This window comes from Prescottella subtropica (assembly GCF_005434945.1).
GTDB lineage: Bacteria > Actinomycetota > Actinomycetes > Mycobacteriales > Mycobacteriaceae > Prescottella > Prescottella subtropica.
The window spans coordinates 1-56,517 of the sequence record NZ_SKCH01000021.1 but is presented as its reverse complement, the minus strand read 5'-3'; the positions used below and the strand labels follow the sequence as shown (position 1 = coordinate 56,517).

58 protein-coding genes are annotated in these 56,517 nt (G+C 67.8%); 30 read left to right on the top strand and 28 right to left on the bottom strand.

Annotated elements, in window-relative coordinates; all coding sequences use genetic code 11:
* Nucleotides 1-749 precede the first annotated feature (749 nt).
* The 6 genes from E0497_RS16325 to E0497_RS16300 all read left to right on the top strand — a co-directional run bounded on the left by E0497_RS16325 (nucleotide 750) and on the right by E0497_RS16300 (nucleotide 6,716).
* A complete protein-coding gene (locus tag E0497_RS16325; RefSeq protein ID WP_137725851.1) occupies nucleotides 750-2,471 on the top strand; it encodes a DEAD/DEAH box helicase in 1,722 nt (573 codons plus the stop codon).
* A 288-nt stretch (nucleotides 2,472-2,759) separates the two neighbouring features.
* A complete protein-coding gene (locus E0497_RS16320; RefSeq protein WP_161987435.1) occupies nucleotides 2,760-3,845 on the top strand; it encodes a hypothetical protein in 1,086 nt (361 codons plus the stop codon).
* Nucleotides 3,846-3,860: 15 nt separating this feature from the next.
* Nucleotides 3,861-4,766 (top strand): hypothetical protein, encoded by a 906-nt coding sequence (locus E0497_RS16315; protein WP_137725849.1) that lies wholly within the window; start codon nucleotides 3,861-3,863, stop codon nucleotides 4,764-4,766.
* A 27-nt stretch (nucleotides 4,767-4,793) separates the two neighbouring features.
* Nucleotides 4,794-5,114, top strand: coding sequence for a hypothetical protein (locus E0497_RS16310; RefSeq protein ID WP_137725848.1), 321 nt, complete (start codon nucleotides 4,794-4,796; stop codon nucleotides 5,112-5,114).
* Between the two features lie 130 nt (nucleotides 5,115-5,244).
* Nucleotides 5,245-5,598 (top strand): hypothetical protein, encoded by a 354-nt coding sequence (locus E0497_RS16305; protein WP_137725847.1) that lies wholly within the window; start codon nucleotides 5,245-5,247, stop codon nucleotides 5,596-5,598.
* 35 nt (nucleotides 5,599-5,633) lie between these two features.
* Nucleotides 5,634-6,716 (top strand): hypothetical protein, encoded by a 1,083-nt coding sequence (locus tag E0497_RS16300; RefSeq protein WP_137725846.1) that lies wholly within the window; start codon nucleotides 5,634-5,636, stop codon nucleotides 6,714-6,716.
* A 282-nt stretch (nucleotides 6,717-6,998) separates the two neighbouring features.
* Here the strand turns inward: E0497_RS16300 and E0497_RS16295 are convergent, their stop codons facing one another.
* From E0497_RS16295 to E0497_RS16230, 14 genes are all read right to left on the bottom strand, one after another.
* Nucleotides 6,999-8,270: a nuclease-related domain-containing protein gene (locus E0497_RS16295; RefSeq protein WP_161987434.1), complete on the bottom strand. Its 1,272-nt coding sequence runs from the start codon at nucleotides 8,268-8,270 to the stop codon at nucleotides 6,999-7,001.
* Nucleotides 8,271-8,275: 5 nt separating this feature from the next.
* Entirely contained in the window at nucleotides 8,276-8,647 is a 372-nt protein-coding gene (locus E0497_RS16290) for a hypothetical protein (protein WP_137725844.1), read from the bottom strand.
* 98 nt (nucleotides 8,648-8,745) lie between these two features.
* Nucleotides 8,746-9,324 carry a hypothetical protein gene (locus tag E0497_RS16285; protein ID WP_137725843.1) on the bottom strand — a complete coding sequence of 193 codons (579 nt, stop codon included), beginning with the start codon at nucleotides 9,322-9,324 and terminating at the stop codon, nucleotides 8,746-8,748.
* The gene (locus E0497_RS16280; RefSeq protein WP_137725842.1) at nucleotides 9,324-11,621 is read right to left on the bottom strand and encodes a peptidoglycan DD-metalloendopeptidase family protein; all 2,298 of its coding nucleotides are present in this window, start codon (nucleotides 11,619-11,621) and stop codon (nucleotides 9,324-9,326) included. Before E0497_RS16280 ends, E0497_RS16285 begins: the two co-directional genes overlap by 1 nt.
* A gap of 374 nt (nucleotides 11,622-11,995) precedes the next feature.
* Nucleotides 11,996-12,622 (bottom strand): hypothetical protein, encoded by a 627-nt coding sequence (locus E0497_RS16275; RefSeq protein ID WP_137725841.1) that lies wholly within the window; start codon nucleotides 12,620-12,622, stop codon nucleotides 11,996-11,998.
* Nucleotides 12,619-12,945, bottom strand: a complete 327-nt coding sequence (locus E0497_RS16270) for a hypothetical protein (RefSeq protein WP_137725840.1) — start codon at nucleotides 12,943-12,945, stop codon at nucleotides 12,619-12,621. The genes E0497_RS16275 and E0497_RS16270 overlap by 4 nt, the downstream gene beginning before the upstream one ends.
* Nucleotides 12,946-13,042: 97 nt before the next feature.
* Entirely contained in the window at nucleotides 13,043-13,624 is a 582-nt protein-coding gene (locus tag E0497_RS16265; protein ID WP_137725839.1) for a hypothetical protein, read from the bottom strand.
* A 12-nt stretch (nucleotides 13,625-13,636) separates the two neighbouring features.
* Nucleotides 13,637-16,618: a hypothetical protein gene (locus tag E0497_RS16260; RefSeq protein ID WP_137725838.1), complete on the bottom strand. Its 2,982-nt coding sequence runs from the start codon at nucleotides 16,616-16,618 to the stop codon at nucleotides 13,637-13,639.
* A gap of 30 nt (nucleotides 16,619-16,648) precedes the next feature.
* Nucleotides 16,649-19,675 (bottom strand): ATP-binding protein, encoded by a 3,027-nt coding sequence (locus E0497_RS16255; RefSeq protein ID WP_137725837.1) that lies wholly within the window; start codon nucleotides 19,673-19,675, stop codon nucleotides 16,649-16,651.
* 8 nt (nucleotides 19,676-19,683) lie between these two features.
* The gene (locus tag E0497_RS16250; protein ID WP_137725836.1) at nucleotides 19,684-20,244 is read right to left on the bottom strand and encodes a hypothetical protein; all 561 of its coding nucleotides are present in this window, start codon (nucleotides 20,242-20,244) and stop codon (nucleotides 19,684-19,686) included.
* A gap of 35 nt (nucleotides 20,245-20,279) precedes the next feature.
* Entirely contained in the window at nucleotides 20,280-20,600 is a 321-nt protein-coding gene (locus E0497_RS16245; protein WP_137725835.1) for a hypothetical protein, read from the bottom strand.
* 54 nt (nucleotides 20,601-20,654) lie between these two features.
* Entirely contained in the window at nucleotides 20,655-22,046 is a 1,392-nt protein-coding gene (locus E0497_RS16240) for a conjugal transfer protein (protein ID WP_137725834.1), read from the bottom strand.
* Between the two features lie 481 nt (nucleotides 22,047-22,527).
* Entirely contained in the window at nucleotides 22,528-24,420 is a 1,893-nt protein-coding gene (locus E0497_RS16235) for a type IV secretory system conjugative DNA transfer family protein (protein WP_137725833.1), read from the bottom strand.
* A 1-nt stretch (nucleotide 24,421) separates the two neighbouring features.
* Nucleotides 24,422-25,000, bottom strand: coding sequence for a hypothetical protein (locus tag E0497_RS16230; protein ID WP_137725832.1), 579 nt, complete (start codon nucleotides 24,998-25,000; stop codon nucleotides 24,422-24,424).
* Nucleotides 25,001-25,249: 249 nt separating this feature from the next.
* Here E0497_RS16230 and E0497_RS16225 point away from each other — a divergent pair, with 249 nt between their 5' ends.
* The 3 genes from E0497_RS16225 (at nucleotide 25,250) to E0497_RS16215 (ending at nucleotide 28,345) form a co-directional block, all read left to right on the top strand.
* A complete protein-coding gene (locus tag E0497_RS16225) occupies nucleotides 25,250-25,807 on the top strand; it encodes a hypothetical protein (RefSeq protein WP_137725831.1) in 558 nt (185 codons plus the stop codon).
* Nucleotides 25,808-26,115: 308 nt separating this feature from the next.
* The gene (locus tag E0497_RS16220) at nucleotides 26,116-27,978 is read left to right on the top strand and encodes a hypothetical protein (protein WP_137725830.1); all 1,863 of its coding nucleotides are present in this window, start codon (nucleotides 26,116-26,118) and stop codon (nucleotides 27,976-27,978) included.
* A 70-nt stretch (nucleotides 27,979-28,048) separates the two neighbouring features.
* Nucleotides 28,049-28,345 (top strand): hypothetical protein, encoded by a 297-nt coding sequence (locus tag E0497_RS16215; protein WP_137725829.1) that lies wholly within the window; start codon nucleotides 28,049-28,051, stop codon nucleotides 28,343-28,345.
* A 71-nt stretch (nucleotides 28,346-28,416) separates the two neighbouring features.
* Here E0497_RS16215 and E0497_RS20690 read toward each other — a convergent pair whose 3' ends face one another.
* Nucleotides 28,417-28,845 carry an SHOCT domain-containing protein gene (locus E0497_RS20690; RefSeq protein ID WP_241665932.1) on the bottom strand — a complete coding sequence of 143 codons (429 nt, stop codon included), beginning with the start codon at nucleotides 28,843-28,845 and terminating at the stop codon, nucleotides 28,417-28,419.
* A 643-nt stretch (nucleotides 28,846-29,488) separates the two neighbouring features.
* Here E0497_RS20690 and E0497_RS16205 point away from each other — a divergent pair.
* On the top strand, nucleotides 29,489-29,668 hold the full coding sequence (locus tag E0497_RS16205) for a hypothetical protein (RefSeq protein WP_137725828.1): 180 nt from the start codon (nucleotides 29,489-29,491) through the stop codon (nucleotides 29,666-29,668).
* On the opposite strand, the gene E0497_RS16200 is transcribed toward E0497_RS16205, so the two are convergent.
* Together E0497_RS16200 and E0497_RS16195 are read right to left on the bottom strand one after the other, a co-directional pair.
* Nucleotides 29,665-30,441, bottom strand: coding sequence for a hypothetical protein (locus E0497_RS16200; RefSeq protein WP_137725827.1), 777 nt, complete (start codon nucleotides 30,439-30,441; stop codon nucleotides 29,665-29,667). The genes E0497_RS16205 and E0497_RS16200 overlap by 4 nt on opposite strands.
* Before the next feature lie 920 nt (nucleotides 30,442-31,361).
* On the bottom strand, nucleotides 31,362-32,681 hold the full coding sequence (locus tag E0497_RS16195; RefSeq protein ID WP_137725826.1) for a hypothetical protein: 1,320 nt from the start codon (nucleotides 32,679-32,681) through the stop codon (nucleotides 31,362-31,364).
* Between the two features lie 2,772 nt (nucleotides 32,682-35,453).
* On the opposite strand from E0497_RS16195, the gene E0497_RS16190 reads away from it, so the two are divergent.
* From E0497_RS16190 to E0497_RS16175, 4 genes are all read left to right on the top strand, one after another.
* On the top strand, nucleotides 35,454-35,795 hold the full coding sequence (locus E0497_RS16190) for a hypothetical protein (RefSeq protein ID WP_137725825.1): 342 nt from the start codon (nucleotides 35,454-35,456) through the stop codon (nucleotides 35,793-35,795).
* 136 nt (nucleotides 35,796-35,931) lie between these two features.
* Nucleotides 35,932-36,417: a hypothetical protein gene (locus E0497_RS16185; RefSeq protein ID WP_137725824.1), complete on the top strand. Its 486-nt coding sequence runs from the start codon at nucleotides 35,932-35,934 to the stop codon at nucleotides 36,415-36,417.
* Nucleotides 36,418-36,680: 263 nt separating this feature from the next.
* Nucleotides 36,681-37,259 (top strand): hypothetical protein, encoded by a 579-nt coding sequence (locus tag E0497_RS16180; protein WP_137725823.1) that lies wholly within the window; start codon nucleotides 36,681-36,683, stop codon nucleotides 37,257-37,259.
* A 325-nt stretch (nucleotides 37,260-37,584) separates the two neighbouring features.
* A complete protein-coding gene (locus E0497_RS16175; RefSeq protein WP_137725822.1) occupies nucleotides 37,585-37,932 on the top strand; it encodes a hypothetical protein in 348 nt (115 codons plus the stop codon).
* Nucleotides 37,933-38,077: 145 nt separating this feature from the next.
* On the opposite strand, the gene E0497_RS16170 is transcribed toward E0497_RS16175, so the two are convergent.
* Nucleotides 38,078-38,431 carry a helix-turn-helix domain-containing protein gene (locus E0497_RS16170; protein WP_137725821.1) on the bottom strand — a complete coding sequence of 118 codons (354 nt, stop codon included), beginning with the start codon at nucleotides 38,429-38,431 and terminating at the stop codon, nucleotides 38,078-38,080.
* A gap of 301 nt (nucleotides 38,432-38,732) precedes the next feature.
* On the opposite strand from E0497_RS16170, the gene E0497_RS16165 reads away from it, so the two are divergent.
* From E0497_RS16165 to E0497_RS16130, 8 genes are all read left to right on the top strand, one after another.
* Nucleotides 38,733-39,107, top strand: coding sequence for a hypothetical protein (locus tag E0497_RS16165; protein ID WP_137725820.1), 375 nt, complete (start codon nucleotides 38,733-38,735; stop codon nucleotides 39,105-39,107).
* Between the two features lie 120 nt (nucleotides 39,108-39,227).
* Nucleotides 39,228-39,512, top strand: coding sequence for a helix-turn-helix domain-containing protein (locus E0497_RS16160; RefSeq protein ID WP_137725819.1), 285 nt, complete (start codon nucleotides 39,228-39,230; stop codon nucleotides 39,510-39,512).
* A 555-nt stretch (nucleotides 39,513-40,067) separates the two neighbouring features.
* Nucleotides 40,068-40,337 carry a hypothetical protein gene (locus tag E0497_RS16155; RefSeq protein ID WP_137725818.1) on the top strand — a complete coding sequence of 90 codons (270 nt, stop codon included), beginning with the start codon at nucleotides 40,068-40,070 and terminating at the stop codon, nucleotides 40,335-40,337.
* Nucleotides 40,338-40,459: 122 nt separating this feature from the next.
* Entirely contained in the window at nucleotides 40,460-40,696 is a 237-nt protein-coding gene (locus E0497_RS16150) for a hypothetical protein (protein WP_137725817.1), read from the top strand.
* Nucleotides 40,697-40,956: 260 nt separating this feature from the next.
* Complete coding sequence (locus tag E0497_RS20550; protein ID WP_137725816.1) at nucleotides 40,957-41,199, top strand: hypothetical protein; 243 nt, start codon at nucleotides 40,957-40,959, stop codon at nucleotides 41,197-41,199.
* A 149-nt stretch (nucleotides 41,200-41,348) separates the two neighbouring features.
* Nucleotides 41,349-41,777 carry a valine--tRNA ligase gene (locus tag E0497_RS16140; RefSeq protein WP_137725815.1) on the top strand — a complete coding sequence of 143 codons (429 nt, stop codon included), beginning with the start codon at nucleotides 41,349-41,351 and terminating at the stop codon, nucleotides 41,775-41,777.
* Between the two features lie 317 nt (nucleotides 41,778-42,094).
* Complete coding sequence (locus E0497_RS16135; protein ID WP_161987433.1) at nucleotides 42,095-42,526, top strand: DUF3846 domain-containing protein; 432 nt, start codon at nucleotides 42,095-42,097, stop codon at nucleotides 42,524-42,526.
* A gap of 266 nt (nucleotides 42,527-42,792) precedes the next feature.
* A complete protein-coding gene (locus E0497_RS16130; protein ID WP_137725813.1) occupies nucleotides 42,793-43,167 on the top strand; it encodes a hypothetical protein in 375 nt (124 codons plus the stop codon).
* A 150-nt stretch (nucleotides 43,168-43,317) separates the two neighbouring features.
* Here the strand turns inward: E0497_RS16130 and E0497_RS16125 are convergent, their stop codons facing one another.
* Nucleotides 43,318-43,782, bottom strand: coding sequence for a hypothetical protein (locus E0497_RS16125; protein WP_137725812.1), 465 nt, complete (start codon nucleotides 43,780-43,782; stop codon nucleotides 43,318-43,320).
* A gap of 220 nt (nucleotides 43,783-44,002) precedes the next feature.
* Here E0497_RS16125 and E0497_RS16120 point away from each other — a divergent pair, with 220 nt between their 5' ends.
* On the top strand, nucleotides 44,003-44,266 hold the full coding sequence (locus E0497_RS16120; protein WP_137725811.1) for a hypothetical protein: 264 nt from the start codon (nucleotides 44,003-44,005) through the stop codon (nucleotides 44,264-44,266).
* 190 nt (nucleotides 44,267-44,456) lie between these two features.
* A complete protein-coding gene (locus E0497_RS16115) occupies nucleotides 44,457-45,206 on the top strand; it encodes a DUF2786 domain-containing protein (protein WP_161987432.1) in 750 nt (249 codons plus the stop codon).
* A gap of 127 nt (nucleotides 45,207-45,333) precedes the next feature.
* Here the strand turns inward: E0497_RS16115 and E0497_RS16110 are convergent, their stop codons facing one another.
* Both E0497_RS16110 and E0497_RS16105 read right to left on the bottom strand, forming a co-directional pair.
* Complete coding sequence (locus E0497_RS16110) at nucleotides 45,334-46,299, bottom strand: hypothetical protein (RefSeq protein WP_137725809.1); 966 nt, start codon at nucleotides 46,297-46,299, stop codon at nucleotides 45,334-45,336.
* 183 nt (nucleotides 46,300-46,482) lie between these two features.
* Nucleotides 46,483-46,818 carry a hypothetical protein gene (locus E0497_RS16105; RefSeq protein ID WP_137725808.1) on the bottom strand — a complete coding sequence of 112 codons (336 nt, stop codon included), beginning with the start codon at nucleotides 46,816-46,818 and terminating at the stop codon, nucleotides 46,483-46,485.
* 145 nt (nucleotides 46,819-46,963) lie between these two features.
* Between E0497_RS16105 and E0497_RS16100 the strand changes: the two genes are divergently transcribed.
* Entirely contained in the window at nucleotides 46,964-47,587 is a 624-nt protein-coding gene (locus E0497_RS16100; RefSeq protein ID WP_137725807.1) for a hypothetical protein, read from the top strand.
* 339 nt (nucleotides 47,588-47,926) lie between these two features.
* Here the strand turns inward: E0497_RS16100 and E0497_RS16095 are convergent, their stop codons facing one another.
* From E0497_RS16095 to E0497_RS16080, 4 genes are all read right to left on the bottom strand, one after another.
* Complete coding sequence (locus E0497_RS16095; RefSeq protein WP_137725806.1) at nucleotides 47,927-48,187, bottom strand: Txe/YoeB family addiction module toxin; 261 nt, start codon at nucleotides 48,185-48,187, stop codon at nucleotides 47,927-47,929.
* Nucleotides 48,184-48,435, bottom strand: a complete 252-nt coding sequence (locus tag E0497_RS16090) for a type II toxin-antitoxin system Phd/YefM family antitoxin (RefSeq protein WP_137725805.1) — start codon at nucleotides 48,433-48,435, stop codon at nucleotides 48,184-48,186. The genes E0497_RS16095 and E0497_RS16090 overlap by 4 nt, the downstream gene beginning before the upstream one ends.
* A gap of 303 nt (nucleotides 48,436-48,738) precedes the next feature.
* Complete coding sequence (locus tag E0497_RS16085) at nucleotides 48,739-49,389, bottom strand: RES family NAD+ phosphorylase (protein ID WP_137725804.1); 651 nt, start codon at nucleotides 49,387-49,389, stop codon at nucleotides 48,739-48,741.
* On the bottom strand, nucleotides 49,386-49,910 hold the full coding sequence (locus tag E0497_RS16080) for a hypothetical protein (protein ID WP_137725803.1): 525 nt from the start codon (nucleotides 49,908-49,910) through the stop codon (nucleotides 49,386-49,388). Before E0497_RS16080 ends, E0497_RS16085 begins: the two co-directional genes overlap by 4 nt.
* Nucleotides 49,911-50,271: 361 nt before the next feature.
* Here E0497_RS16080 and E0497_RS16075 point away from each other — a divergent pair, with 361 nt between their 5' ends.
* The 3 genes from E0497_RS16075 to E0497_RS16065 all read left to right on the top strand — a co-directional run bounded on the left by E0497_RS16075 (nucleotide 50,272) and on the right by E0497_RS16065 (nucleotide 52,154).
* Complete coding sequence (locus tag E0497_RS16075; RefSeq protein ID WP_137725802.1) at nucleotides 50,272-50,523, top strand: toxin HicA; 252 nt, start codon at nucleotides 50,272-50,274, stop codon at nucleotides 50,521-50,523.
* Complete coding sequence (locus tag E0497_RS16070; RefSeq protein WP_137725801.1) at nucleotides 50,520-50,852, top strand: type II toxin-antitoxin system HicB family antitoxin; 333 nt, start codon at nucleotides 50,520-50,522, stop codon at nucleotides 50,850-50,852. Before E0497_RS16075 ends, E0497_RS16070 begins: the two co-directional genes overlap by 4 nt.
* A 114-nt stretch (nucleotides 50,853-50,966) precedes the next feature.
* A complete protein-coding gene (locus E0497_RS16065) occupies nucleotides 50,967-52,154 on the top strand; it encodes a hypothetical protein (protein WP_137725800.1) in 1,188 nt (395 codons plus the stop codon).
* Between the two features lie 61 nt (nucleotides 52,155-52,215).
* Here E0497_RS16065 and E0497_RS16060 read toward each other — a convergent pair whose 3' ends face one another.
* Nucleotides 52,216-53,247, bottom strand: coding sequence for a hypothetical protein (locus tag E0497_RS16060; RefSeq protein WP_137725799.1), 1,032 nt, complete (start codon nucleotides 53,245-53,247; stop codon nucleotides 52,216-52,218).
* Between the two features lie 198 nt (nucleotides 53,248-53,445).
* On the opposite strand from E0497_RS16060, the gene E0497_RS16055 reads away from it, so the two are divergent.
* Both E0497_RS16055 and E0497_RS16050 read left to right on the top strand, forming a co-directional pair.
* Nucleotides 53,446-53,646, top strand: a complete 201-nt coding sequence (locus E0497_RS16055) for a hypothetical protein (protein ID WP_137725798.1) — start codon at nucleotides 53,446-53,448, stop codon at nucleotides 53,644-53,646.
* 522 nt (nucleotides 53,647-54,168) lie between these two features.
* Entirely contained in the window at nucleotides 54,169-54,477 is a 309-nt protein-coding gene (locus E0497_RS16050) for a hypothetical protein (protein ID WP_137725797.1), read from the top strand.
* A gap of 318 nt (nucleotides 54,478-54,795) precedes the next feature.
* On the opposite strand, the gene E0497_RS16045 is transcribed toward E0497_RS16050, so the two are convergent.
* Nucleotides 54,796-55,956, bottom strand: coding sequence for a site-specific integrase (locus E0497_RS16045; protein WP_137725796.1), 1,161 nt, complete (start codon nucleotides 55,954-55,956; stop codon nucleotides 54,796-54,798).
* Nucleotides 55,957-56,123: 167 nt separating this feature from the next.
* The gene (locus E0497_RS20890) at nucleotides 56,124-56,384 is read right to left on the bottom strand and encodes a CPBP family intramembrane glutamic endopeptidase (protein ID WP_137725795.1); all 261 of its coding nucleotides are present in this window, start codon (nucleotides 56,382-56,384) and stop codon (nucleotides 56,124-56,126) included.
* Nucleotides 56,385-56,517: the final 133 nt, after the last annotated feature.

Genomic DNA, 56,517 nt, shown 5'->3' with positions numbered 1-56,517 from the left:
CGGTGGCAGCGGATCCAGCGAATCTGCGGTCGCTGGCGTACGTGATGCGGGAAGCGGCGACGAACCCTGCGACACCGCCACTGATCATCGACGGGTTGTGCGATGTGGCGCAGCGGTGGGATACGGCGATGCTGCTGCGATGCTCCGGCGTTCTGCATGTTGCTCCCCCAGCCCCGGCGGCAGCTCCCGCCCCTGTTGCGGCGCAGCCCACCCCCGCTCCGGCACCGGCACCGGCTTCCGAGGCTCCGCGGCCTGCCGATGGTCCTCCTGCCCCGGCATCCGTTCCAGAATCGGTGCCGGTTGCGGCAGCGCCGGCACCGGAGGCGTCCTCGACTCCCGCCCCAGCCGATGCACCGGTCGCAGCGCAGCCTGCTCCGGAGCCGGCACCGGCGTTGGTCGAGCCCCTTCCGGCTCCGGCGCCCGAGCCGACACCCGCACCCGCATCTGCGCCTGTTGCTGAACTGGCGGCACCTGCCGCACCTCCAGCTACCCCTGCACCTACACCTGTGGCTGCAGCTACGCGTGCACCTGCCCGCAAGTCCGCCGGGGCGCGGAAGAAGCCGGTCCCGGTCGCGGCCCCGAATGCAGCGCCGGCGAAGGGGACTGGATCGGCTACTGCTCCGGCGAAGGCAGCGCGGAAGACGACCAAGGCCGCTGCTCCCGCGCAGCCAGCTCCCGCACCTGCGCCGGCGCCTGCGTCGACTCCTCCTGCTGCTGCCGACGATGTCGACGATGTGTGGGGATAGCCGATGCCGCCCCGTGCCCGCGCCCGCAGTACCGGCCGCACGAAGACATCCCGGAAGGCCGCGCCACCGGAGATGCCGGTAGCCGGTGCGGGTGAACGGATCTGGGTGCTCGAGGGCGTCCCGTTCCGGACTACCCCGGTCGGGGCCCGCTACTACTCGGGGATCCGGGCTCACGCGTTCGTCGGGCGTCACCTCCCGGATCATCTGGCGGTGTTCGCGTCGAAGCCGTACGGCTACACCCGTTGGGTCGAGGACGATCTCAACGGGGTGCGCGGCGGCGGGGCGCAGGCCGCACCGAAAGCGCCGCGGCCGATGCAGATCGACGGCGCCAAGGTCATCGCTACCGCCTACAAACAGGGGTTTCGCGGCATCCTCCTCGGCGACGAGATGGGGTGTGGCAAGACCGGGACCGCAGTGTTGGCGGCGAAGGCGATCTGTCTTCTCGGGGGTGGGTCCACGATTCTGGTGACGGTCGACCGGCCGGCGCAGATCACGATCCCCGCCTGGCGTAATGCGATCGCCTCGTTCGGTGGTGACGGCGGTTTCCGGTGGCTGATCATGTCCCCCGACCAGCTCAAGAAACTCCTGGCCCGCAACGGGCAGCCGCGGATCCACTTCGATGTCGTCATCAACGACGAAGCCCAGCAGTTCCGGCACGTCACCACCGCCCGCACCCAGTACATGCGGCGGATCAACAAACTCGCTGCCCCACCGGGGAAGGCGCCGTTCGTGATGTCGCTGACTGCCACTCCCGGGCATCATCCCGGCGAGTACACCTATCTGTCGTCGCTGCTCGCGCAGATTCACGGTGAACCGCCGGCACGGTGGGCCGACCTTGGTGCCCGGCTGGCCGAGCTGGGGTTGCCGTTGGAGCCGGGGTGGGAGAAGGGCAAGTGGCAGTGGACACCGGCTGCGAAGGAATCCCAGGCGCTGCAGAACAAGGCGGTCACTGTGGTGCGGGAATGGATGGAAACCACCCACCCGCCGGTGCTGCTGCACCGTGACGCCCCGTGGGGTCCGGCCCCCATCGACGGACTGCCCGTCGATTTCACTGCCGAGCAGTGGGCGTCCTACAACCAGGACTGGGGTGAGTTCCGGGCCGAGATGCGGCTCGCACGCACCGGGAAGGACACGGCTCGAGGTCGGGCCGCGTTGATGCGATTCCGGCAGAAAGCGAGCCTGCTGCGGGCCCCGCAGACCGCCGAGTTGGTGGCCGCGACCGTCGAACGCGGCTACCAGGTGCTCGTCGCGGTCGAGTTGACCACCACCGCCGCCGACCCGGTCGCCGATCTGCTCGAGGAACAGGGTGTCGCTGTGTCCCGCATCTACGGTGGCGGTGACCTCGAATACGAACGCATGCGTTTCCAGCGTGGCCGCAGCCAGGTGGTGGTGTTCAACACCGCGTCGGCGATCAATTTGCAGGCTGGGGAGATGTTCGCGGACGGCAGCCGGGCGACGACGACACCACGGGTCGGGTACTTCCATCAGCCCCGCTATTCGGGGATCGCGGCCCGGCAAACCATCGGCCGCGCGCACCGGGACGGGCAGGTGTGCCCATGGTCACTGATCTACGCCTCAGGGACGGTCGAGGAGGCTGCCGCGAGGACGATGATCGACCGACTGTTGGTCACCTCGACCAGCGTCAACGGTGATACCAGCGCGTTGGCGGCGATAGCGAAGTTGTTCGGTGCAGACTGGCTCCCCGTTACAGTGCTTGAAGATTGAACCGATCAAGAACACGCCCACGGATACCTGGTACTTGACCGGCTGACCTGCACAACTATGATGAGTGCACCCCTCCTGGTGGGGGGTACCTGAAAACGTGGGAGCTGACCGACGGCTTCGTCAGGTTGCCCCGCGTCGTGCCTCCGTTGGTGAGGCTAGTGCATCTCCGATACGCGTAATGGCCCGCTCCGGCGGGCCATTCGCATATCCGGGACACGACACGACCCGCCGATGACCGGAACCCGCCCCGCCACAATGAACGGACCCCTCGTCGAAAGGTGCCGTTCCATGTGCAAGGCCAAACCGGGCCGCCGCTGCCCCAGATGCCGCGCCGCCGCCTTGACGGCACAGCGGAACACGGTCCGCCGCCTGCACTCCAAGGTCCAAGCCCTCACCCCCGGCACCGCCGAACACACACAGGCCACCCACGAGCGAGACCTCGCCGCCCGCGAGATGATCATGCGGCAAGCGGACCTCGACTCCACCGAGGAAGCCCGCGTGAACCTCGCCGCCGACATCGAAGCACGCCTCGCCGCCGACCCCCGGGACAAGGAAATCCCCGGCCTGTCGAAGCGGCTCATCGAAGGCCGGCTGATGGAGGCGTACCGCCGCGACCAGATTGCTGCGATGCCACCGAAACCCACCCACCCCGCAGCCCTCGACGCCTACAAGGAACTCGGCGACGCCCGCTACGACATGGCCCGCTGCCGACTACGCATGGACATGAACAGCGGAGACCAACGCGAATGGGAGCATTGGGCCCGCCGCCACTACGAAGCGGCCGAGAACGCGAACATCGCCGCCTCCCGCATGCACGTCATCGAACAGTCCGGCGACCCGAAAGCATGGGCAGATCTGACCGACGCCGAACGCCACCAGATGCGCGTGCAGACGGCGGCGGACGGCACCTTCTCCACCCCGGCCGCGCCCCGCGCCCTCGACGACGTCCTCCACGACTACGCCGACCGGCAGGACGGGTTCGTGCCGATCCCTGACGCTCTCGCCCACGCTGCCCATCCCCCGTACACCCCTGCCGGCTCCACTGCCGCCGCGGCGGCAACGCCTGCAGCACCGGATGCGGCCACCGCGACGGCCACCGATAACGACACAACCGAGGGGACCGGACCCGCCTCCACACCCACACCAGCCGGCGCAACCCGCAGTCAGGCAGCCGCCCAGAAGAAACGCCGCAGCGAACGCCGCCGCAGCGCCCGACAACTCCTCGCCTCGATCCGATCCACCGCCAACAAACTGAACCCCGACCGGCTGGCATCGAAGACAGGACTGAACACATCCGCAGGTAGCGCCCCGCACGGAGACTCCCTCGACTGCACCGGCATGCTGTTGCTGATGGAATTGCTGCCCACCAAGTGAAGGAGACCTACCCTCGTGCTCTTGCGTAGAACGGCCCCCGCCGTCGCAGTTCTCGGCGCCGCCGCACTCGTGCTGACCGCCTGCGGAGACAGCAACGACGACACCCCCGCGGCCACCGAAACCACCACCACGACGACAACCGCGCCCGGCAACACGCTGCCGGTCGGTGGCGCCAACCTGCCGGAGCTGACCCAAGCCCTGGCCGGCGACCCGTGCAGCACGCAACTCACCGACCCGGTCACCGCACTGATCACCTACCAGTACGGCAAGCTCGGACACCCCACCAGCGACATCACCGTCACCACCAAGCCCGGCGACGGGCCCGGAACGATGAAGGGCTGCACCTTCACCATCGCTGGCGCCGCCGCCGACTGGACAGTCCCTACCATCACGGTCGCGACACTGGCCGCCGAATCCAACCCGCTGTCAACCACCATCGATGCCGGCAAGATCGCGGCCATCGAACCGGCCCCGGCAGGCCTCGATATCCGCAGCGGATGCAACGAATCCGATGTGCTCATGCCGAAGCCCTGCACACAAACGCGGATCGCCTACGACCAGGCCGGACTGCAGATCGAGACGATGCTCGCAGAATCCGGGAAGACCTTCAAAGACACCGCCGACATCGGCCGCGACCGACTCGACACCGGATACCGCACAGTCACCCCAACTGACGTGACCCCGCAGTTCCAGGTTTCACAGACCTCACTCGTTGGCGACGACTGGACCATGCGCGCCCGCATCGCAACACGCGGATTCAGTGACGCGTCCGCGCCGATCGACGCCTACACCGTCCAGGCGATTGTCACCGGTAGCGGAGATCCAGCCGAGGACAAGACTGCTGCCGCGCTGACGAAGGACATCAGTTCCTATCTGGGGAAGAACACGCCGAAGATCGAACGAGGCGCCAGCATCCGCTGACCCCTCACAGAACGGAAGGAACCTGCTGTGCTGCAACTACTCCTCGGACTCGGCGCCGTCGCGATGACCGTCTCGCTGGTGCGGGCGGTATGGACAGCCGGCGCCGCCCGTTCCCTGCTCTACCTGCTCGCCGCCCTGGCCCCGATGTCGCTGACCTACTTCGGCTGGAACGACACCGAAGGCGGCATGTGGGTGGCGTGGCCGTACTACGTTGTTGCGACCGCGGTACTGGCCCGCCAACTCACGCTGCTGTCCCGTCGGCTCCCCGCCGCTACCCGCCGGGAACAGGTCGCCACCTGGGCAACTCCTGCGACGCCAACTGCACCCGCCGCGGCACGGTTCATCTGACCTTCCCGGCCACCACGCTGTCCACCATGTAGGTGCCAGCGTGGTGGCCGGATCTGTTGGTGCCGCAATGCAATCGGCCACTCGACACGATGAATCCGCAACGTCCACCGACAGACAGGATTCGATGATCATGTCGAACACCACCACCGACACCGCGGCTGCCAACTACCCGGCACGTCACGCCCTGCTCAAGCTGATCGAGGAGCGCCGCCAACTGACAGAGCGGGTCGACGCCGCCGCCATCACCGCCCTCCGTGAGCACGGCGCCCTGCGCTACCCCGACGCGACCACGCTGCTCCTCGACTCGAACGGCTACCCCGACGAGTACGTCCTGCATTCCGTGCTCACCGGCGACGGCTCCCCGGCTGCTGGCAACGCCAATCTCGCCGAAGACGACGACCTGCACGATGTGGTGGGCAACTTGCCACGCACCGCCATCCGCTACGACAAGGCCGCGAACCTCTGGAAGGTCGCCCTGCGCTGACAGAATGCCTGACACCACGATCCAGGAGTACCTCAGTGACCACCAACCCTTTTGAAGGCAATCTCACGCCTGCAATCGAGCAGCGCATCGCCGCAGTAACTGTGAACGATCTCAACACGTTCGCGAACCGCTTGGGATCGAACCAGTGGTCTTCCCGACGGCTCGACGACACGAAGTTGCCCGCCGATCTACGTGATCGGGCCCACCTCTATGAGTCCACACGGGCCAAGGTGGGCAGCTTCAACGGCTTTCGGGACATCACCCGCTACGCCTCGGCGATCCTTGCGATCGGCGGCGGATTCCCAACGCTGGCGTATCTTGCCCAGCCAAGCTCTGGACTGCTGATCGCGGGCGTGACGCTGTGGATTCTCGCAGCCGGAATCCTGCTTGTCGGCTACCTAGTTTCCCGTGACCCAGTCCGGTTGACGACTTGGGAGCGAGGTCAGATCGTCGACGCCACCCGGATCTTCACGCTGCCGTTAACTGCCGCAGGAGTGCGTCAGCCGAAGTCTGACCCGTACGGAACTATCGCGACTATCCGCCAGCAGTGGATGAGCGGACAGCCGCGTCGTGAAGCGCAATTGGTGTATGTCGCGGCCGCGATCATCGACGACATCCAGGGTTCTCCGGCATGGAAAGATCCAGTATTTGACACCCAGCGTGTACGGCTGGACCTGACTATGGCACGTCGGGAGATCTTCGAGCATGCCGCGCAGATGTGGAAGATCGACTCGGCTGTCATCCCTCCCGCGAGTCAGGAGTCCGCGGTCCACGCCCAGTGGCAGCGGCACCGCGAGACTGTCGATGACGCGTGGACTGCACTCGTGGCCCGAGTTGGTGCGCTGCACGTGTATCGAGAGGGAATGCTGCCAGTCGAGGCGATCTTGCAGGATCTTGCTGCGGTGCAGAGTCTGACCACAAGCGCCAACCGGATCAGATGTCTCGACGATCTGTTCACCGCTACTGCGAAAGCGCAGCTTGAGACCGCGCAAACTCGTCGGCTTACCGACGAATTGCCCGAGATGGCTGCGAATCTGCAGGCGCAACTAGATTTTCTGCGCACGGGGGCGATCCACATGTCGGCGCTGGCCACACCGCTGCCGGTGACCGCTAACTGATTGGTTCCACTCTCGCGTTCGGGGTGCCACACGATGGTGTGGCACCCCGAACGCCTGTATGGGGTGGCATCGAACCTAGCCTTCCTGCCCAGCCGTATCGTCTCGCTCCGGTGGGGTTCGAGCGCAGGTAATTCCACGAGCTGCTGTCAGTCCTGGGCGGAGCTGGGTCGGTGCGCTGAACCGTTTCGGCCCCGCACCTGCGGGTGGGGTGCGGGGCCGAAACGGTTGAGGGCTGCTTTTCCACCAGGGGTTTGAGATCGAATACCACTGGTGGAACGACTGCTACATCTTCGGTGGCAGGAGGTAGTCGACGACGACCGCCAGGTCCGCGAGGAACGCCTCGGACTTCCCTAGAGTGGGCAGGGTCTGCAGGTAGCCGGCGATGTGCGGTCCGGCAACCACGTGGACGTCGGCGGTGTAGCCAGCTTCGGTGGCTACCTGCATGATTCCGCTGTCGGTGTCCATCACCGCACCGTGCACCGCCAACACCACCGGGGTGACCAGACGGTCCTGCGGCATCGCCAGCAGATCGTCGATGCACGCGGCCTCGAACATCGACGATGCCGCCAGCGGGGCTGCGTCGCGGCCGTTGAGTTCCCACCCGCTGCCCGCTGCGTCGGTGGCCCCGAACAGTTCGAGGACACGCAGCCGTTCCGGCGATGCCGCACTGTCCGCACCCAGGTAGGTGAGGGTGCCACTGCGGTGCTTCGTGTCGATGAGCAGGACACCGGCCGGGCCGATCACGACATGGTCCACGTCAGCGTTGGTGCCGGGCAGCGACCGGGAGTGCAGCACAGTCCATTCCGGCCCGAGCGTGGACAACTCGGCTGCGGTCTTCTGCTCGGCGCTGATACCGGCCTGCAGGTTCGCCGACACCATATCCGGTGGCGGCACGAGCCCGATCAGGGTGCGGGCGAGGTTGCTGCCGGGGTTCATCGGGATACCCGACCGGCGTGAGGCGCGGCGGGCCGTCAGCCAGGCCCCGATGTTGACGGCCGCCGCACTCGCGATCACAGCGACAGCGACAGCGACGGTGACCGCGACACCCGCTCCTGCAGCCCCGGCCGCGGCGAGGGCCGCGGGCACACACCACTGGGCGGTGATCGCGGCGGGAGTCCGGGGGAAACGCAGCCGCCGGGACGTGCCGATCACCCAGGTAGAAGCGGCGATCGCGGCGACCGCAGCCAGTTGCCCCCACCCGAGATCGAATCGGGCACCCACCAGCAGAGTGACGGCCGCGGCAGCGGTCATCGACGCCACCATCACCGCCGCCCCGTACCAGGTGACCGCATAGTTCAAGCCGGCGACCGCGAGGACCGCCACCGTCAGCGTCCACACCCCAGCCTCGGCGTCACACACGAATCCGGTGACGATCGCGCCGACCGCGAGCGCGACGAGCACGACCGCGGACACCACGATCGCTGTCCGGCTGCGCCGGAACCGCGCCTTGTCGCGTTCGATGCCGCGGAGGCTGCGGGCAGCCGACTCGACCGGGTCGTTCACCGGCCGCGCGCGGGCGCGGCCGGTGTCGTTGATGCTGTTCACGATGGTCACGGTAGTTACCACCTTTCCGTTGTTGACCAAGTGCGGGGCGTTGCGTGCAGGGCGATCAGGGGCTGCTTCTCGAGCCGGTCCCAGCCGCGGCTCGCGCACGCCCACCAGTTGCCGCCGATACCGACGACGTCACCGACCGACAGGGAACGCAGGCCGTGAACCTGCCGGTAGGCGACCGCCGCCTGGGAGGTTTCACCGATGTTGAACTCATCGAACAGCACTGCGAGGGCCTTCTCCGTGGAGAGCTCGGAGGGCAGCTCGGCGCGGAACACGACCGCCATCGGATGCTGGTCGCGGTAACCGTGGAAGAACACCATCGAGCGGCCTTCGGTGTCGACTGCCGTGTTGTGCAGGATCGTCGCGGTCTGCGTGCTCATAGGGGCCTCCTCAGGTCCGGGTGGGTTGTTGCGAGCAACGCTACGAACCGGGTTCGAGGAGTGCGGCACGACGAAAACCGGGCCTTCTGCCAGCGGGTTCAACGCTGCAGGATGGATGCCAATCGCCAGCCGCCGCTGGTGTTTTCCAACGCCACCACCAGGGTGAACGGTTTCAGTTTCTGTGAGGTGCGCGCGGTCGTGGTGGTCTGTTCGACCGTCATGTAGCGCAGTGCCCGATCGGTGTCCGGGGGCCGCTGCTGGGGGCTGATCATCGCGTCGGCCGAGATGAACGTGCCGGTATCGGCCCACCGCTGCCATTCCCGGCCCGGACCGGTCGGCGGCCGGTAGTCGCGGGCACCAGCGGCCATCTTCTCGGTGAGCAGCGGGGCCGCCCGCAGCATCGCCGCGTTCGGGCCCGCGTCGAGCGCCGGCAGATAGGTGTACATCGTTTCCACCGCGGCGACCGCCACCTGCTCGGGGTCGTGGACGTCGATGGTGGACGGATCGATGTCGTGGAGTTGGCTGGGGATGTTCGCGGTGGCTGTGGCGGAGTCTTCCGACGGTGCCACTGAGGATGTCGGGTCGGCTACCGGCGTGGTGCCGTCACTGCTGCTGCAGCCGGTGAGGACACCCACGCCGGCGGCCGCTGCAGCCAGCGTGGCCAGGATTCTACGCATTACCCGTACCTCCGAATGTCTTCGGCCTTCGCGAGGTCGAAGTTGTTGATGGACACGGACTGCCCGAACGTGGGGGCCTCGATCACCTTGCCGTCCCCCACCCAGATCGCGACGTGCTGGGTGCCGTTCGAGAACACCGCATCACCCGGCTGAATGTCCTGCGGGGAGATCGCCTTACCCTGCTTGACCTGCGTCCATGTGGTGCCGGTGATGGTGTTGGTGCCGCCCGAGGCTTGCGCGGTCGCGTACTCGACGAGCCCGGAGCAGTCGAAGCCGGAACCGCCAGGGTTCTGGGGGTCGGGGATCCCGGTCGTCGGGCCGTTGGAGTCCCCGCCACCCCACACGTACGGCAGGCCCATCTGCGTCATCGCGGCCGCAACGACCGCACCACCGAAACCGCCGCCACCAGAGGAACTGACGAGTTTGATGGTGTCGCTGGGGGTGGCTTGCGAGAACTTCTCGTACTTCGTGCGAACACTGGGCACGTATTCCTGGGTTTGAGTGAACGGGGGGATGCCGCCGTACGTGGTGACCGAGCCGGGGCCGCCGTTGTAGCCGGCGGCCGCGAGGTCGAGGAGATCGCCCTTCACCGCGCCGCTGGCGATGTGCGGCTTGAGGTAGTCGACGATGTAGCAGAGGTAGTGGCCGGCAGACAGAATCGAGTCGTACGGGTTGAACGGATCCGGTGCAGTCGTTCCACTCTCCCGTTTACCTGCACGGTCCAACCCGGAGTCAACTCCCCGTTCCGCCCACGTGTACGGCATGAACTGGGTCATGCCCTGCGCGCCACCGGAGTTGACGCCGTCACCCGCGCTGGTGACGTTCGGGTTCCAGCTCGACTCCTGCTCGATGATCGCCGCGATGAACGGGGGCGGGATGTCGGGGCACAGGGAGCCGGCCTGCACGATGATGTCGGCGTACTCCGGTGGCACACTGCCCGGAGTGAGTCCCATGTTCACCACACCGGATGCACAGTTCGGGTTCGCTGACGCCGACGTCAACCGCGCGGTGGCACCTTCCTGCGCGTTCGCGCTCGACCACAGTGCGGCGACGGTGTCGACCGACTGCGATTCCCATGCCGAGAACTGGTCTTTCAGGCTCACCCGTTCGGGCTGCACCCCAACGATGACGTCCCCGATCGGTTGGGTCGCCCAGTCCGGATGCTTCTCCGCGTAGCTGCCGAGCCGCTTGAAGAACTGGCCGGCCGCGTACTTCGGGTTGATCAGGTTGTCGATGTTCGACTCCCCGAGGGGCCGTTCAGCGAAGACGCCGACCGGTTCGGTCCCGTTACGGGGCCGGGAGATGAAGTTGGTGGCCTGTCCGCTGACGGCGGTGCCGATCACCGCAGCCCTCGCTGCCGGCTCGAGTCCGGATTCGCGGGCGGCTGCGATGATGGCGGCGACGTTGGCCTGCTGCTCAGAGTTCAGGGTCTGCTGCTGTTGCGCACCATCGAGCGGGTAGGGGCGCATCGCCGCCAACTCGGCGTCACTGACTGTCGTGGCCGGCCCAGCCGTGTTGGCGACCGGACTGGGCTGCGACGGTGTTCCGCCACCGCTGCCGGCGCCTGCCTTGAACTTCGACAGCCACGGCATCGGGTCGACACCCTGACCGGCAGCCCACCCTCCCGGGTACATGCCCAAGTGCAGGTGCGCGCCGGTACTCCATCCGGCGTTGCCGACGTCGGCGATGTGCTGACCGCCTTTGACCTGGTCGCCGGGCTTGACGTAGACGTGACCGTCCTCCATGTGCCCGTACAGTGAGTCGACGATCTGACCGTCGATGTCGTGGCGGATGATCACCCAGTTGCCGTAGCCGTCGGCGGGGCCAGCTTCGGTGACGACGCCGTCGCCGACCGCGTAGATGGGGGCACCGAAAATACCGGGGGCGGCGATGTCGGTGCCGTCGTGACTGTTGGTGCCGACACCGATCTCCCGGTATCCGAACGCGCTGGTGACGTTCATGTTGTGTTCGTCGAGGGGTAGCCCGAGTACCCCTGCCGCTCCCCCGGGCCCGCCCTGAGCGATGCGGGGCACGGAGAAGTCCACGCAGGAACCGTTCTGGGCGCTGCCGGCTGCCGCCATCGACCCCGAGGTGGCGCCGAGGACACCGAACATCGACAGCGCCACCATGAACACGAACATCACGGACATGCCGATCAGGGCGAGTCCCGCACCACCGAAGATCAACAGTCGGCGGGACTTCTTCTCCCGCTCTTCCTTGCTGTCAGTCGGCTTCGGGATGATCCGATACAGGAACGACGCGGTACCGCCGGTGGAGGCGGCCAGCGCGGTCTCCACCGACCGGTTGATCGCCTTACCGGCCGCGTTCTTCGCCTGCGTGGCCCCTTCACGGAGCGAGTTCGATGCCGCGGCCGCCCCAGGCGGAGGTGGGCCACCCTGCCGCGCCCCTGCCGGAGTCCGCGGCCCACGACCACCCGGCAACCCGCCCGGTAGTCCAGGACCGCCAACCCCACGTCCCGCAGTCGGCCCCCGCCCCGAACCAGCAGACCCCTGTACGGGCGCGTCCGAGTCGCCCCCCGCAGCCCTCTTCCCCACCGTGCCCGGAGACGGCAACGCCGGTCCGCCTGCCGGACCCCGGCTACCGGCCGCGGTCTTGCGGCCGACCGGTCGAGCACCACCTGGCGATGACGACCCCGTGAATCCGCCGTCGCTCACCGACCGAACCCCGCGCCCGTGACCTGCGGCGGCGGCGCGTCAGCGGAAGTCTCGGTGACCGCAACAACCTTCGGGGTGCCCGACTTCGACAACAGCATGTGCACGTCGAACGTCAAGGTCTGCGTTTCGATCTGGTCGACCCGCTGATTCATGCCGAGCACGAGTCGGCTGATCGTCACCCGAGAAACCGCGGACCGGTTGTCGTCGCCCATCCACGTGTCCACGACATGCTCGGCGCGGGAATCGAACGCCTTCTTCTGTTCGTTCCACGTCCACGACCACATGCTGTTGATCGACGTCTGCATCTGTCCGATGAACTCGGGCGACGCCAAACCGTCCCAGCGGGCGAACCAATCGTCGGCCGGCTCGAAATCCCACGGCACGAACGTCGTCCACCCGACAAGGAACTTCTGCGCAGTCGATTCCGCAGCCTCCCGCGTGGCCCCACGGACCACAGCCGGCGGCGTGTACGGCGCCTGATACGTCGGCGGGATCGTGGTCGTCGACACGCCAGGGATCGGCGGGGTCGTCGACGGAACCTGGGAACCTTCGGACGGGTTCGAGCACGACACGACCGCGGCCACCGCGAGACCCGTCAGCATCCACGTGACGCACCTCTTCATCGACGATTCCTTCCTCGCGCACGCCTGCGTGCACTGCCGAACCCGATCGACAGCACCATCAGCGCCAGCCATCCGCCCGCGGCGATCGCAACAACATGACTGGCCTGCTGCAGTGCAGGTGACGGGTAGTTCCAGACGGGCACAAACCCCACGACCACCGCGAGGACCACCATGCGGAAACCGCGGTGGCGTCGAAACCGTTGACCGCCACCGCGTACCGCAGCCGGGAGTCCCCGCATCCAGTCGGCGGCCGCCGCCGCCACCAGCTGCCGGTACTCACGCCAGGACAGTGGACGTCCGGCACGATTCGACTGTTCGTTCATTCGTGCACCTCCGATGCACGACATTCTGTCGGGCCACCTTCGGGTGTCCCACCCGTGAGGGAGCCGATACAGGCTGCGGTCCGCAGCGGATCACCGGTCAGAACATGCTGCCGAGGAACGCGGCCGCGGTGAAGACGATGAGGATCGCGACGATGATGGGCAACCAGGTGCGGCTATCCACCCCCGCGATCGGCGGCAGATTCCCCACCAGCCCACGAAGATTCATCGGATCGGAGGCACGTTCGAAGCGGCTGCGGTCCTCGTCGTCGTGATCCTCGTCGGAACCGTCGGTGTCGGCCGCCTCTCCCCCACCTTCACCGTTGGCGCCCGCCGACACCGACAAGTCCGATGCAGGTGAGGTCGGTGGCTCCGGGGGTTCCCCGACGGCGGTGCGTTGCATGGCGAGGACTTCATCGATCTGGTTCCGCAACTCCACCAGGTCGGGTGGTGAGACGTTGAGGACGACGTTGTTGACGGCGCTGCCGTCATCGAAGGTCACCTGCAGATCCGCGTCGAACGGGTTCGCTTCGTCGTAGAAGATCCCGAAATCCTGCCCCGAGATCGTCAACCCCTGCTGGCGGATACGGATGCTCTCGAGCCGGTCCCTCAACTCGCTGTTGCCGTCAGGGCTGGTTCCGTTGACGGGCCGCTCATGCCCGTTGGGTGTGGAGTCGTTCATGCGCTTCTACCTCTAGTCCTCGTCCCGATCCCGTGACCCACCGATCGAGGCCCGGTACTGCGTCATCGCCGCCTGATGTTCGTTCCGCCGCTGCGCGACACGGGCCGCGCTGTCGTTCGCGCGGGCACCCGCATTGCTGAGCAGCCCATCACTTGCCCCCACCCACCGGTCGCGGGTGTCCTGCGAGATGTAGGCGCCGTGGGTGCGCAACGCGACCGCGCGGGCGGCGCTGAGGCTGTCGCGTCCCACGCCCGCCACGCTTGCACCGAACCGGCCTGCACCAGCGGCGACCCGGCCACCCAAATCCTCTGCACCGGTCACCATCCGACTGTTGCGGATCTTCGCGCCGGTCGCGGCCGCAGCCCGGGACACGCCCTGCACAGCGGGATCGGTGAGCGGGCGGGCCACGAAACCTGCCGCACTGCCAGCCTTCCGGCCCGCCGCGGCGGCTGCGGCAGCACCGCTCTGGCCGGCTGCGGCGAGACGTTGACGGGCGTTCGACTGCGGCTGGTTGCCCGCGGAGTTGGCTCCGGTACCGCTGGTGGTGTCGCCGCCGCGACCACCGCCGTTGCCGCCGCCGTTGCGGCGACCCATCGCGGCCATGACACCGGCGGTGCCGAGTGCCCCCATCGTGGCGCCCTGCAAGGTGCTCGCGGCGTTGACCTGGGTGGCGCCTTCGGGTCGGGCTGCAGCCTCCACCTTCTTCATCGCGATCCACATTCCGACCAGCACTGCGACGCTCCACAGCAACTTGAAGCCGGCGGCCACGTTCGTGGTGAACATCAGGCCGAGCATGAACACCATCAGGGTGCACAGGATCGAGTAGACAGACGCCATGATCAGCGCGTACACCATGTCGTCGATCCAGTTCTTCATCATTTTTCCCTTGCCGGGGAACGCCGCCCAGGTCAATCGCAGGGGGCCGAGGATGAACACGACGAGCAGCGACACATGCCACCACAGGGTGATCAGGGACATCGCGGCGATACCGATGCACGCGATCACTGTTCCGAACAGAGCGGACAGGGATTTCGCGACGTGAGGCATGGTGCCGCTACCGGAGAACGCCACCAACGTCGCCGCCGCATCGTTCGGTTTCAGATTCGACTGTCCGAGTGCTTCGGCGTTCTCAGCGTTTGCGATGGTGTGGAGCGCGTTCGCGACCGCATAGTGCGGATCGCACCCAACCATCGACTCGTACTCATCGACACCGTCGAGACAATCACTACGCGCCCGATCGATACTCGGCCCACCGGTCTGAGCCAGCAGGTAGGACCGCATGTCCGAGCAGCCGTTGTAGTTGTTGTAGCAGGGCAGGCCCTGATCGTCGCCGCCCTGGCTGATCCCCACATCCGGATTGCCGGGGCTACCGAACCGGGATGTGGGGACCGGTGGGGTGATGGGATTCTCACCGGCCTTACCGAACTGGCCGATCGCCCACGGCTGGTAGACGAGGGTTTCCGCGAGCACACACGATGTGAATCGGTGACCGAGGTCCGTCGACTGACCGCCCGGGGCAGGCTCGGGGGTCTTGCACATCATCGCGCCGTCGGTCTGATTGTCGAGGGTCTTGAACACGGTGTCGGCGATCGCGCTGCTGAGCATGCCGCCGACGTGGTCGCCGAACGAGGCGATCATGTAGAAGCCGTTGCCGTCCGGCTTAGCCCATGAGGCGACGGTGACACCGCCGTAGAAGATGCCTGCGACGAGAGCAACGGCTGCGGTCATGCCGATGTCGGAGAATCCGCGGCGCACACCACCGTTACCGGCAGCCCGCACCGCTGCCGCGACGCCGGCGATGATGAGGATCACCCCGGCCATGGGGATGAAGAACGAGCTGTACAGGTTGCCGACGACCGGGGAGACATTCTGGTAGACGCCCTGGATCGGGTTCTTCGCCTGCGCATACTCTTTCAGCGCGATCGTGGCCTGCAGCAGGTACACGTTGACCTGCATGATCTGGTTGCCGATGAGCGTGGAAATCCACGGCATCATCGCGCAGTTCTCGGCACCCTCATCGTTGTACTGCCAGTTCACCCACTTGAGTCCACGCAGCCCGCTGATCTCGTACAGGGTGTACGAGTCCATCGAATGGTTCGACGCCTCTGCAGCGCGCTGAAAATTGTTGGCGTCCTTCGCGAAGTCGGGAACCCCGCCGCTCGCGTTCTGCACCTTCCCGAGGTTGCGGTTCGACAGGAACTGCTCAGGCCCGGTCCCGGGGGGCTGTCCACTCAGGTCGGGGCGGGTGATCGAGCAGACGACGTCGGACATGGCGCCGCTGGCTGCACCACTGATCTTCCCCGACACCCACGAGATCGGGCCCGCCGAACCAGCAGCGGGGTTCGCGATCGCGATCGAGCCGAGCAGCACCAGGCTGATCAGACCGAATGCGGCGCCGCGGGTGCCGGCGCGCAGCCACCGGCGCAGGCCACTGCGCTGCACCCGAACTCGGGTGCCCTTGCGGTCCCGCCACACCACGACGGCGAGTGCGGCGATGATGCTGACCAGGTAGCTGTAGCCGGCGGCCATGGTGCCCGGCCACAGCAACGCCACCGGGAACGACAGCATCAGCACCGCCTGGCCGACCGCAGCCGTCCACCCGCGATGCACCCCCGGGGAGCGCATCACATAGGTGGCGGCGAGGACCGCGACCAGACCGATCGGGTACAGGACCACAAAGTCGGCGTGGACCATCGCGAACACCGGCCCGACGGCGGCGGCGACCGCACCGACGAGCCCACCCCACACCAGCGTCAACAGCAGCGCCCCCGTCACCTGCGGCAGCCGGCGGGCCCCGTACCAGCAGGCGACAGCGGCGGCCCCGACGGCGGCCATCGCGAGCAGCCCGGTGGGGCCGCTGACCGAGGTGAGACCAGCGGCGGCAAGCAGCAGGGTGAACGCCCGCACCAGCCACTTGTCAATCGCCCGGCCGTGCCGGATGACGAACGGGTGCAGCGCGGCCGGGGCGTTCGCCACCGCGGTCAACATCGCCATGTGGGTTCTTCCTGTCGAAAAAGGGGTGGGTTAGGTGGTCAGCAGGGATTCGAAGTCGTCGAACTCGTAGCTGTGGTCTTCCCCATCGGGGGTGACCAGGACTTTCCGGCTGACACCGCGGCGGACCAGGTCGAGGGCGCTCGGGTCGATGGTCCAGTCGCGGCCGTTGTCGGAGATCGGGGTGGACTGGGCTTCGGAGCTGAGCGTCGCGTTCGTCTGCGACGCGTTGGACAGTTCGACGAACATCTGGTCTACCTGCAGGACCGAGACCCGGTTGTCGACGTCCCGCATGACGCACACCCCGTTGCCGAGATCGCCGCCCTTGCTGAACGGCAGGAGTCGGCGCGCCAACTCGCGGCGTTCAGCGTCGTCGGCGTCGGAGGTGTCCCGCAGCAGTTCGAGTGCCGCGGATGCTTCGGCGGCACCCTTCTGCATGAAAACGAACACCGTCGAGAACTGGTTCTGGTCGGCCTCTGCGGCCTCGGTCATCGCCTTTTCGATGGTGGCGATGTCCTTGGCCTGCTGGGAGATGAACACGATCACGAAGTTCAGGGATCGGCCCTGACGGAGACCGCGGGCGATCAGGTCACGGCCAGCTTCGATGGCGGTGACGATGTACGCCTCGTCGATGAACAGTGCGCGGGGTCGGCGACCCTGCCGCTGGGTGTGCGGGCTGACCGATTCCTTGACGTCACCGAAGAAGTCGTTGATGCGGTGCAGGGCGGTGAAAATCGCCGCCGCCGCGTCACGCTCGGCTTCGCTCCACTGGCTCGGTTCCTTCGCCGGGTCCGGTGGGGTGAACCGGAACAGAGTGATGACGGTGCGGCGTTTGCGGATCGACCGGAACGCGGTCGACGCATCGGATCGGCCGAACAGCAGCCGCGAGTACGGGTTCCGGGCGGCGTTCTCCATGCGGGCCTGCAACGCCTGCATCCGCACCAGTTCCCGCTTCGCCTGCAGCCGCGACGACCAGTCGTCGTTCGATTCGTCGGCGGCATGCTTGTACAGCTCGATTTCCTCGCCGAGGGTGGCGGCCAGCTCCGACAGGCTCGGCTGGAAGGTTTCACCGGCGGCCGCAGCCTTGCGGTACATCTCCTTGAGTTTCTGGAATCCCGGTTCGAGCTTGTCGCGGTCCTCCCGGTCAGGGACGAGCAGTTCGAGCTGCGCGCGCGCGAGGGCTTCCCCGTCTTCGTAGGTGTCGGTCAACGCCCACGCCCCGAGCATGCCGTGCGGGCCACCGAACAGGTCGATGATGTCGGTCTGATCCCAGAACTCCTGGTTGACCGGCTGGAATCGGGATTCAGGGGTGCCGAGAATGCCGCGGCTGGCGTCCTTCGCGAACTCCGGGTCGGTGACCTGCGGGCCGAACGCGAGGTAGTAGCAGAACCGTTCGATGTCGTTCTTCGGGTCAGCGGCCACGACCTGCGTCCCGGACTCAGACATCCAGAAGAACAGCATCAACGCCAGCGACGACTTGCCGCCACCGGACGCGCCGATGATGCCGATGCCGGCGCCGTGGTTGCGGGCGACCTGCACGTGCGGGTCAAAGTGAACGACGGCGCCGTTCTCCATGCAGTAGCCGATCGCCGGGCCCCGCCAGCCGAGAACCTGCCCGTTGCGGTGCACCTCGACGGCGTCACCGACGCTCGGGGACGAATCGAGCCGCGCCAACGCCAGTGTCTCGATGTCGGTCCAGCGGGTACCGATGTCGATACCGAGGGTGTCGTCGCACAGGTTCACCCGCCCGACGTGCACCGGGTCGGGGTCGCCGGGCAGCTGCTCACGCAGCAGGGCGTGCTGAATGTTCAGCGGCTGCTGCAGTTCAACATCCCGCAGGGCGGCCTTGACGTCCTGCACGGCACGCGCCAACTCCTTGCGGGTCGGCGCGGACACCGACAGCCGCAGCTGCCCGATCATCGCCGGCGACGGGTGCAGGTCGAGGTCGTCCTCGAGGCGGGTGGCGTCGTCGTAGACCTCACCGAACTTCGCGTCATCGACCTTGCCGGCCTTGACACGATCGTCGGCCTCATCCTTGATCAGGCCGATCCGCTTCTTGGCCAGCTTCTTCCAGCTTTCCGATGACATCAATTTGAAGCGCCAGCTGACCTCCACCTCGTGCGGCAGGGTGCGCAGCATCCGCCCCCACGCTTGGTGGTAGTCGAACGGCATCACTGCGGGGCTGTCCGCGACGACGAGGGTGGTGACGTAGGAGGTGCGGGGTTCTCCGCCGTCGCAGTTCGGTTCGACGACCTCGACAGCATCGGACAGGTTGCGGCCCTCGAAGTCGACGACCTGGTCGAAGAATCCGGCCCGCCACGGGCGGGTGGCGTTGTAGTCCCTCTCGGTCGGGGGCTGGAAGCCGCCGTACAGGGGCTTGCGGATCAGCCACACCAGGTCGGCGCGGCTGATCGGTTCGGCCCCACCCATCGACAGGCGGGCGTGGAGGGTGGCGGCGGCTTCCCGGAACGGTTCGAGGTCGCTGGCCCGGAAGTGTTCTTCGGCGACGTGGTCGGCGGAGTTGAGGATGAGACTGATCGGGTCGGCCATGCTCGGGCCTTTGAAGGTGCCCAGACGGATCATCAGGATCCGTCGCGGCTCCGGCGCGGCAGCTGAAATGTGGGGGGCGACCTTCTCTGCGACCAGCGTCTGGAACAGGCCGCTGGGATCCCACACAGCCTTGTCGAGTTCGGCTTCCCACTTGCCGGTGTCGACCGGCTGGTAGCGCACCAACTCGTGGCACACGATCGATGCCGCCCGCCCCTGCTCGGCTTCGGCGTACGACAGCAGCTGCCGGTAGAAGTCGGCGGACCGGTCGAACGCATGCTCCTGCTGCGCATTCGAGGTGAAGTCGTCGGAGGAGCCGGGCAGGACAACCCCGGTCCACATGCCGTCACCGATCAGGAACAGGCCGTCTTCGGCGTAGCGGACCCCGAGACGCTGCCGGTCGGCACGCTTGACGGGCGCCTTGTTCGTGGTGGCCTTCTGCCGGCGCACGGCCACAGCGACACCACCGGCGATCACGACCGCGACGCCCAGCAGTACCAGGATGATCCACATCGTTTCTCCTACCTGTCCTTCTCGATCGGGTCGGCTGGTGTGCTGGCCAGCAGTTGCTCGAATGTGATGCGCGGCGGCCTTTTCGGCAGAACGAACGTGTCCCGCGCGACCGGTCGGGGGTCGTACACCGGACGCTTCACCGGCTGGTTCACGTCGATGCGCGCCCAGTCGGGCCGCCACACGATCCCCACCCACCGCAGATCGCCCGGGTTCTTGTCGGCACCGCCACCAGCGATCAGGCCGGGGTTCCTGAACCGCCGCGCCCACTGCAGACGCACCCACTGGAACGGTGACTCGTCGCTGCCGAACTTGTGGTTGGCGATCCAGTAGGCGATCACGAACACCAGCAGGAATCCGACCGCGGCGGTGATCCACAGTTGCCCCAGCAGCGCCCCGACTGGCACCAGCACGATCAGGCTGGCCGCTGCTACGGCACCTGCGACGGCGGACAGCTGCGCGTCGATACCGCCGATTGACACCAAGGACACGTCACGGCCGAGCTGCCACATCTTGTTGCGGTGGTTCATCACCCGCGTGCGGTCGACCGCGTAGCGTCCCTCAGCTGGCATCAGCGTTCCCCGTTACTGTTTCGGATCCGGTGCGGTCACTCGAACTGGGCGGTGCCGCCGCCGCTGGTGGAGCCGGTGACCTGTTCACCGGACTCGACCATGTAGGTGGCGACGATCGGGCCTCCGCCGATGACCAGGCCCGCGGCGAGGACACCGATGAGCTTCTGGATGCTCGACCGCCAGCCGCCTTCCTTGCCGGCGGCGATCGCGATCATCACGCCGATGACGACCATCATCAGGACGAGGACCGCGACACCGATGACCCGGATTTCCGTGGTCAGGTTCTGGATGATGCTGGTGATACCGCTGGTACCGCTGCTCTGCGCCAGCAGATCGATCGTGGTGCTGGTGATCATGGGGTGTCCCTTTCGTGTGCTGCCGGCCCGCTGCCGGACGACTGTGTGGGGCGGTTATCCGCCGGTGCCGGTGCCGCGGGTGGAGGCGGCGCCGGGCACGAGTTCGTTGGCCGATCCGATGCCGGAGCCGGCAGCGCCGGCACCATCGCGGTCGACCAGTCCCGCCCGAATATCGACGACGAGCCACTTACCGGAATGGCGGACCAACTCGACGCGGTAGCCGGTGGTCTGCGTCGACTCCGATGCCGGAACATCCCAGGTGACCCGCACTTCGGCGACCGCGGCGTCGCCGTCCTGGTAGACGATCGGCTGGTTCGCGGGCGTGTCCGTCGCACGCGGGGACCGGACGGTGGCCTTGTCGATCTTCGGGTTGGCGACGATCCCACCGAGGCCAGTGCGGGCGCGGGCGACCGCGGAGTCAGCGAGCACCAGGTTCAACTGGCCCGCATCCGAGGCGCCCCACGCCTTGAAGAACGGGGCGAGGAGGGAATCGGTGACCTGGCCGGCGAGGCTGCCGTCGTCGGTGAGTTTCGCTTTCGCCGGCGGCGGCGTCGCGAGCCGCATCGGGGCGGTGACACCGATGTCACCGACGATCCGCATGTCGTTGCTGACCTTGCTGGACTTCACCCACACCGGCACTGACACCGTCTGGTACTGGCCGTCAGCCATCGACACCGTGAACCCGAGGTAGGCGGCCTCCCCGTCCGGGAACTCGCTGATCGGGGTCATCGTGCCGTCCCACACGATCAACGCCGGTTCCTGCTGCAAACCACCGGAAGTCCACCCGCAGCCGTCAGCAGCGCCCGGGGTGCCCATCGCCTTGAGGAGCTGTTCACGCTTCTTGACGGCATCCCCGCCACCGTGGGTCAGGCACACATCGAGGTACTGCCGACCGAAACTGACCGCCGCGTCGAGGGGGAACGTCGTCAACCGGTACGCGGACGCCTCCTGCGCGGAGATCGTGCCTTCGGCGGGGATCGCGGACCGGCCGATCGTGACACCAGCGATCAACCCGACCGCTGCACACGCGGCCAGCGACGACACGGCGATGGTGAGGGCGCGGCGGCCACGGTTGTGGCGGCCGAAGGTCGGGGCCTTCCCAACCTTGACGATGTCGAAGTCGACGAGGGGAACACCGTTGCTGTCGAACACCTGCGGGGTGTCGGCATCAGGTTCAGTCTTCCACCCGAACAGGTTCTTCACCTTCCCGAATCGGGAGGCGGCATCCGTCTTCGGTTCGCCCGCAACCAGGTCGGCGCCGGCAGCGGTGTCCGCACCGAGGTCGGGGGTGATGGCGTAGCCGAGGTCGTCGACGTAGATGCGGTCACCGTGCTCGTCACGCAGTTCGGTGCCGTCAGCGTCGGAAGCCACGTAGAGGCCGCCGTCAACCTCGAGCACCCACTTGTAGATACGGTGGCCGTCGACGTCGGCCCAATCCGATTCCACGACCGGCTCGACCACCGGTGCGGGTGCGGGTGGTGTCGGCGCCGCAGGCACCACCGGCGGAGGGGACTGGACCGGCGCTACCGGCTGCGGCGGAGGGGCCTGCCCGAGCAGCAATGCCAAACCCGGACGGACAGACTCACGTGCCGGAGTGAATGCGGCGTAGATCCGCCTCACCGGGATGCGTTTGTCGGCGCGGGCAGGCCGGAACCCGTCCGGCAGAACAACCGCTGCCCGGTCGACCAGTTCAGCATCTCTCGACACGTGCATCCCTTCCACATGAAACCGTCATTGCTGCAGGTACAGGCCACTTTTCATAGCCAGACCAGGTGGTGACATCTCCGAATGCAGTCAGGGTACGGCAGGCACTTCCGGTGTCCCCCGGTTCGCGTGGCCGGTTCCCGAAACAACGACACCCCCTGCCGCCGCGAGAACGAGGTCCGCGACAGACAGGGGGTAGGTAGAGGCAAAGCAGCCCGCAGGGTCAGGGAATCCGATCCCAGCCGCCCGGGTCCGACTCCGGTGGGACACTCTCGTAGAACGAATCGATCGCGGCCTGATCCTCATCCGGCACATCAGGTTCACCGAACCCGAACTCGTCCGGGAACGGCGGCTCGTCGACCTCGCCGCTGGCATCTGCGACGACAACAGCGGCCGGCTCGATGTCCGCCTTCTCGTCGACACCGTCAACGATGCGGAACAACAACGAGTTCGGGTCCGCGAGTTCCTGGTTCAGCTCCATCGCCTTCGCCCGCGCAGCAGCCTTCGTCGCCTCCACCAGCGTCGTGTCCGCCGCGAACGGGTTGTAGCCGAGATCCGGTTCGAACACCGGCACCATCTCGATGATCTCGAACCAGTTGTTCGGGCCCTCCGGCGCGGTCGTATGCACCGCCGTCAGCTTCGGGGCCTTCGACACGTACACCATTTCCCACTTGCTTCGGTCCAGCGCCTGCGTGGTGCCCAGTGGGATCCGGGTGTCCTGCTGCTCGGCGCCCCGCACCTTCTTCGACTCCGACGCGCCGGTGAAGATCCGCAGACGATTGTTCGACACCTCGGTTTCGTTGGTCGCGAACTGTTTGGTGACCTTCCCCGAGAACCCGGAGACGATCTCGTCGTCAGTTTCCGCGTTGAGCTGCAACGCGAACAGGTGATCGGCCTGCGCCAGGAGCCGTTCGAGCCACACCCCTTTGCCGTCGTCGATCTGCCGGATGTCGGCAAGGGCCTGCGTCGACGCGATGACCCGGATCCCGATGTCCGCAGACTTGTTGAGCAGGTTGATCAATGCTTCCGCCGACGCCGAGTTCACTGCACTACCAAGTTCTTCGATCTGCACGATGAACGGCGGCCAGGGGGTGCTGTCCGCTCGGCTGGTGTCGACACCCAGGTACTCGGCAACCACCGCCTTCCTGCTCCGCAGCGTCGCGACAGCGTTCTGCAGATCCAGCAGGATCATCGAGTAGATCATCGCCGAGAAGTCCGGGTAGTCCTGCGCGGGAAGACTGATCACGACGATCTCGCCACGCAGGATCGCCCGGATCAGATCGATCTGCCCGGCCGGGCTGCGACCGGTGCCGAACGTGCCCGGGAACAGGGCCGACGAGTTCACATACGTCGACACCAGCTGCCGGGTGTTCGACGCGGCCTGCGCGGTGACACTGCTGCCCTTCTTCAACTCGCCCACCACCGACTGGACCCGACTACGCAACGTCGCGATCCGCTGCTGCGCGTCCCGCTCAGACAGATGCGGGTAGTACGACAAGATGGTCGGCACATTCAGAGCGGCAGCCTGACGTTCGAGCTCTCCCCCACCTTCACCGGCAACCGACAGCATGTTCATCAGCGTTTCGAGCGCCGAAATGCGGGTCCGGCCATCAGCCCCGATGGTGCGGTCGTAGCCGGTCAGCGCGGCAATGTTCCAGGCGAGTTCGGTGATCTCCTGCGCAGCACGCAGATACGCGGCCGCGTCACCGTCACGAGGAACCGACTTGAGCAGCATCTCGGCTTTCGATTTGCCGTTGCCGCGGCCGAGAGGGTCATAGCGGGCCGGGATCGGTGGCGCATACGGGTGCGGTTGCTCGTACCCGCCCCCGTTCTTCGGTGCGAGCGTGAAATGCAGGAACGATCGGCCTTCTCGTTCAGCCAAGCGGGCCTTCGACTTCACCAAGGCGTCGTCGCCCTTGATGTCGATCGTCAGATTCCCGCCGCCCTCGACATGCACCTGCTGGTCGGCAATCGATGTCGCGTGCCGTGTTTTCCCGGACCGCGACGAGCCAACGATCACCACCGCCTTCTTGAACAATGAGGACGGCGCCAGCAGCGGATACCCGTAGTGGCCGAGACCGAGAGCGATCGTGGGCTCAGTGGAACGTCGACGCATGTCAGCTCCCCGTGTAGTGGCCGGCAGCGATCTTGCGCCGCTCGACGGTGCGGCGGCGACGGTCCAGGAACCCGACCGGCCGCTGGTTGGAATGCTCGGTGCCCTCGATACGGCCGCGGAGTGCACGCGGCCGGCTACGGAACACGACGATGATGCCGATCGCCGCCAGGAACCCCAGGGGCACACCGAACCACAGTTGCGTCCAGGTGACCTCGAGGTAGCTCATGTCCGTGTGGGTGTGCATCCAGCCGCGGACGCCGGTGCTGTCTGCAGGGAAGCCAGCCGCGATCGGCGACAACCAGGTGCGGGTCGCGAATGACGTCGACCAATACAGCCATGTGGCAGGCGAGAATCCGGCCAGGGCGATGCCGGCGACCGCGGTGGCGGCAGCCCACCCAGCCCACATGATGATGCGGACGCGGCGGATCTCGTAGGCGAGGATCGCGAACGCGACAGCGACCGCAACACCCGGAAGTGCGGCGACGAGAGCGAGGACCGCGAGGGCCACGATCCCGGCAGTGCTGGTACTGCCAGCGGGTTTTCGGGTTTCGTGCTGCTCACGGTCGGGTGCTGTCCCCATGCGTGACCGGACCTCCTGGTCGTGGTGTCTCCGATAGCGGGGATCATTGCACGGCCAGTTCCGGGTGATGCCGGGGTGGAGCGGGCAATCTGCGTAGCAAAGTCGGGCAGAAGTCGCAGTCCGCATTTCCGATAAGGGCGTGTCGCTGCCGCATCCACCCTCCCGGAGGCCGTACCTTATCCGTAAAGATCAACCGGTGCTGTACAGTCAGCAGCATCGGAGATGAAGAACAATCGTGAGGGGCCTGCCATGTCTACAGCATGTGGCAACACCGGCCGTCGTCCACGTGGGCGACGGTCAAAGGGTGATCGCGCATTCGTCTCCACCCGTGTCACGACGGACACCGACCTCATCATCCGCACGATCGCGGCGGAGACCCGCACCCCGCTCGGCGACGTCGTCGGCACCATCTTGATGGTCGGTGTGCGCCACGCCGCGGAGGTCGAATCTGCTCTCGACGAGCTGCTGCCTCTGACTCGCACCACCACAGATGGGCAGGTGCAGTTCGATCCGGCGAACACGTCGGCGAGCATCGTGATCATGCTCGGCCGCGCCCCCACTCCGGTTGTCGATCGCGTCCGGGAACTGCAGGAAGCTCTTTCGCAGGAGTGCACTCTGCCGATGCTGATCACGTTCTCAGCACTGCTGACCGTTGGCCTGCGCCACCACGACCTTGCCACCTTCCGCGGTGAACTCGAGCGCATGTATGCACTCGCTCTCGATCCGTCGCTTGCCGACAAGATGCTCGGCAAGGCAGATCTGCCGGCTCCCCGATCTGAGCAGGGGGTGATGTCTCTGATGGTCTAGTGCCCCGCGTCGACGACGACGCCCGCACAATTTCATTGGGGATCACACCGGTGAGGCCCGCGTAGACCACACTGCCAGGGAACGCGACAGCCTCCAGAAATGACGAACCCCCCGCTCTGCCAGGAAACGGGGGTTCATCGATCTGAAATTGGTGTCGGAACCGAGCTACCAACTCGGCGACCCGACGGGGTGTCCCCTCCACCAGAAAAGGACTCACTTTGGATAGTGAGGTCCAGGGTACAAGCACGCCTGCTCCCGCGTCCACCGACGCGCCCGATCCGACGTCTGCCGCCCTGCCCCCAGCCCCCGTGCCGGCACCCGCCGACACCCACAACCACACACCGATCTCTCCCACGGAACTGTTCGATACGGTCCGGGAATGGTCGCCGCGCACCACCATCCGCATCGACCCCCACGGGGATCACCGGTACGTTGCAGCGCGCCTGCCGGCGACCGCCCCGGACGTCCCGTGGGCCCTGCACCTCGCCGACCGAAACAGCCAGTTCCACGTGCTGTGCATGGATTTCGACGACCGCCCCGGCAAGACCCCGGGTGCGGCCCGCAAGGCCGCCGAGCAGGTGAGCCGCATGCTCACGCGCGCCGAGATCCCCCACCTGCTGTGCGCATCCGGTGGCCGCCACAGCCGACATCTGTGGATCCGGCTCACCGCACCCGCCGACGCGAAACGCGTCCGCCGCCTCGCCGAAGCCCTCACCCGCCACTGCGGGACTGTGTTCGATGCCACACCGCTACTGAACCCGGGATCGGGCTGTGCCCGCGCCCCCGGCTCCCCCCACCGACACGGCGGCCACTCCCAGATCCTGCGCACCGCAGGCCGACCCGCCACCGAAGCACTCGCATGGGCCACCGACGGCGCCGACCCCACCGTGATCGAGACCCTGACCGCATGGGCGGGCGGCGACACCGCAGCCAACCCAGGTGTAAACACCCACCCTCATTCCGTCACACTGACGAAAGCGTTGCGGGTCATCGACCACGACCGCGGCGTCATCCCCGGCACCAAACGCGCACTCCCCGACCGAATCCGCCAGCTCGCGCACGCCACACCCGCCGCCGGCGCCGACACCTCCCGCACCGCATGGTCGGTGATGCTCTCCGCCGCCCACGCACACTGGACCCTCGACGACATCACCACCGCGGCCCTCACCACTCGCATGCCCGGCCTCGAGCACCTGCGCACCACCCGCGCCGATACCGGCCGCACCCCCCGCACTGACCCGACCGAGCACATCGCACACCAGTGGGATCGCGCCCTCGCGGTCGCTGCCGCAGCACCGCCCGCGACCACCGACACCGACGCACACAGTCACGCCCGCAGCCACGTCCGGGCAGCCCTCACCGCCGCCGAACGCGACGGCTTCTTCCGTGGATCCGCTCAGGCCTTTCGCCGCTGGGCGGCCCTGAGCGTCATCGCGGACATGATGTACCGGGCCGACACCGTCACCGATTTCGAGCTCGACATCCGCCGCTGGGCCGTCGCCGCGGCCACCACGAAGTCGGTTCTGGCGGCCACCGTCCGGGAGCTGATGGACACCGGCTGGCTCATCCGCACCCGCCCGCACTCAGGCACGCGAGCCGCCGCATACCGCCTATGTATCCCTACACTACAAGTGGATGGACACAAGGATTCCCACCCCCCTGAACCCCCGCTTGGGAATGCTCTTGATCGGGCCCGCTCTTACCTGACTCATCTCACTCGGGATGTCTGGCAGCATCCGGTCCTCGGTCCTGCTGCTGCCCGCCTGCACTGGATGCTGCGCGAGCACCCCGGCACAAGTCGAGCCCGCCTCCGGCATGCCACCGGGCTGAGCATCGGCGAGTTCGACACCACCATGGAAGCCCTGCATCGTCACCGGCTCATCCACCAGGATGTGGCCGTCGACCGTGAGCGCATCTACCACGGCGTCGCCGCCTTCCTCGGTGTCCACGGCACCCTCGAACGGCGCCGCACTCGCTACCGACACGAGTCGATGGTGTGGGCCTGGTGGTGCGCGGAGATCGCATGGCGGACCGCGGCGGCCGGCTCGAAACCGTCCTCCGCCGCCCGCGATCTGTACGGCCGGTTCCCCACGTTCGCTGACGGCCGCTGTGATTGGGCGACCGCGATGCACCGTGTTGCCGCCGTCGACGCACGCCGTACGACCCGCTGACACACCTCCGATGTCGGGGGCATCCGACACAATGAGAATCCCGCCACCGCACCCGGAATCGAGGCCCGCCATGACCATCAGCGACACCAGCAGTACGCAACCATCGGACCTGTACAACCAACTGCAGGACGCACTCGAGGCACACCGGAACACCCGGCGGGCCCTCACCGATCTGGCCCGCGAATACGCGCTCCTCGACCCCGCGGAACTCGACGTCGATACCCTCGGTGAACCCACCACCGCGGCACACGAACTCGAACTCACGCGGGCCGGGCTACGTGATCTCTTGGCCAGTTCATACGACGTCGACGACACCTTCGACCGCGTTCTCGGGCCGGCCAGCAGACTTCTGCGGCCCCGCCCGTAGAACGGGGAGAAGAACCTCACCGGGGGGCGGAGCGCCAGCCAAGGAGGGTCCGCAGGATGAGCGGCTGGGTCTCAGCGCGCCAGCAGTTTCGCCTTCTGCGACTCGAACTCGGCGTCCGTGAGGATGCCCTGATCCCTCAACCCCGCGAGCTTCATCAACTCGTCCGCGATCAGCGACGGCCCGGACTGTCCACCCGGTTGAGGGCTGGTGTGGATCGGGGCCGCAGCCGACGAACCCCGGTTACCACCGAAGTCCTTGTGCGCCCGGAACCATCCCTCGATCTGCTCGGCAACACCGTGCGCGACGTCGGCCGTGGCGAGCGTGGTGCCGTTGCCGAGGATCAGCAGACGCCGCTGCAGCATCTTCTTGCCACGCTCGACCGAAAACCCAGTGACGTCAGCGACCCTCACCCGGAACGCGTGAGAGAACTCCATCGGCCGCTTGTACGCCGCCGTCCCATCGTCGTATTCGATGATCCTGCCGAACGCTCCACTGTTCATGCCACGCCCCAGAGGGTGGGTTGTTGAGGCCATGCGTCTACTCGATTCGCGTGATGAACTGCGCCCGGAGTGGGCGATCGATTATCACACGTAGACCGCGCCCCAGGCCCCCATCGGGAGCCGGAGAACCACCCTGACAGCCGGCATCCGGTGACGGTTCCAAGCTGTTACCGGGCCGCCGTCAGCGGTGAAATCGACTGCCCGATCCACGCGCCGCGATCCCGGTAACAGCTCCGATCGGGCTGCCGGGGCGGGTTGTGGGGTGTCGTAATTGTGTTGCTGTCTGCCGATGAGTGGTGTTGGCTGCAGCAGGTTGCTGCGGTGGCCGGCGGGGTGTGGGCGGTGCTGGTGCCTGCATGGTGTGGGCTGGTTCGGCAGGTCATGGCACCTCCTTGGCTGGCCGGGTTGATGCTGCCGACGGCTGGTGTTCCCGGGCGGAAACGGTGGGGCGGCTGCACGGTTCGTCGGTGACCATATCGGGGCGGTTTCGGGTGTTCGGCTTCTCGCGTGCCTGTTCACGCCGCAGCACCCGGACCAGCAGTTCAGCAATGGCTGCAAGGCGGTGACTGCGCTGCCGCAGTGGTCTGGGGTCGGCGTCTACGGTGGCGTCGCACCAGCATCGACGAGCAGGGAGGTGAACACGATGGCCACGACGATCGACCGTGGGGACGGCACCCGAATCCACGGGCCTGGGAAGCTGACAGCGGAGCGGCTGCAACACGAGTTGGCGCTCCGCCGACGCGCCCAACGCATCCCGGGACGCCGCCGCCACGACGGCAAGGGCAGCCGCCGGCAGCAGCGCCGTGCTGCTGCCGACGTCTAGTTCGCTTCGTACGTCGCCGGAAGTGATTGGGCGAGAGCGGTCAATCCTGCGATGTCACCGCGCAGCGCATCGAGGGTCGATTCGATGGACAGCGAGGCGTACTGGCTGCGTTCAGTGACCGAGCGTGTGTGCTCGGCCGCGAACTCGTCGCTCACCGCGTTCGCGAGGAGCCCGCCGATCTTGTCCTCCAACAAGGTGGCCCGGCCGACGGCTTTCATGTTCGCCAGTTGGGTGTCGAGGGCGGCGAGGTGAAGTGTGAACGATTCGAGTGCGGCTACCCGTTCGACCAAGGCCAGCCATACGACGTCGAGCGGTGCCGCGATTTTCTCGAAGTGGTCGCGGGCGCGAAGTGCGTCGTGACTGTTGCCGGTGGGAGGCTCACCGAGTTCGGTACGGATCGAGCGCAGTGTGTGTGCGTGGGTGACGATCTCGCGTAGTTCCTGTGTGTAGTCGAGTTCGATCCGATGCTTGGTGAGGAAGTTGCTGGCCCATGCGGGGCTGTCGGCGATCCGCTGGGTCAGGTCCGCGGCGTACTCGGCGAGCCGGTATTCCTGGCTGTTGTACGGCAGGGTGATGTGTTCGATTGCGCGGTCGATGTGTGGGAGGTCTTCGTCGGTGAGGTCGCCGCTGGTGTCGTCGGGGATGAGTGCCGCGACCATGAGTGAGCCGAAGACGAAGAGTCCTGGGGTGATGACGGCGCGACTCCACTCGCCGTTGACGAAGACACGGATCAGTTCGACGATGAGCCAGATGCCGGTGCCGAAGAAGACCAAGGCGGCGAGTGTGGTGAGTGTGGATCCGAGTTCGCTTTTCGCTCTCCGTGGGAGTGTGAGTGGCCCGCCGTAGCGGTGGATTTCGGCTTGGGCGTGCCTCCGTCGTTCCTTCGCATCTTCTCCTGGTTCTGACTTGATGCCGGTTTGGAACCGGCGGATTCTGTCCTGCGCTGCTATGGACTCGGTTCGTTTCCAGTCTCTGATCTCTTCTTCGGTCATGGCTCGCGGGTTCTTGTAGCCGCGTTCACGTCGACGTTCGAGTTTCTGTTGCAACTCCTCAGGCAGCCGCTCGACGTTGAAGACCGGATAGTCAGGGATGCTGGCCGACCGGAAGTGATGGCGGGGAAGTTCGTCTTCCTCGAACTGTCGGCGAAGTCTCGCGACAGCGTCATCGTCGGTGGCGTCAGCGGGGTGCATACGTCGTTCCTCACATCTCAACTACTGGCGACTACATCTAAAACCTGGCCACCGGCCGCACCGAAACGAGGGCCGCGAAACCCACCCTCCGGGGTGGCGACACGACGTCGACCGCCGGCGTGAACTGGCCGCACGGTAGCTGCGAGACCACCTCTCCACTGCCGCCGCAAGGACAGTTCACGCGAGGGAACCTGACGTTACGGGTGGCCGGTCGACGGTGGTCTCGGCGGCGGATTTCTACGCTGCCGCCCTGGCCGGGGGTTGGATTCGACCCGGAATCGGGGCCGATCACAGCCGATTCCGGGCATGTGGCGGCGTCGAAAACAGGTGTGTTCCACCCCGAGATCGTGCTGATTTCGGCCTCGGATCAGGGCCTGATTGCATCCCGAAACACGACTGGATCGGGCCTGAAACGATGCCCCGCAGGGTGTGGTGAAGGAGCTTCTGCAGCCTCCCGCCGTCACCGTCACCGTCGTGTTGCCGACCGTTTCGCAGGGCTTGGTTCAGCGTCTGGTGGCGACCCGGCAGTCGGCGTGGTTGGTGCCGGATCGGAGCCACCGCGTGAACGTGAACGCGTCCCGCTTCTCGACGGGGACGACACCCTCCCACACGGTCCGCCAACGACCCCAGGTGCGGTAGTCGCAGCGGTACTGCGGTTCGAGGTCGCGTTGGTCGAGGGCGTACTGGATTCCGGGATCATCGGAGGTCGCGGCGGTCACTCGGACGGGCCGCCGATCGTCCTGGTTCGTCCAGTCGAAATCAGGTTTGTACACGTCCGGCATGGCCTTCTGTAGGAGGCCGGGTTCGTGGTGTCCGGTGATGAAGTTGGTGGTGCCTTGCAGCATCGCCCGCACCTCGGGTGAGGTGATCCACCGGCAGTGCCGGAACTGTCCGCGACGTAGTCGGGCGGCGGTGGCGCCGGTGTCATCGACGTAGGTTTCGACGGTCGGCAGGGAGTCGCGGTAGCCGTCGACGAGCATCCTCATGCGGGCCTCGGATTTGGTGGCGACCTCCACCTCCGCGGCGACCAGTTCGCCGGTGTCGAGGACTTCGATGAAGTCGGGGTAGCGGATCCCGGACCGTTGCCTCGAGTAGGGGGCGGTGCGGTGATCGAAGTCGGTGTAGACGGGCAAACCCAACCAGGTTTTCCGTTCCCCCACGATCACCGTTCCGGCCGGCCCGGATTCGGTGACGGTGAGGGTCGACGGCACGATCCCGGGGGTGGTTCCGTCGTGCGAGTAGTGGGCGCCGACGGCTTGCAGAAACTTGTGGGATTCGGTTTCGTCGCGGGCCTCGAGCATCCGGATCTGCCGCTCCGAAATGACCTGCCGGCCGCGGGCCCGAGCGGCGAGGGTGTGCTCGGAAACGAGGAGCCGGTGCAGCAGGTTCGCCGGCACCGTGATGTGCCCGCGTAGCGACGCATGCGAGACGGGGAACTCGACCGCTTCGAGGCCGATCGTCTGCCCATCCAGGGTGGGGGTGAGGATCGGTCCGGCCCACGGCTGATCCTGGTTCCGGGTCAGCAGCCCGGCCTCTTCCATCGAGCGGATTCGCTGCCGGGCCGTGTTCATCACCCCGCCGTAAAACCAGGTCGCGGCCTGCCGCATCGACACCACACCGTGGACGGTCAGGAACGCGAGCAGATCCTCGTCGGCCGGTTTCCGCCGCCACCCCGACGGACCCTTCCGGCCGGTCTTCCCCCGCCGTTCCGCCGGCACCGCATCCGCCGAGTAGAAGCGGCGGGCGCGGGCCATCCGCCACCGAGACGGCACCTCCGGTGTCGCCAGGATTTCCCGCTCCCACTCCTCCAACGTCTCCGACACCAGCCCGCCTTCCATCCGTCCGATCCGGCACCAAGATCGTAGCCGAACCCACCCCAAAAATGCTGTCAGTGATGCTGTCAGCCGCCGACACCAACACACAGATACCTCAAAACGGTTACACCAGCAGAAAACCCCGAAAAATGCTGTCACCCAACCCCCCTCCAAACTTCCCGACTAACCCCCCTACCCGCACGGCACACACACCGCAGATTTGCTTCGCTGTCTGCGTTGGTTGTGTGCGTGGCGGGTGTTGGGGGGTTCCGTGCACGCCGGGGGTGTCGGCCACCTTGTTGTTCACCCCGAGGCAGGCCACTTGGTGGTTGCTCGCTTGCTCGCAGCCACTGTCGTGTCCTGTCGGGGTGGTGGCCGATACCTCCCGGTCGCACCCGGTGTCTGCGTGTGGTTGCGCCGCTGCGCTAGGCGGTCGTGTCTCGCGTCTGTTGGTTGGTTGCGGTGGTGGGTGCTGCGGCGTCTGCTGGCGGTGTCGCCCGCGCAGCTTCCAGCGCATCCCCCTTCGCTGTCGACCACGGGCGGCCCGCGCCTTCGGGCGGCCGCCGACGGCAGCCTTCCGGATGGTGTCGTGGGCGGCAGCGTGCAGCGGTGTGAACGGCCAGTAGTGGCCTGCCCGAGCCGACCCCACCAGGCGGTGACCGGCAAGGGGTCGTGACGGCTCGTGGCTGAGCGCAGCAGACTGGGCCACCGGGGGGCTGGCGCCGGGCTGAACGCAGTGGAAGCCAGCCCCCCGAGATCGGTTCTCTGGCACCCCGACCGGCACCCGTGCAGCGGCCACCGGTGGGCTCTTCGCAGTCGACCCCGGCCGCCCCGGGAACAGGTCGTCAACCCACCCCACGACACCAGGCCACCCACCCCGCAGACAACACCAGCAGCCACCCGCGCCGTCGACACCGGCAGCTGCCGCAGACACCACCCCGCGGGCACCCACCGCAGACCACCACAGAAGCCCACAACCCCCGCCCGCAACCAGCCGCCCAACTGCCACCCGAGAACGCCTAGCGCAGCGGGGCGACCACCACCGCTTGGGCCGCCTCCGCGACAGGTGGGGCGGCACCACAATCAGCCCCGCCACCGGGGCCGGCCGCAGCAGCCTGCGCAGCCTCCACCGACGAACACACCGCCGGCGACAGCGGCCGCTCCGCGGCCGCCGACGCAGACGGGGGTCACCCCGTCTGCGTCGGCAACCACAGGGGGCCGCCCACCAGAGTCGGGCACCCACCCCAGGGCGGGCAGCCTGCACCCCGAATCGGCTGTCACACACCCACCCGACAGGACCACCGCCGGGGTGCGCTGCACCCCGCAGACAACACCCGCAGGAGCCCGCAGCAGATACCGCAGCCATCCCTTACCCGGACACCCCGAAAACCGCAGCCATCACACCCAGCCGGATCACCCATGCAGCCATCACCAGAACCCGTGTCGTCACCAACTCGAGCGCACAAGCACAAACCCACCACCAGAACGCAGAACACACCCCACGAGAGCATCCGAAAACCGGAGGGCCGGCGGGCTGTTGGGAGGGGGAGTTTGAGGGGGGTGTGGGGGGAGGGAAGTGATGCGGGCGGCGCGGCGGGGCGGGGGTGCGGGGCAGCCCGGCGCATGCGCAGGTGCTCCCTGCACGTGCGGGTGCGGGCTGGGGGGGACAAAGATCGGCGTTACGGGCCGGGGCTTGGTCGGGAAGTGAAGGGGGACAGATCATCCGGCAGGTACACCCGCCGCGGGGCGCGGATGGCTCGGGTCGCGCGGCCGGGGCGGGCTGGGCGCGCGGCCGGGGTGGGTTGGCGGATGGGTGGGTGCCGCAACAGCACCGGGAAGACCATCGCCGCCGGGCCGTGTCGGGTGGGGTCCATTCCAACTCGGCGCCAACAGCTGACACCCGCGGCCACTGGCAATCCCAGCCAGGCGGCCGAGCGTCACCCGCGCAGCCGGATCCCGCTCCCCCGCTGGCGTGCGAGGGCCGGGCCCGGTCACGGGCGCCGCTCCCCCGCCGTTCTCCCACTCCCCCTGGGGGAGTCCTGTCCGGGCCGACCGTGCCGGCGCCCGCTCATGGTTCGGCCGGCGGCGGGCGGGCGCCGGCGTGGGGTTCGGCGCTGCCGGCTGCGGGGTGGGTGCGAGACCGGTAGGGGGACAAGGTTGCCCGTCGATCCCCGATCGGGTGCGGCCGGTCCGACAGTCGGGTGCCGGGGGCGGGTTCCGGATCCGCCGGCAGCTGTATGCCGGGCTGCTGCGTCGGGTGGGCGCGGTGCCGGTCCGGGTGGCGGCGTTGCGGGATCCCGGGCCGGCGCCGGCTCGGGTCGGTCGCGCGGGTCGGTCGTGGGTGCCGTCTGGGGGTCAGGCGGCGGTCCACGGGCCCGCGTCTCCCGTCGGCGGCGGGTTGGCTCCCCGGTCTCTGGTGGGTGGTGTCGCCGCTTGGCCTCAGCACCAACTGCGGTCTACAGGCGGATGCCTGCGCGGTCGACTGCGCGGTCACCGGCGGCGGGTCTCCCGCTCCCCCAGGGGGAGTGCTGTCCGGGGGCTGCGGGGTGTGGGCGGCGGGTGGGGGCTGCGCTGTCAACGGCGGCTGGCACACTGCGGCCGAACGGATCAGCGGATGGGGGTTGAACGGTGAACGGTGAACAGCAGTCGACGCGCGGCCAGGTGCGCCGGTATGCGATGACGGCGATGGTGGCGTGCCCGGCGGTCACAGTCACCGGGGTCGCGGTGTGACTCGTTGCGTCACTGCTCGACAGCGGGGACAGCCCCAGCAGTCTGGCGGCGGTGTCGGCGACCGGGATCGGGGTTGCGGTGGTGGCTGCGGCCGCGGGCCTGACCGCGAGCCTGGTGTGGGTGCTTGCCGGCACCAGCCGGCCGGGGGCGGGCGGCGTGTTCCATGGGCCGACCCGGTCCTCGCGGCTGCGGGAGCGGATGCAGGTGTTGCGGGCGGCCCGGTCGATGAACGATGCGGAGCTCGAGGAGGCGATCCGGGCGCTCACGGACACCGCGGACCGGTTGCTGGTGGAGGGGCGGGCCGGTGAGGCCACGCGGGTCGTCGAGGATCTGCGGGTGTGCCTGTCGGTGTTCGGTGGCCGGCAGCAGGCGGGTGGCCCCACCGCGCTCTGACGCCCGGCGCCAGATAGGGACGGCGGGCGGGTGCCGCGGCTATCTACGCGGACGTCACCCGGAGCGGGGCCAGGTGGTGCTGTCGGGTGTGGGTGGCACACTGCCGCCGAACGGATCAGTGACGAGGGGTTGTGCGGTGAGCGGTGAGCGGCAGTCGATGCGTGACCAGGTACGCGAGTACGCGAAGCTGGCGATGACGATGAGCACGGTTGTGGCCGCGGGTGGGACCGGGGTCCACATGCTCCTGTCGCCGATCGGCGACGCGGATGGTGGGGACAGGTTGGCGGCGGCGATGACCGGTGTCGCGGGAGCGGGAGCGATGGTGGCCGCGGTCGCCGGTGTGGTGTGGGTGTGCGCCGGCATCGGCCGGCCCGGGCGGGGTGGTGTGTTCCATGGGTCGACCCGGCTCCCCCGGATCCAGGATCGGATGCAGGTGGCGCAGGCAGCCCAGTCGATGACCGACAACGAACTCGACGATGCGATCTCGGCGTTGACGGCGACCACGGCTCGTTTCCGGGCGTCGGATCAGACGCAGGCGGCTGATCGGGCGGCCGGTGATCTCGCGGTGTGTTTCAGCGTGCGGGAACAGCGTCGGCAGATGCAGGGGCCCGCCACCCACTGACCCCTGGCCGCTGCCGGGACGGATCCCCCGGCGCGCCTGGTGGTGTCGGCGGTGGGATCCACCGCTGGCAGCACCTGCAGCCGCCGCCGGCTCACTCGCGTCGGCGGCAGCGGTGGGTGGTCTCTGGTCGTCTCCCCCACTCCCCCAGGGGGAGAACTGTCCGGGCCCCACCCGGTTCGTGGCCGGGTGGGGCCCGGAATCGGTGATGCGACAGTGCAACCGCACCCTGCACCTGCGCAGTGGTGGGAGTTGGAGGTGGTGTGGTGGCAGAGATTCGGACCGATCCGATCGGGCAGGCCCGTGGGGCGGCGGAGACGGTGCTGCGGGACGCGGTGCGCAGGGAGCGGAAGCTGCGGGAGCACGTGAACGAGGCGATGGATGTGACGGCGGCGGCGATCCTCAACGCCCGCGAGGCCGGCGTGCCGTGGCAGACGATCCGGTCGGCGTTCGGTGGGGTGACCCGGCAGTCGTTGGTCGAGCGGGTGCAACGGTTCGAGGCCCGGCAGGCGGGGACACGGAGTGCGTCGTGGGAGGGCACCCGCATCGACGTTCCCGACGACGGCGGCGCGGCCGGGGCGTGGCGGTTCGTGACTGTTCGTAAGGCGGCGGTCGAGGGTGCCGAGTTGGCGGCCGCGGCGGTGCGGCGCGCCCAGCTCGCCGACGGCACCGAACCGCGTGAGGTGACGACGGTTGTGCGCAGGGTGGGGGTGGCGGCGGTCGAGGCGGGCCGGGTCGCGGTCGAGGCGGCGGAGGGGTTGGCGGGGACACGGTTGACACCGGAGGAAGCAGCGTTGATCGCGCGCACCGCGGCCGCCGGTCATCTCCCCGACCGGCAAGACTGACCGGGTCGCGGGCGGGCCCGCCGGGTGGGGACTGGATGCGGGTTGGTGTGGCGCGCAGGAGGCGGGGTGCGGGAACGGCCGTTGCTACGGTGGAGCGGCCCGAGAGCGGGTTCGGTTGCCCGACAACATCGGGGGGTGGCCGGCGACCGCTCCCCTATCTTGTTGAAGGGACACGATTGTCGTGACCGAACCCACCCCACCACCCCAACCGCAGCCGCAGTTCCCCCCCCAGCCCCAGGCTCCGTTCTCCGGCTACCCGGCCGGCGGGATGCCGCCGATGCCCCCGGCGTGGGGGACACCTCCTGTGATGCCGCCGGCGCCGAGCATGACCGGCCCGCTGCTGGCCGGTGGTGGGGTCGGCGTGGTCGTCGGCGGAATGCTCGGGGTCATCACCGCCTGGGTGTTGATGGCGATCGGGCTCGAGGACCAGGGCTTGGACTTCTCCGATGTCGACGGCGGCAAGTTCATGGCGCTGCTGATGATGTTCGCGGTCGGCGGCGGAATCTTCTTCGGTGTCATCGGCCTGATCATCGGGTTGATCATCGGCAGCAACCGCAAAGCCCGCCACAACGCCGCCTACAGTCAGCCGCAGCCGTGGCAGCACCCCACACCGCCGCAGCAGCCGCAGCAGCCGCAGCAGCCGGTTCCGGCGCCGGAACACCCCACCCCGTAGTCGGCACCCCTGGGTGGACGCCACCAGTAGTGGCGGCGTCCACCCACCTGCCGGCGGCTGTGCAGGTGCCGTGGCAGCTCGCCACTGTCCACGCCGACGTGGGCGCGGCCGCAGCGTTGTGGGCCCGATGACGGGGTGGTGTGACCTATCGGGTGGTGAAGGTGTCGAGGTCGAGGGACACCTCGACGCCGTTCTTCTCCACCACGATCCGCGGATGCTCGGCGCCGGCCGCCGCGAGGTACTGACGCAGGGTCGACAGAAGCAGGTCGTGGCGGCGTTCGATCTTCGAGACCGCGGCCTGCTCGACACCGAGTGCTTTCGCGACATCGGTCTGGGTCAGGTCTGCGGCTTTGCGGATGTCGGCGAGCGTGGCGGCGTGAACGCGGTTCATCTCCGCGGTCTCGGCTCGGATGGCGCTCACCTGGTCGGCGATGGCCGGGTTCGCCGCCAACTGGGCGATCCGGTCGTGTCCTCGCCGGAATGTGCGCTGGTCACTCATCGTGGTCCCCTTCGGTTTCCCTGATCCATCGTTCGATCGCCACGTCGGCGCGGGGGCCGCCGCTGTTGTAGAACACATCCCCTCATCCGAGTCTCGTCACCAGCCGTCCGGGCCACCACCACACCGCCGATCCAGTGCCCCGCGGCGCGTGGGGACCGGACTGCGCGGAGGGGTCACAACGCACCGGGTGGGCGGAAACGCCGCTGCTACCGTCACGCCACCCGAGGGCCGGTTCGGTGCCACCGCCACGGTGGCGACATCGCCCGCCCACCCATCCAGCACGTGAAGGGACACGAACACCATGACCGATTCCAGTGAGCAGTCGACCCCGACAGAGGCGGACATCCCGCCCGCCACCGAAGTGTCACGGCAGCGTCCACCCGCCGGACTGCTGCGGACACCAACCTCCGTGGCGCGGAGGTTGGTGTCCGGGGTGCGGGAGTCGCCGCGCTTCTATTCCGCGGTCGCCACTTGCTTTGCTGTCGGCACCGGATTGGGTGTCCTGCTCGGTTTCGGGTTGGCGGTGTTGATGGTCGGCTTCGCCGGCGGTCAGGCCATGTTTGTGCTGATGGTGGGCGGAGGCTATCTGGGTGGCGTTGCTGGCGCAGTGGCCGGCTGTGAGGTGGGCATCGTCCGACGGAATCGGAACGCCGCCGCCATCGCCCAGGTCGGGTAGCCAGGATCCCTGGACGTTGGAACACCCGACGCAGTAGTCGGCGATCCTGGGTGGGCGCCACCAGCATCGGTGGCGCCCACCCTCCGGTCTCGGGCCGGAACAGTGAAGGGGGACACGATCATGGACGATCCGAGGCCGGCCCGCGTGTGGGATGCCATCGAAGACGACCCCGCCGAGGCCACCGTGTGGCGACTGCGGTCGACGCTGATGATCGCGCTCACCGACACCATCACCCACCACCGGTGGACGGCCGCCACCGCCGCGGCCCAGCTCGGTGTCGACACGGCCCGCATCGCGGCTCTCACCGACGGCCACATCAACCAGTTCACACTCGACGACCTGTCCAACCTCGCCACCCGCGCCGGCCTACGGCTCGACCTCGAGATCACTGCGGGCGGTCGCTGACGGTTGTCGGTGCGGGCGTCTACCGTGCCGGCCGTGACGTACGAGTCGGTGTTCTCGCCCACCACCTACGACAGTTGGGACGAGTTCTTTCCCCCGACTCCGGATCTCGGGCACCTGTATGTGATCGGTTTCGATTCCGGCTGGATCAAGGTCGGGCACACCACCAACTGGCCGCGCCGGAACACCGCGCACGCGGCAGTGTTCCGGCGGCTGGGGTGGACTGCGGTGCAGCCACCGTGGGTGTCATGCGTCGTGCCGGCAGTGCACCTACGGCCGCTCGAGGGGAGACTGCTCGCCGAAGCCCGAAGCCCGACGCACCAGCGATCAGCACCGCTTCAACCCGGCCGTGGCGGGGCGGGGCCGCGACCGGTCGCGGCCGGCGGGCACCGAACTGTTCCACGGCTGCTCGTTCGGGTATCTGTCCGCGTTCGGTGACGTCCTCACCCGCACCGACGCCTACCGGTAGCCGGCGGCGGCACCCGAGCGGTTCCGCGCGGGCCGGCGGGTGTGGAGAACGTGGCTGCTATCAGCCCACGAACCCCTTGAGGAGACACCATGACGATGCTCGACACCACTGGCCAGGATGCCCGCCGCCGTGCGGCGAAAGCGCAGGCCACCCACCAGGTTCGGCTCGACACCCGCAGCACCTGCGAGGACGGGATGCTCGTCGCCGTCCCTGGCTACACGATCGCCGCCCTCCACGACCGGGACGAGGTGGTTGCGTTCGTGCCCGTGCACGAGTGGGCCACCCCCGCGGAGGTCTGCGCAGAGCTGCGCGCCGCCGGATACACGGCCCTCGGTTTCGGGTACGTCCGCGCCGCCTAGATGTAGTTCACCTGGGTGGGAAGAACCCTGTTGCGACTATCGGCGGGCCCCACAACCGTGTGGGGCCCGCCGCAGCCGTTTCAGGGCCAGAGGCGGCCAGGTTTCGCAGGAAGGTGCAAGCGATGATGTCGATGGTTTTCGGGGGATGCGTGGCGGCGGGTGTGGGCGTGTTCTACACGCTCCGACAGCGGCGGGCGGCGGCGGACGAGTTCGTGGACCGGTCGCGGGCCGGACTGGAAAAGCACCTGTTCACGTCGGAGTACGCGATCAGCAAGGTGTTCAGCGAACGGGTGGCGACGGTCCTCGTCACCGCGGCCGGCACGGCCACAGCAGTGGGGATGTTCGAGTGGCTGTCCTGACCAGGGCCGCCGGGCGGGGCAGCATCGCCCGCTGACAGTCGGCCTGTCCTCGGACCGGTAGTGGTCGCCGGCGTCGGGTGGGTGGCGGCTGGGTGCCGCACCCACCCGGCGTCGGTCGGAGTCTGGGTGGGTCCGGTTCCACCACCACCGTTTTCAGGAGTCTGCGATGACCACTTCCCTCCCCGCTGATCTACCGGCAACGTTGCGTGCGGTGCGCACGACCGCCGATTTGGCGGCCCTGCACGCCGCCGTGGTGCCCCGTGACGGTGATCCGGCACCGACGGGCCACCCTGGCGGAGGAAGCGGCCGTGCGGGCGCTCGTGGGGGCGTCGGCGGTGCTGCCGTACATGACCGAGAAGGCGGCGGTCGACGATTTCGAGTCGGCGTTCGCGGACCTGCTCGGTGATCTGCAGCATCTCGCGGCCGCCCTCGACGTCGATTGGGAGGCCGCCTGCGACCGCGCGGACAACTACCACCGGGAGGAGTCCGGCGCCGCGATCTGACCGCCCAGCCGAGACCCCTGCCCGCCGACCGTCGGCGGGCAGGGGTCTCTCCCGTTCCCCCACTCCCCCAGGGGGAGTCCTGTCCGGCCTGGTCGCGGCCGGGGCCGGGTGTGCCGCGCCCGTGTCAGGTCGGGTTGAGCGTGGTGGGTATGAACGCATTCGGCATCGACACGAAGGACACCACGATGGACACGACGATGGGATCGGCGACGACAGCAGCGCCGACAGGGATGGGGTCGGCGGTCCTCGGGCAGCTCGACATCCTCACCGCCGCCCGCCAGGAAATCGACCGCCAGATCACGCAGGTCGCTGCCGCCCTGTTGGGCCGGTACGTGCGCCAGCGGTGGCCGGCCGCACACGCCATCGCCGTCGGCGGCGGCGGGGATCCGGTCGCCGTCCTCGACCAGGCGGGCCAGGTGCTCGCCGACAACACCGCGCTACGGGGACCGGACACCGGTGGTGGGGATGTCGGGGATCGGTTGTGGGAGCTGATCGGGCACCTGCCGCCCACCACACGGGGCGGCGCGGGCGGTCAGGGCCGAATCCTGGTGCTGGCGGCCGGTTCTGTGCCACGGTGAATGCAGGCCACCGGCCGTCCCTCCCCCATAGGCGGTGGGAGGGGCGAGCGGGTGGCCTCGCGTCCACCGCCCGCACCCCCGACTCGGGCGGTGGGCGCACCCACACCCCCAGCCCCTCGGGCACCTGGCCCTGTCCGCCCCTGCCTGGTCGCGGCCGGTGGCCCCCGAAAATCCGTGAAACCCCTCCTGGCCTGTCCGAACACCCGACGCGGTGACCAGCGGTGATCCGGTGCCGGCCGAAACGTGTGGTGCCGCACCCGAAACCGGCGGCGGTGATGCTGATTCCGTCATCAACCGATCCCAGCCAGGAGGCGATCATGCAGGCTCTGCGTATCTCGACGGACTCGAACATCACCCGCGTCGATCTGACCGTGGGAGGCCGCGACACCCTCGACGGTCTCACCACTGAAATCGGCTGCCGCCACGTCGATGTGGTCGCGCTGCCCGACGGCAACGGCGGCACCATCGACATGTGGGTCGACGACGAAGGCATGTACGGCGGGGAAGTGAACCCGGCGGCGTCGGCGGTCGCGCTGCTCCTCGAACCGCGCATCGTGCAGTCGTTCTTCGGTAACGCCGTGTTCGCCGCCCACAACGGCGACGGCGACACCGTGGCCCTGTCGGACCGCCAGATCGGGGTGATCCTCGACAAACTCGCCGATGCCACCCGCGTGCCCGCCGACCAGCGTGACGAGTGGGTGTTCCTCGCGGCCCGCGCCCTGGGGGTGACCCTCCCCGCCCGCGTCTGACCCGCCCGGCGACAGCCCCCGCACCCGGTATCGGGTGCGGGGGCGGTCGCCGGTCACCGGTGGCGGCCGGCCTATCCGGGCATCCTGTCCGCCACCACCATCCGGCGGCGGACCGCGGGCATCCTGTCCGCCCCTACTGTCGGCTCGAACATGCTGCGACCTGGCCGTTCAGCATGTTCGAGCTGGCGGTGGGGTGCCGCACCCGGGTGGGGTGGCGCCGATCGTGGATCCCGTCACCCCGCCCGCTTGTCGAAGGAGCCTTGTCGATGGATCTGCAGTCCCTCCCCCACCTGTCGTGGACCGAGTTCACCCGCACCGTGCTGCCCGCCCTGAAAGCCGTTCCCCGCGACGACAGCCCGCAGTACGCGCTGTGCCCGTACGACACGATGGAGACGTTCAACCGTCGCGTCGTGGTCGTCACCGACCAGGTGACCGGCCCGACGGTGATCCGGGCGCCCCGGCGGCGGTCGAACCGGCGGCCCGCCGCGTTGGCGGTCCCGCACCTCGATGCACTGACCCTGCCGCTGGCGCAGGCACTCACCCGTGTCGGCACCGACTACATCGTGATCCGGCACCTGTTCACCAACACCGTGGTCCGCACCAGCTTGGTTGCCGAACCGGTTGCGGCGCAGGCGGCGTGAGCACAGCGGCGGCGGCCTGTTAGGGTCGCTGTCATCGGAGATAACACGCCATCAGATCTACACTGGGCGACGTGCGAGAGAACGGCCCCCACACTATGGGGCAGATTCTAGGGGCCGTTCTGCTGTACGGGCTCGGGTGGGGTGCGCCGGTTAGGGCTGCAGCCACAGGTAGCCGCCGACGCCCCAGGAGGGAAGCCCACCGACGTAGACGCTGGCGGCGACGTGCACCATGCTCACGCCCGCGCCGGCGGTGACGATGGTGGAGGTGCGGCCCCCGGCAGCCATCGCGGGAACGGTGTACATGAACGGGGCGATCCCGTTGGTGACGAGGATGCTCACCGGGATCTCACAGCCGGCGATGGCACCGTAGGTGCCGTTCGGGGTGAACGTGACCTCGACCTGATCGGTGCGGCCCGAGACACTCTCGAACCCGACCGCGACGGTGCCGTGGCAGGCGCCCTGCGGGACCGGAACAATGTTGTAGCCGGTCGACGAGAGCATCGGAACGGGTGCGGCGCTGGCGGTTCCAGCGGTGGTGACAGCCGCCCCCACGGCGAGCGCAGCGGTGGAGACAGCGATGGCAGCCCCACGGGCAACGCTTCGGCGAATCGACATGAAATATCCCTTTCGGTAGGTGACCGGCCCACCGTAACGGTCACCGTTCCGGTCACCCGGCCACCAGCAACCCCACCCGACCCTGTCCACCCGCAGCAGGCGGGTGGCCTGCAGAAACGGTGGGAGAGGCCGGGTTTCGGGATGCCGCACCAGTCGGGGCCGGCCGGAACAGTCATCGGCAGCCGGGCCGACCACGGCCCCCCGATCAAGGAGTCCACCGATGACCGACAACACTGCCGCTGTCACCCTGACCGTCCTCGACTGCGACTGCGACTGCGACGACGTCGACAACCCGCCCGCGCACGAGTCCACCCACCCCAGCATCAACGCCGCCGTCACCGCGCTCGAGCAGGTTCTGGTGGAGGCCGGTGAAGGTGACCGCGCCGTGCACCGCGCCGACGACACCGACGGTAGCCGCCGCACCTACGACGTGATCGACCACGACGGCCACCGGGTCGGGACCGCCGTCATCGACTACCCCTGACCTTCCTGCCAGTCAGCCGCATCCCGTCGGGGTGCGGCCGATTGGCTGCACCTGGTGGCCCTGTCCACCCGGTCGGGTGGTGCGGCGTGCGGAAATGGTGGGAGGGAACGGGTTCGGGGTGCCGCACGGTCGGGGGCTGGTCGCGATGGTGGAGGCACACCAGCCCGCGACATCCCTTTGGAGGAACCGCATGAACGACGACAAACTCGCCCGCGTCCGCAAACTGCTCGCCCAGGCCGACAGTGTCGCCGGCACCCCCGAGGCGGACGTGTTCAACGCCAAAGCATTCGACCTGATCGCCCGCTACGGCCTCGACGAAACGCAGGCCCGGATGCAGGACACCACCGGACCCACCCCTGTCGAGCGGTACGAGTTCACCCCCACCGGCTCCTACCAGCGGCAGCAGGGATTCCTGTTCTACGTGCTCGCGAAGGCGTTGCACTGCGCCGCGATCGGCACCACAGGCGGGTTCGTGGTGTTCGGGACGGCCACGAACCTCGACCGGCTCAAGCTGCTGTTCGCGTCGCTGCAGGTGCAAATGTTCTCCGGTGCTGCCACCGTCGGTCGTGGTACCGGTGGAGCGACCCGTCGTGCCCGCCTGTCGTGGATGTACGGGTTCGCCGAGAGTGTCGGGGACCGGCTCGGTGTCGCCGAGCGTGCCGCCGCCGACGACGTGACCGGCGCCGAACTGGTGCACCTCGATGACGCCCGCCGCCCACCATTCCGGCCGCACCGCCGGGGACACCGCCGACATCGGCAACAAGCAGATGACTGCCCGCCGCGCCCTCACCGCATAGCCGGGGACTGGACCACACCGATTTCCGCTGGTGGTGCACCCCGCACGCGTGGGGTGCACCACCAGTCGCCCCACCACTGTCGAGGCAGTCGGATGAAGGCCGCCGGGCCGGGATCGCTCCCCGGCCCGGCGGTGTGCGCCTAGTGGTGCCGTAGTCGCCGCGGGTGTTGTCCGTGCTGTCGCGCGGTGTCGAGGCTTGCCCGGCCGTGCTGCGGCGAGATACGGGACCGGGATCCGTAGGTCACGGGCTGTCCCGGTCTCGTGGCGGTGATCAGTTGCTGCTGGTGACGGTGTCCGGCCACCGCTGGTGGCAGAGGGCGGCGTAGACCTCGAGTGCTCGGGCGGACGCGGCGAGGACTTCGTCGACAGTGTCACCGGGCACCTTGACTCCGAGGTGGTAGCGGCAGTTGCCGCTGCTGTAGCCGCGGGCCAGGTAGGGCTTGTCCGTCAGGTCGAGGCGGGTGTGGATGGCGGACCGGTGCATGGACTTCCGGTACGTGACGCCGGCGGCAGTGAGATCGTGCTCCGCCTGCAGCAGAGCGTCCCGGAAGTCCGGGAACACGGCCGGGTTGTCGAGGTCTTCGTTGATGTATTCGATGCCGATCGTTCCCGTGTAGGTGCCGCCACCGTTGCGGTCGGGCTCCACCTGCCCGAGGGCGTACACGTTGCCGGAGTGCCGAAGAGTGATCGCCGGGTAGCCGGAGGCTGTTGCCTGCACCGTCGCGGTGACGGCCGCGTCGAGTCCTGCAGCATTGACGACGGCCTGCATGTGCGCACGCTTGGCCACCCGGGTATCGGGATCGGTTGCGGCTACAGCGATGTCGGCTGCGAGGTCGTCAGCGATCGGAATCCCAGCGAACCCGGCCAGGAGCTGCGACCAGCCGATCACGGTGATGCGGGGATGCGAGCCGATCTCTACGTGGGCCTCCGCGACGTTGATGTCGAGCACGAGCTGGACCGCGAACGCGTGGGGGTCGCGGGCGAGATACTTCTCGATCTGCGCGAGGTCCGGGTACGCGTTCAGCTTCGCTTCGATGATCAACTTGCCGCGGTCGGTGCCGGCGGTGATGTCCATTCGGCCCCGGTCGCCGTCACCCTGTTCGATGTCGACGGTCGACGGGTCGATGGCATCGACTGGTACGCCTGCCGAGGTCAGGGCCGCAGCAGCCTCGTCCGGGTAGGCGCGGATCAGTGCCCCGAGAATGAGAGTGGCGGCAGTTTCATGGCGTACGAGCATCATTTTCCCCCTGGTCTGTAGGTGTCGGATGGTGTGGATCGTTGCAGCTGTCGGGCCGGTGGATCGAACGAGACGGCCGACGGGCCTGAACTGCATCGTGGTGTGGACGGGTAGACCCGACCCCGGCGTTTCCTGCGGCCGGCACCTGGTGCCCCGACGACTGCCGGGGCACCAGGGACAAGGTCATGCGGAGAAGACGTCCGCGTGTTCTTCCCTCCACCAACGGTGCTGGTCCGCTGATTCCTTGGCGAGGGCGGCCAGCTTCGCGTCGATCTGACGGACCGCCTCGACATAGGCGAGCTGGGCTCCGAGTACGACCGCCGGCGTACCGGGCGTGAGGTTCTTGGTCACCAGCACCAGCGGCGCCGGGTCACCGATCGACTCCGCATAGTCGAGGAGATCCCGCATCCGGAACACGTCGTTGGTGGTCCACCCGCGAAGCGATCGATCCGCATGCGCCGTCACCCGGATTCCGACGTGATGTCCCCTCGTGCCCTGGTTGGTCAGGGAAAGCAACATGCTCGGAGCTGTCCGGCCGGGAAGGGCCTTCTGACGGCATGCCGAGTGTCCTGCAGATTTGGCCGCCTCGTTGATCCGCTGTGCTGTTGTCATGAAACGTACAGTACACAACTGGTGCAGCACTGTCTATCTCAAACATTCAGCAGTGTTCACACGTGAGATCCGCTACCGCTGTAACCTGACAGGCATGAATGAAAGTAGGCCATGGTCGTTTCCGCCCCCATCGCAACCGCAAGTCGTCGCCATCGCCGCGGCCGCCACAGAACTCGGCATCGCACGCCAACGCATGGAACTACTCGCCCGCAGTGAACTCGCCAGAGACCTGATCGGCACCGAAAAAAACACCGCGTTCCTCGACTCGAAGGACCGACTGGTCATCGACCGACAAGGACTCGATGCACTCCTCGAGGTGCCGCAGATCAACGTCGAAGACCTGCCACCCACCGTGAACGTGCGCGTCCAACCCGCCCGCGACGTAGACGACGACGACCGCAAACGAATGGGCTGGCACTCCCGACTCACCGCCGAAGAACGAGACCTCGGAGTCACCCGATGGTGGTCCAAACCACGACACGCTGTCATCGGCTGGCCGTTCATCGCGACCATCGGCGGTTTCGTCGTGTACCACGGCCGCATCACCGACCTCACCATCGAGCGTGAACAAGTCAGCTACACCGTCGACACCACGGACACCGAAGCCGAAGCACTGTACAAACACAAGAGAATCCAACCGATCGGCGGCGGCGTAGTGATCTACCTCGGCGTATAACCACCCCGGGCGGAACCCCACACGGAGACCGCTACCGCACCGGCGGACACCACGCTGCCACCAACATCGATGCCCGCCTGACCGCGCTGCGCCCGCACACCAAGTCCGGCCCGGCTACCGGCGGCGGGTCGTCGGAGCTTGACCCCTGATGGACACGATCCACCGCCGCGGCGGCACTTTCCGCGCGGTCGACAACGCCACCGCTCGCCCGGCCGTCCCGGAGTCGCACCATCCCTGGTGCGGGGAAACACGGGAACCGGGATCCGCTGGGTGCGGGGCTGTCCTTGTCCGGTGGTGCGGCTCGGCCTGGGTGTCCCGGCTGCTCGGGTGTTCTCCCGGTCAGCTCTCGTAGTGGTATCGGCAGGCCGCGATACGGATCTCGTCGTCGACGATCTTGTACACGAGTCGGTGTTCGTCGGTGATCCGCCGCGACCAGTAGCCGTGAAAGCCGTGCTTGAGGGGTTCGGGCTTGCCGATCCCTTCGTTGCCGTTCCGAGCGATGTCCCGGATCACCGTGTTGATCCGCTTGAGGACCTTGCGGTCCTGGGTCTGCCACCAGAGGTAGTCCTCCCAGGCGCTCTCGTCCCACACCAGCTTCATTCGATCAAATCGCGGGTCGTCCCGCCGCCGTGCTCGAGCCGATCGATCGAGGCCAACAGTCGGCGGGCGTTCGCCGGGCTCCGGAGCAAGTACGCCGTCTCCTTGAGCGACTCGTAGTCGTCGAGAGCCACCATCACCACCGGCTCGTGCCCGGCCCGGGTGATCACCACTTCCTCACGGTCGTCGGTGACGGCATTCAACGTCTCGGCGTACTTCGCCCGCGACTGTGAATAGGTCATCGTCTTCACTGCACACTCCTCTCCTGTACGTACAATAAATTGTACGTGCTGGTCACGTGGTCGTCGGCGCGCACAAGCGCCGACGGATGTGCCGCTGCGGCCGCAGCCTTCAGAAGGCCATCCACTGCCCTCGTCTGGTGATCGCCGTTCAGTCTGTAGGTGTCGTGGCTACTGTGTAGGCAATACTGCACAGTCCTTGTGAACTGCGCAGACGCCCGCGCTGGCATCCCCCGCCTGTCCGGGTGTCGGCGGTCGAGGAGTAGGACGGTAGCGGCAGGGTCGGGTTCCGGTGGCGGGTGATGCGAGCGTCGATCAGGTGGTGGGCGGCGCGACGATCCGCACCGACCGCGGTAGGCCGGCGACGATGAAGCCGCACCGCCGGGCGGCCGCCGCGAATGGTTCGGGACTCGGATCGGCCGGCCAAGCGGTCTCCCCTGCCTCCCCGAACAGGCCGACCGCGTTCGGGTGCGGCCCGGTAGTGAACCGGGTCTGATACTGCAGACCATCGAAACCGGCACCGTCGAAGGTCGCCGCCCACTCCTGCGGCACCGCGTACGGGGTCATGGTGGCCAGCTCGCGGGTCAGCCCGAAGTTCGCGGCCTCCTCAGCGCAGGTGTCCGCGAGCAGGTGATCGCGGGGCACCGCCAGCTGCGACAGTGCTCGTTCGGCGGCGAACTCTGCGCTGATGACCCCGGCGCTGGCGAGGGCTTCGCCGACGGTCTCCCGGATCGCGGTCGTCTCGTCGAGGGCGAGGTAGCAGGTGCCGCGCGGCGGAGTCAGATCGAACCGGCCGCCGCCGGAGGACGCGAACCACCACGGACCGTTCGCGGCGCGGTGCCCGCGCACCAGCGGCTGCGCGGCAGTGAGCACGCTGTCGGGGAACCCGGCCAGCGGCCGGGCCGGCGGCCGCAGAGCAACCGTGTCGCGGGCCGTGGTGTTCGAGTTCGTGGTGCCGCCGCTCACGCAGCCCACCGGGCCGCGTCGGCGTGGGCCAGGTCCAGGACCGTGCCCAGGTCGCGGCCATCGGCGATCCAGTCAACCGCCGTGACATCGCCGAGTCCAGGGTGCGGGCTGCGCAGCCATACTGCGCACGTCCACGGGTCCGCGGCGGCGCGCAGCGTCTTCCACACGGTGATCAGGTGCGGGGCCACTGTCCCGTCCGACGTGAACTGCCAGATCGGGTACACCCACTGCCCGTCGGCGAGCCGGCAGGCGATCACCGTGCCCGCGGTCACAGCCTTGTGCACGGCCTGACGGCTCACACCCCACCACCGGGTCAACCCGGCGGTGTCGTAGAACGGGCCGACGAGCTGGTCGTAGACCCCACTCGCCGGCAGCGCCGAGGTCATCGCATCGGCGATGGCCTCGACATCACCGAACACATCGGCGGGCACCCCGGCAGCGCGGGCGTCGGCGAACGTCTGGTGCACGCGGCGGGTGAGCAGGTCCATCAGCTTGCGTTCCTGCTCGATCAGGGTGTTCATATCGGGCCCTCCCGTCGCATCGATGACGTCAACCATGTCAACTCAATAGTCCCCACCATCGTCAACCACGTCAACCAACAGGTGCAGCGCGCGGCCCCACCCGCTGTGGGCGCGGCCGCCACCGGTGGCTGTCCGTGATCCCGCCGAGAGCCCTCCTGCGCCGGCTGCATGAGCTGTGTGGGCTGTGCGTGTTGTGGCTGCTGTGTAAGCAATACTGCACAGCCCTGGTGAACTGCGTAGATAGCTGCGCTGCCGACCGCGGCCTGCCCGGACGCCGACGGTAGGGGACGCGACGAATACGGGTGGCCGGGTGGGGTGGACACTGCCGCACGGTGGTACTACATTCAGTATCACTTTCGGTATGAGGAAGAGAGAGAAACTGCTCGCGCGGATGAGGACCGCACCGCAGAACATCACCTACGACGAACTGCTCACCCTCTGCACCGACCTGTTCGGCCCACCACGACAGAACTCCGGCTCCCACGCCAAGTTCCAGACCCCGTGGCCCGGCCCGCGCCTCAACATCCAGCGCGGCACCGGAGGCAAAGCCAAGCAGTACCAGGTCACGCAGGTACTGGCAGCGATCGAACGCATGGAGGACCACCCGCAATGACCACCACCGCAGACCAGTACACCTACCGCGTCGAGTGGCACGAACCCGACAACGAATACGTCGGCACCGTCGCCGAGTTCCCCGGCCTCTCCTGGCTCGCCCCCACCCAGACCGAAGCCCTCGACGGCATCCGCACCACCGTCACCGAAGTCCTCGACGACATGACCGGCACCGGTGAACCTATCCCCCAACCCCTCGGCACCCGCGCATTCTCCGGCAAGTTCCAAGTCCGCATCAGCCCCACCCTGCACCACAAACTCGCCCGCAACGCCGCCGAAGAAGGCATCTCCCTCAACGCCTACATCTCCGAAAAACTCGCCGCCAGCTAACGCCACGGGGACCCGGACCCGCCGTGTGCGGCCCCTCGCGGGCCGCCCGCGGCGAAGAACCCACAGCTCAACCGGCCTGCTCCGCTATATTCAGTCGGCCTGACCCCGGGGGACATGGCATTCCAGTCGAACGGAAAGGTCAGGGATTTGTCGACGCCACACCCAGAAACCAGGCATGCCCGCCGGCAGCCGAGCACAGGACGCACACGCCGGATCCTCGCGGGCGCGGCGATCACAACAGCCGCCATGGCCCTTGGCGGGTGCTCTCTTCTCCCCGGTTCTGGCGACAAGTACGACTACCTGTCCGCCGACACAACACCACGAACACTCACCTGCTCAGACCCCAGTGAACCGTGGGCCACCAGCACCGTCACGAGTATCGACATCACGAAGAACGACCAGACAGGTATGACCTTCGCGGTCACCTACGACGACCTTCCCCGACTGCTCGCGCTTGTCGGATCAAACTCTGCTGCCTTCGAGAGCGCACGGGCGAGGGGAGTTCGCGACGACATGCTTCCTGGACTGCTCTACCAATCCCTCGTGATTCGTCTCGACTACCGGAAGAACCCGGTGGACCAGCCAATCCGTACATTCAGCGAGCCCGGGGATTACCTGGACGTGGAGCTCGCCGTACCGAAGACGCAGAGCGGACCGTGCGAATTTTCCGTCGCGGACGTGGCCACGGGCGTTCTCACTTACACGAATGGGCGGAGGACGTCCGGGAACACCATCGTGTTCGATCTTCCGCCGGAAGCCTTCCGTGACCGCCCACTGCAGAAGCGGATGCTGGTGACTGCAACAACACTTGAGGGCTCTTCCACCAAAGCATGGCCCTCACCATCGGAAGCGCGCCTCCTCAGGCAGGACTGCCGTGAAGCACCCTCCGTACCGTCGACGCCGCCGGCGCCCGCTTCGGCTCTCGCGACTGCCGCCCCGTCATCTGCTGCGCGTACCGATGAACCGGGCACAGGTGAATCGGTGAGCAGCAACGACCAGTTGGCCCTGCTCCTTACACAGCGGGGGATCCCAACGCCGGAACGGTTGATCTCGCGACTCACCGACAGCGGACCGATCGACAGATTCTGCCGAAAACTGGAAACCGGGGAGGGAATGCCGCCGGAGAACACGGACCCCTCCAAGCGGGCAGCGTGGCTGTCCGGGGGTCTCGGGCAGGCCGTGATGTCGGTCTACGGCAGCGACAGCACCAACGTGTTCAACCAGGCGACGTTGTACGGGATCCTGCGTGACATCGCGGCGGTCAACTGCCCCGACCAGATCCCCTTGATCCCCACCTCGTAGCCGACACCGGAGACGCGGCCACAAACCGTCGACAGCCCGGTCAGACGCATGCCCCCTGCCTCTACCGGCTGTTCTCGGTGTCCAGGATCGACTCCAGCCGCGCCATCAGGGCATCCGCCTCCGCTTCGACATCGCGCATCGTGTCAGCGACATCAGCGAGCACCTGCTGTGCCTCCGCGCGAGCCCGCAGCCCGGCCTCGACATCCCACTCCCGCCACGGCGGCGGCTCCGGCGGGCTGTCCACCGGCTCCTCCACCACCGGCGGGGTGGGCCGTTCCCGAACCACAGACACGTGCCGGGGACCGGCACCAGCGAGGTGAGCGGCGATGATGTCCCCGATCGCCGCGGCCCGCAGCCCCCACGCTTCTTGGCCGGCGGGTTGCAGTCGGTCTGCCCCGAATCCGCCCCACCGGTCGATCGGCAACACCAGCGGGCCAGGCCATCGTGGCGGCGGCAGCGGCGCATACGACTCGACCGTGTCGGCTGTCATCGGCTCGGAGCGGGCAATCGCCGCCCGGACCCTCTCCGTCGTCGGGAACCTGTCCGCATACGCGCGCAGTCGCGCCCACCGTAGGTACACCGCCACCGGGCACCAGCGGGGGTCGGTTTCGGCTGGCACTGTCACCGACACGGGCCCGTTCTGCACGTGCAAGGTGCGGTCGACGACCCAGACCTGGTCGCGTTGCAGGCGTTCGATCCGCTCGTAGGACAGGCCCGCAGCCTGGGTGAGGACCAGCAGCAGCGCGTCTCGGCGCCCGAAGATCCCGGCCGGGCAGCCCGCGGTCGGCAACGAGGCCACCACCGCAGCAGCCCTGCTTCCCGCCCATCGCGGCGGAGGTGTGCCCGCAACCACCGCCGTTGGGCGGGTGTGCGCCGGAAGTGACGCCGCCGCGACGGCGTGCGCGGCCCGGATCGCCGCCAACCGTTCCCGCTGCGTCGACGACGACGCCGGGTTCGCGAGCAGGAATCGGGTCAACACCTCACGCGAGGTCGGCAACGCCGGCTCTTCCACCCCGGCACACCAGTCCGCGAACAGACGCCACCGTGGCCGCAGACGCGCAGACAACCCGCCTGTCACACTGTCGACGTCCACGCACTCCACCATGGTCGGAAACGATAGTCAGCACCATCGCCAACCAGCGAAAACCATGCAGGCGGCCAAGGCATGCCTGCCGGGTGTAACCACAGGCGACACACGGTGCCGCGCACCGGAAACCCGCCCTGGATAGTGGATCTCGTCAGCCCGAGGACGAGCCTCGGGCGCCAGACCATCAGGGAAGGGGCATCGACAGTGACCGCGGACGTAAATGGCGCTACAGCAGACTGGCACCACGAGCAGGCGATGGAAAACCATCAGCAAGTCATCCTGGAAATGGAAGGCGGCCAACTGGACAAGGCTGCCGTGTACGCGCAGCTCGCGGTCATGCACGCCACCCTCGCCGCGGCTATCACCAGCCGGGAGATCGCCAAGAACGCGACCACCAGCGTGTAGCCACCCAGACGTGCCGGACCGTGTTCTACCCCCGCGCCACGGTCCCGCACCCCGGTTGCGTCACCAGCGTGGGACGCGCAACCACCTCCGAACTGCCCCTCCACGAAACTCTGGCGTGGAGGGGCAGTTCGCTGTCGACAGCCCCTGACTCCGCCGGTGCGGCCGCGCTGTCCGCAGGCAACTTCTGTACGCCGCCATCTGCGCAGGAATCCTCGCTGCCGACCGCGCCCACGGAACGGGGAGGCAACCGGGGGTCGGCCAGGGAGCGCGCCGTCACCGCTGCACTCAGACCCGTCTGACCCACCTGCGGTCGGGCCTGCCACCCGTAGCCGGCATCTACTGGCGCGGTCGGTGCGGTCAACCGATCCCCTGTCCACCAGGCGGCACCACCCGGCGCTGGGAACCGCCTGGATCAGCCGGCATCAGGCAACTCGTCGTGCCGCACACCAGAAACCCGTTCGCGACAGTAGTTCCCGTCAGCCCGGAACGACCGGGCAACGACGGACACCAGGAGAACCACAAATGGCAGATTTCGACGCCAGCAGCGCCTTCCGCCACTATCAGCAGGCCCTCGACTACGAGCGCCGGGCCAACGAGGGCATCGGCGACGCCGACGTGCACGCGCAGCTCGCCGTCATGCACGCCACTCTCGCTGCTGCCGCCACCAACATCGCCCTGATCGAGAGCCAGGACACGAATGCTCGATTGCAGCGTGAGTTGCTGTCGGCCATCGAGACCGGTGTCGGCACCATCGCGAAGACCATCCCCTCCAAGCTCAACGACGTCAGCGACTCCATCGCCGAGGTCGCAGCACGGATGCCCGCCCGCTAACGGCCCACATACGTACCGGACCGTGCTCCCCCACCCCCTTCACGGTCCGGTACTGCCGCCCGACGTCTCCTCCCCGACACACGTCGGGCGGCAACCCCCGCTGGCAATCTCCCGCCCCCACGGTCGAGTAGCCAGCACCCCCGCTGCACCACCACCCCCCAGGCGGTGCAGCACCACGATCGGCCCCTCACACACCTCCTCGTGTGAGGGGCCGATCGGCATTCCACCCCAGCACGCGGGGCTTGTCGTTGGCCCGCACCTGCCCGTGCCGGCCGGTGCGCAGCAGCAACCGCTGTCCGGGCCTTCGATGGCCGCTATTTAGAACCCGAGTTCGGTGACGGCGTTGTTCTGGGCGGGGGTGCGTTCGCGGGCGTAGATCTCGACGGTGGCTGGTGAGGCGTGTCCGGTCTGGCGCATGATCGCGTGTGCTGACGCGCCTTGGGAGAGTGCTTCTGTGACGAACCCGGCGCGTGGGGAGTGCCCGCCGAGGCGTTCGACTTCCGCGTCGCTGAATCCAGCGGCGCGGGCTCGGTCGCGGATCACGGTGTGGATCGCGGCTCCCGACAGTGGTGTGGTGCCGACGTTTCCGTGCTTGTCGATACGGCGGAACACCGGTGCCGCCCCATCCATCGGGGACATGCCGTTTCCCCTGCACACGTGCCGTGTGAATGGTTCTGCGGTCGCCAACTCGCGGATCACCGCGGCGCGGCCGCCGGTGTCGAACGCGGCCACCACCTGATGCCACCGCCGGTAGGCGCACACCGGGCACCGCTCATGGGTGCGCCCGAACGGCGCCACCTTCACCTGTCCAGCCCCCTCCTGATCGGTCTTCGACACCCACACCCACAGGTGCAGGCCGTCGACCCGGTGCGGGCGCACATCCTCGATCCGCAACGCCGCCAACTCCGACCGCCGGAATGCACCGGCGAACGCCAGCCACAGCAACGCCGAGTCCCGCCGTTCCCGCAGCTGCTGCGGCCACGTGACCGCGGTCTGTCGGGCCGCAGCGACCATCGCGTCGATGTCCGCCAGCCGCAGTGCCTCCCGCCTCCTCGAGCGGCGGCGAGGATCCTTCGCGGCAGCGCGGTGCAGACCGGCGACCGTCGAGGTCACCAGTTGGCTGCCGCCTGGGGCCGGCAGGTTCGCGGCCCGGTGGAAGAAGTTGATCGACGACACCCACCTGCGCAGCGTGGTCGGCGAGTACAAGTGCCCACTGACCGTGTCGTCTGCGGCTTCCGCCAGATAGGCGGCCACCGTCTCCGGGGCGGCGGGCAGCGACGGCACGTCGTTGAGGGCACACCAGCGGGTGAAGCGCCGCCAATCCGACTGGTAGGCGCGGGACGTCGCAGTCGCCTGTGACTGCTCGACCGCCGCGACCACGCGGGCTTTCGCTGTTTCTCCCCCGCTCCCCCAGGGGGAGAGCTGTCCGCCGCCAGGCTCGGTGGTCGCGGGAAGGCCCGATGCGGGTGAGAGATCCATACGGGGAACGGTATCGGCGGGCGCCGACGGACTGCTGGGCAGAGGCTGCACCACCGTGAACAGGCGCAGTGGAACGACGGCACAGCAATCGGCCCGGTGCCGATTCACCGCGGAGGTGAACCAGTACCGGGCCGATCACCGTAGGAAGTGGCACCAGGGTCGGGCCGTCACATGGTCAGGACTCCGAATGCGAACAGGTTCCACAGGGTGTGAGCTGCGATCGACGGCCACAGCGATCCCGTTGCCAACGTCAGCGGGTAGAGGACGGCACCGAAGATGGCGGCTGTCAGCACGTTCCAGGAGCTGTAGTCGACGTGGAGGAACCCGAACGCGATCGTCGACAGAACCATTCCGCCGACGATTGCGCCCCACGTAAGTGCTGCACGGCCGATCCAGTTGGTGATGTGGTCCCGCAGTCGCCACAGCATCAGGCCCGGGCGGAACTTGTCAAGGTGAATGAGTCCAACGGGTGTTACGCGGCGGCCTGATCCGGGCGGGAGACGACCGCGTCGCCGTGTGCGGGCGGCTTGTTGATCCAGGCGTCCGCCGGGAGGTCCAGGA

Excerpts from the sequence above, each read along its gene's own strand:
- E0497_RS16325 (WP_137725851.1), top strand. The coding sequence starts at position 750 with ATGCCGCCCCGTGCCCGCGCCCGCAGTACCGGCCGCACGAAGACATCC.
- E0497_RS16320 (WP_161987435.1), top strand. The coding sequence starts at position 2,760 with ATGTGCAAGGCCAAACCGGGCCGCCGCTGCCCCAGATGCCGCGCCGCC.
- E0497_RS16305 (WP_137725847.1), top strand. The coding sequence starts at position 5,245 with ATGTCGAACACCACCACCGACACCGCGGCTGCCAACTACCCGGCACGT.
- E0497_RS16290 (WP_137725844.1), bottom strand. The coding sequence starts at position 8,647 with ATGAGCACGCAGACCGCGACGATCCTGCACAACACGGCAGTCGACACC.
- E0497_RS16285 (WP_137725843.1), bottom strand. The coding sequence starts at position 9,324 with ATGCGTAGAATCCTGGCCACGCTGGCTGCAGCGGCCGCCGGCGTGGGT.
- E0497_RS16275 (WP_137725841.1), bottom strand. The coding sequence starts at position 12,622 with ATGAAGAGGTGCGTCACGTGGATGCTGACGGGTCTCGCGGTGGCCGCG.
- E0497_RS16270 (WP_137725840.1), bottom strand. The coding sequence starts at position 12,945 with ATGAACGAACAGTCGAATCGTGCCGGACGTCCACTGTCCTGGCGTGAG.
- E0497_RS16265 (WP_137725839.1), bottom strand. The coding sequence starts at position 13,624 with ATGAACGACTCCACACCCAACGGGCATGAGCGGCCCGTCAACGGAACC.
- E0497_RS16260 (WP_137725838.1), bottom strand. The coding sequence starts at position 16,618 with ATGGCGATGTTGACCGCGGTGGCGAACGCCCCGGCCGCGCTGCACCCG.
- E0497_RS16255 (WP_137725837.1), bottom strand. The coding sequence starts at position 19,675 with ATGTGGATCATCCTGGTACTGCTGGGCGTCGCGGTCGTGATCGCCGGT.
- E0497_RS16250 (WP_137725836.1), bottom strand. The coding sequence starts at position 20,244 with ATGCCAGCTGAGGGACGCTACGCGGTCGACCGCACGCGGGTGATGAAC.
- E0497_RS16245 (WP_137725835.1), bottom strand. The coding sequence starts at position 20,600 with ATGATCACCAGCACCACGATCGATCTGCTGGCGCAGAGCAGCGGTACC.
- E0497_RS16235 (WP_137725833.1), bottom strand. The coding sequence starts at position 24,420 with ATGCGTCGACGTTCCACTGAGCCCACGATCGCTCTCGGTCTCGGCCAC.
- E0497_RS16230 (WP_137725832.1), bottom strand. The coding sequence starts at position 25,000 with ATGGGGACAGCACCCGACCGTGAGCAGCACGAAACCCGAAAACCCGCT.
- E0497_RS16225 (WP_137725831.1), top strand. The coding sequence starts at position 25,250 with ATGTCTACAGCATGTGGCAACACCGGCCGTCGTCCACGTGGGCGACGG.
- E0497_RS16215 (WP_137725829.1), top strand. The coding sequence starts at position 28,049 with ATGACCATCAGCGACACCAGCAGTACGCAACCATCGGACCTGTACAAC.
- E0497_RS20690 (WP_241665932.1), bottom strand. The coding sequence starts at position 28,845 with ATGAACAGTGGAGCGTTCGGCAGGATCATCGAATACGACGATGGGACG.
- E0497_RS16205 (WP_137725828.1), top strand. The coding sequence starts at position 29,489 with ATGGCCACGACGATCGACCGTGGGGACGGCACCCGAATCCACGGGCCT.
- E0497_RS16175 (WP_137725822.1), top strand. The coding sequence starts at position 37,585 with ATGACCGGCCCGCTGCTGGCCGGTGGTGGGGTCGGCGTGGTCGTCGGC.
- E0497_RS16170 (WP_137725821.1), bottom strand. The coding sequence starts at position 38,431 with ATGAGTGACCAGCGCACATTCCGGCGAGGACACGACCGGATCGCCCAG.
- E0497_RS16165 (WP_137725820.1), top strand. The coding sequence starts at position 38,733 with ATGACCGATTCCAGTGAGCAGTCGACCCCGACAGAGGCGGACATCCCG.
- E0497_RS16160 (WP_137725819.1), top strand. The coding sequence starts at position 39,228 with ATGGACGATCCGAGGCCGGCCCGCGTGTGGGATGCCATCGAAGACGAC.
- E0497_RS16155 (WP_137725818.1), top strand. The coding sequence starts at position 40,068 with ATGACGATGCTCGACACCACTGGCCAGGATGCCCGCCGCCGTGCGGCG.
- E0497_RS16150 (WP_137725817.1), top strand. The coding sequence starts at position 40,460 with ATGATGTCGATGGTTTTCGGGGGATGCGTGGCGGCGGGTGTGGGCGTG.
- E0497_RS16140 (WP_137725815.1), top strand. The coding sequence starts at position 41,349 with ATGAACGCATTCGGCATCGACACGAAGGACACCACGATGGACACGACG.
- E0497_RS16135 (WP_161987433.1), top strand. The coding sequence starts at position 42,095 with ATGCAGGCTCTGCGTATCTCGACGGACTCGAACATCACCCGCGTCGAT.
- E0497_RS16130 (WP_137725813.1), top strand. The coding sequence starts at position 42,793 with ATGGATCTGCAGTCCCTCCCCCACCTGTCGTGGACCGAGTTCACCCGC.
- E0497_RS16125 (WP_137725812.1), bottom strand. The coding sequence starts at position 43,782 with ATGTCGATTCGCCGAAGCGTTGCCCGTGGGGCTGCCATCGCTGTCTCC.
- E0497_RS16120 (WP_137725811.1), top strand. The coding sequence starts at position 44,003 with ATGACCGACAACACTGCCGCTGTCACCCTGACCGTCCTCGACTGCGAC.
- E0497_RS16115 (WP_161987432.1), top strand. The coding sequence starts at position 44,457 with ATGAACGACGACAAACTCGCCCGCGTCCGCAAACTGCTCGCCCAGGCC.
- E0497_RS16110 (WP_137725809.1), bottom strand. The coding sequence starts at position 46,299 with ATGCTCGTACGCCATGAAACTGCCGCCACTCTCATTCTCGGGGCACTG.
- E0497_RS16105 (WP_137725808.1), bottom strand. The coding sequence starts at position 46,818 with ATGTTGCTTTCCCTGACCAACCAGGGCACGAGGGGACATCACGTCGGA.
- E0497_RS16095 (WP_137725806.1), bottom strand. The coding sequence starts at position 48,187 with ATGAAGCTGGTGTGGGACGAGAGCGCCTGGGAGGACTACCTCTGGTGG.
- E0497_RS16080 (WP_137725803.1), bottom strand. The coding sequence starts at position 49,910 with ATGAACACCCTGATCGAGCAGGAACGCAAGCTGATGGACCTGCTCACC.
- E0497_RS16075 (WP_137725802.1), top strand. The coding sequence starts at position 50,272 with ATGAGGAAGAGAGAGAAACTGCTCGCGCGGATGAGGACCGCACCGCAG.
- E0497_RS16070 (WP_137725801.1), top strand. The coding sequence starts at position 50,520 with ATGACCACCACCGCAGACCAGTACACCTACCGCGTCGAGTGGCACGAA.
- E0497_RS16065 (WP_137725800.1), top strand. The coding sequence starts at position 50,967 with ATGGCATTCCAGTCGAACGGAAAGGTCAGGGATTTGTCGACGCCACAC.
- E0497_RS16050 (WP_137725797.1), top strand. The coding sequence starts at position 54,169 with ATGGCAGATTTCGACGCCAGCAGCGCCTTCCGCCACTATCAGCAGGCC.
- E0497_RS16045 (WP_137725796.1), bottom strand. The coding sequence starts at position 55,956 with ATGGATCTCTCACCCGCATCGGGCCTTCCCGCGACCACCGAGCCTGGC.
- E0497_RS20890 (WP_137725795.1), bottom strand. The coding sequence starts at position 56,384 with ATGCTGTGGCGACTGCGGGACCACATCACCAACTGGATCGGCCGTGCA.